Source organism: Sphingomonas sandaracina (assembly GCF_036663695.1).
Classification (GTDB): domain Bacteria; phylum Pseudomonadota; class Alphaproteobacteria; order Sphingomonadales; family Sphingomonadaceae; genus Sphingomonas.
Window position 1 is genome coordinate 574740 of record NZ_JAXOJK010000001.1, and the last position, 56690, is coordinate 631429.

A 56690-nucleotide genomic window follows, 5' to 3' on the forward strand; every position below is an offset into this window, starting at 1 on the left:
CATGATCGCAACGTTGCCGGCTGCGTAGGCTGCGATCAGACCAGGCACACCGAGCGCTGAATCGGGACGGAACACGAGCGGATCGAGATAATCGTCGTCGATCCGGCGATAGATCACGTCGACCTTCACGCGCCCCGCGATCGTTCGCATCCACACGACGTCGTCATCGACCACCAGATCGGCCGCCTCGACGAGCTCGATCCCCATCGAGTCCGCCAGGAAACTGTGCTCGTAATAGGCCGAGTTGTAATGCCCGGGAGTGAGCAGCACACAGGTCGGGTTCGAGCCCGTGCCGTGCGGCGCAACCGACTTCATCGTCTCAAGCAACAGGTCGGGATAGCTGTCGACCGCCGCAACGCGAAACTCGCGGAACAGCTCGGGGCAGAGGCGGAGCATCGCCTCGCGGTTTTCGAGCATGTAGCTGACACCGGAAGGCGTGCGCGCATTATCCTCCAGCACGAAGAAGTCGTCGGGTCCAGTGCGGACGAGATCGATCCCGCAGATGTGCGCCCATACGCCGTGCGGCGGACGGATGCCGGCGATCTCGGGCCGGAACTGGGCGTTGCCGAGCACGAGGTCCTCGGGGAGGATGCCCTCCTTCAGGATACGCCGTTCGCCGTAGATGTCGTCGAGGAACGCGTTGATCGCCTCGACGCGCTGGACCAATCCCTCGGAGAGCCGCGCCCATTCGTCGTGGAGGAACACGCGCGGGACGATGTCAAACGGGATGATCCGCTCAGCCGCCTCGTTCTCGCCGTAGACCGCAAAGGTAATGCCGAGCTGCCGGAACGTCGTCTCGGCCGCTTCCTGACGGCGACGTAGCTCGGCGTCAGGCGTATCCTCGATCCACTTGCACAATGCCGCCAGTTCGGGCCGGGCGGTCGTATCGCCCGGTGTCCCCATGATTTCGTCGAACGCTTGTTTCCCCATCGAAACGGTCAATTCCCCATCAAGCGTTGCGGTTCCATGCTGCAACGCATCGCTGCGCTGCACAAGGGTTGATGTGGCCCGCCACCGCACACGTCCGTCATCCTGACGAATGTCGGGTCCAGGGTCATTGCCGATGACGCTTGGTACTCTGGATCCTGACTTTCGTCAGGACGAGATAGAGGGCCCATCGATGCTACTTAGGCGCCTAGGCTTTCGAGCAGACCTGGGGTGAGGACCTGCGGCAGGACGGTCGGCTTGGCGGCGCCCGGGGCGTAATAGAGGTACAGCGGCACGCCGGCGCGGTTGTGGGCCTGGATGAAGCGGCCCATAACCGGGTCGCCGTCAGTCCAGTCACCGATCAGCGCGGCGACGTTGTGCTTGGCGAAGGCGTCACGGACGCCGGTGGTGTCGATCGCGGCCTTCTCGTTAACCTTGCACGTCAGGCACCAGTCGGCCGTGAAGTACACGAACACCGGACGCTTCTCGGCGCGCACCGAGGCGAGCTTCGCCTCGGTGAACGCCTCGTCGCCGGCGGTCGCGGTCTTGGCCGCCACCGGCGGTGCGCGTGAGATCAACACCGCGCTGCCTACGAACACGACGAGCAGGAGAACCTGCGCGATGATGCCGAACGACTTGCCTTTGCGCTGACGCGAGCCGCCGATCCACAGCACCGCGCCGATCGCCAGCACCGCGACCAGCGCGAGCGTCAGCGTATCCACCCCGGTCTGCCGCCCGAGCACCCAGCCGAGCGCGATCGCGGTCAGGAACATCGGCACGGACAGGATGTGGCGGAACGTCTCCATCCATGCGCCGGGCTTCGGCAGCCACCGCCGCCATGACGGGATGAACCCGATCGCGAGGAACGGGAGCGACAAGCCGATGCCGAGCCCGCCGAACACGGCGAGCGCCGCCGGCCACGGCAGCACCAGCGCCGCGCCAAGCGCTGCGCCCATAAACGGCCCGGTGCACGGCGTCGCGATGAACGCGGCGAGTGCCCCCGTCGCGAACGCACCGCTTGCGCCACTCTCGCCGGCAAAGCGCGGGGTCGGGACCTCGAACAGTCCGGCGAGATTGAACGCGATCGCGGTGCTCAGCAGCAGCAGTGCGACGATCGCGCCGGGATGCTGCAACTGGAACGCCCAGCCGACCGCCGAGCCGCCGGCGCGCAATGCCAGGATCGCGCCGCCGAGACCGAGGCAGACCAGCACGACGCCGGCCGTATAAGCGAGCGCCTCTCCCCGAGCGTCCTTCTCGCTCGCGCCACCGCGTGCGAGGCTGAGCGCTTTGAGACTCAGAATCGGGAAGACGCACGGCATGATATTGAGGATCAGGCCGCCGAGCACTGAGCCGGCGAACGCGATCAGCGCGGTTAGCCATAAGCTCTCGCTGCTCGCGCTCGTCGAGCCGCCGCCGGCCGGATCGGCGACCACACCGGGGCTCGCCTTGACACTGAGCCCCTGCCCATCGCCGATTCGCAGCACGCCCTCGATCGGTCCGCCGGTCTTGGCGTTTGTAGCGACCTTGGTGCTGATCGTGAGCCGGTCGCCGTCGCGCGTGACCGTCTGTGCCGCGCCATTCTCGATCGCGCCGGTTGTGACCGGGAAGAAATACGCCTTGTCGATCTTCGCGCCCGCCGGGAACGGTACCGCGATCCGCATCGTCCCGTTGCTCGCGGCGTACGTCGCGCCGGCATCAAGCGGCTTGGGGATCGCTTGTCGCCAGCCGGCGAACGCCGCCGCCTGCGATGGCGCGCCTTCGCCGATCGTCAGGTCGAGCGACAGTGCCTTCTCTTCGGGTACGCAGATCGTCGCCGAACACACGAGGTAGCTTGTCTTCAGGCGGATCGGGAATTTCGTGCCTACCGCCAGCCCCGCCGGGACCTGGATCGTCACGAGCGGCGCGTACGGCGCTTCGTAGACATAGTTCATCAAGCCCGCGATCAGCAGCGTCGTCGGCACCGGCCATTCAGGCTCTCCCGCCTTCGCGCCCGTCGGCAAGGTCCAGTCGAACGTCGCCGGAAAGCCCGCGTCGCCCGGGTTGCGCCAATAGCCGTGCCAGCCGGTTTCGGGCGTCGTCACAAGCGCGATCGTCAACGGCGTGCCGGCCTTCGGGTGATCGCTTTCGGCGACCAGCTTCATCATCAGATGCTGGCTGGAGCCGTTCAGTGATTCCGCGAGTGCAGGCGCGCTCGCCAGTCCACAGACGGCAAGCAACACCGTCATGAGGACGCAACGTAAACTGCGCATGGCCATCCTTGTTTCGTTCATCGCGCAAAGCCATAGCGGTGACCTTGTCGTATTGCACTTCAAAGCGACGCGCTCGGTTGCGGGCGCAAGCTTGCTAAAGGACTGTTCGTGAAAGCACTTATCGCCGCCCTGCTCCTCACCTCGGCCGCATCGGTATCAGCGCAGACCGCGCCCCGATCCCCCGCAGTGGCGCCGACCACCCCGCCGAAGCTGATCGTCGCGATCTCGGTCGACCAGTTCGCCGCCGACCTGTTCCAGCAATATCGCAATCATTACACCGGCGGCTTCACCCGGCTGCTGAACGGGGCGGTGTTCCCGAGCGGGTATCAGAGCCATGCGGCGACCGAGACGTGCCCCGGCCATTCGACGATCCTGACCGGCATGCGGCCCGCGCATACCGGGATCATCGCCAACAACTGGGTCGACCAGCGCGCGGGACGGCCCGACAAGATCGTCTATTGCTCGGAGGACGAACGCGCGCCGGGTAGCACGCACGAGAGCTACACCGTGTCCGACATGCATCTGAAGGTGCCGACGCTCGGCGAGATGATGAAGGCGCGCGATCCGCGGACGCGCTCGGTGTCGGTCGCGGGGAAGGATCGCGCGGCAGTGATGATGGGCGGCCACAAGGTCGACGAGCTCTGGTGGTGGGACGGCAAGACCTATGTCTCCTACGCTGGCCGCGCGGTGCCGCCGGCGGTGCAGCGCACGCGCGATGCGGTCGCCGCGCTTATCGCCAAGCCGCAGGTAGCGCTCCCGCTGCCCGGTTATTGCGCGGGCGTGAACCATCCGATCGTGATCGCGGGCAAGACGTACGGCCAGGGGCGCTTCGAGCGTGAGGCGGGCGACGCCAAGGGGTTCCGTGTGTCGCCGGCCTCCGACGCCGCTGTGTTCGCAATGGCAGCGGCGCTGGTGCAGGACATGAAGCTCGGCAAGGGACCGCAGACCGACATCATTGATATCGGCGCGTCGGCGACCGACTATATCGGGCACACCTACGGCACGCAGGGGTCCGAGATGTGCATCCAGATGGCGCAACTCGACAAGACGCTGGGCGATTTCTTTGCGGTGATGGACGAGACCGGGGTGGATTACGAGGTCGTGCTGACCGCGGATCACGGCGCGCATGACGCCACGGAACGCCAGCAGCAGCGTGCAATGCCGATGGAGGCGCACATGGACGAGAACGTCCTCGCCAAGCAGGTCGGCACTGTCATCGCCAAGGATTTGGGACTGCCGGGCAGCGTCCTGCTCGGCACCGAGGGCGATGTCTATATCGACGACACGCTCCCGGCGAAAACGCAGGCGAAGGTGCTGGCCGAGGCGCTGCGCCGGTATCGCGCGATGCCGCAGATCGCGGGAGCCTATTCTGCCGCCGAGATCATGGCGATGCCGATGGCGAAGACTCCGCCCGAAACATGGACGCTGATCGAGCGGGCGCGTGCATCGTTTTATCCCGAGCGGTCGGGGCAGATGGTGGTGCTGCTCAAGCCGCGCGTGACGACGATCGTGTCGCCGGCGGGCGGCTATGTCGAGACGCACGGGTCGCCGTGGGATTACGACCGCCGCGTGCCGATCCTGTTCTGGCGCAAGGGCATGACCGGGTTCGAGCAGCCGCTGTCGGTGGAGACGGTGGATATCGTGCCGACGCTGGCGGCGACGATCGGGTTGCCGGTCAGCGGGCTGGACGGGCGGTGTCTCGATCTCGATCCGGGCGCGGCGAGCACTTGCTCTAACTGAGCGCCGAGCCCCGCTAAAAGCGTATTCTCCCGCGGAGGCGGGAGTCCAGTCTGGGCTCCCGCCTTCGCGGGAGAACACGCTTCTGGGTTGTAGCAGTGGTGACGCATCCCGCTCGCCACCCCCCCTTTACCGGGTCTCGAACGCCCGAAGCCCCGCCCCCAACCGGTTTGCGCCGATCGCCAGCTTGTCGTGGCTGAAGTCGATCAGGAACGCCGGGTTGGTCGTGTCACCCGGCGACAGCCGCGCGTCGTTGTTCTCGACACGCAGGCCGGTCGACGGATAGGTCCGCGCCTCCGCCGCGACGACGATCATCCCCGAATGGTTTTCCTTGTCCTTGCCCTGGACGAAGGTGTTGCGCGCGATCAGGCCGGTCGCGCCTTCGGGGAGATCGATCATGTAGTTGGTCTTGTGCCCCGCCGTATCGTCGAAGCTATTGTCGGTGATCGTGACCGTGGGGCTACGCAGCTTGACGTAATGCCCGCCGTTGCCGCGCTCGAACCGTGAATTGGTGACCGAAATGCTGCCCTTGTTGACGAGATAGATCGAATGCGCACAGCTTGGCGACTGGTCGCACTGGCCGAGTCCCGAGAAGGTCGACCGGTCGATCGTGATCCGCTGATTGGTCGGCTGGCCGCCGAGAATCCCTTCCTGGCTGTCGAGGAACATCGAATTCGTGACGGTTAGGTCGCCTGATTCGGTGCGGATGCCGGCACCATTGCCGTCGGACACCCGGTAGCCACGAAACACCAGCCCATCGACGACCGACCCGTTCCCCCGAAGGACGAGCGCCGCCTTGTCTTCGCACGCGACGCTGTCGAAGATCGCCTTGCCGGACTGAACCGCCTTGAACGTGATATGCCCGCCCTGCTGGACCGCGCATTGCCGATAGGTGCCGGGCGCGATCAGGATCGTCGCGGTGCCCATCCGGATCGACGTCACCGCCTCCTGCAGGGTAGCGAACCCCTGCCCGTTGACGGTGAACGGCGCATTGGTCTGTGCCAGCGCCGGAACGGAGAGCAGCGCGAACGCCAGCAACGATCGTTTCATGGAATGTCCTTTTGCGGTCACGATGCGCAGACCAGTGGGGCGGTACGATACGGCGCGAGCCTATCATCGCCCCTCGACCTGCCCAACACCTGCAAGAACATCGCCTGTCCCGCAATGGCGCACGAGACGGGGTCCAGTCCGGTGGCAACCGCGTATTGCCGCTGTCCTACAATCCGCATAATACCGCTACCGTAACGAAGCCGGCGGGGAAACCGACCGGCGCCGGGGGAACCACATGCACGCCATGACGCCGACGGAGGTCTTCCTCCTCGCGATACTCATCATCTTCACCGTGCCGTATATGGTGTGGCGTCTCGGGCGGACCGATTACTGGGCGCCGCTGGTGGTCGTGCAGATCTTTGGAGGCATCCTGCTGGGGCCTGGCGTGCTCGGGGCGGCGTATCCGGACTATTATGCGACGGTTTTCACACCCGCGACGATGGGGTCGCTGAACGGCATCGCGTGGTGGGCGGTGATGATGTTCGTGTGGGTCGCCGGCATCGAACTCGACCTCGGCGAGGCCTGGAAACGCCGCGGCGAGACCGGCGTGACGGCAGGCCTAGCGCTCGCGATACCGCTGATCACCGGCAGCATCGCCGCGGTGCTCATGCTGCGCTACCCAGGCTGGCGGGGGCCGGACGGCGCGACGTGGCAGGTGGTGCTCGGCATCGGCATGGCGTGCGCGGTCACGGCGCTGCCGATCCTCGTGCTGTTCCTCGAAAAGCTCGACGTGCTGCGCCAGCCGATCGGCCAGCGTATTCTGCGCTACGCCAGCCTCGATGACATCGCGATCTGGGGCGTACTCGCGCTGATTCTGCTCGATTGGGAGCGTGTCGGGCGACAGGGCGGCTTCCTGGTCGGGTTCGCGATCGCCACGTTGATCGTGCGCAAGCTGATGGCGCGGATCGAGGAGCGCGACCGTTGGTATGTCAGCCTGATCTGGCTGGCCGGATGCGGGTTCGCGGCGGACTGGGCGGGGCTGCACTTCATGGTCGGCGCGTTCCTGTCGGGCGCGGTGCTCGATTCGAAATGGTTCACGACCGCGAAGATGGACCAGTTCCGCCACTTCGTGCTGCTCGCCGTCATGCCGGTGTTCTTCCTCTCGACCGGCCTGAAGACGCAGTGGGCGGTCGGCCGCTACGCGGTGTTCGGCGCCGCCGCGTTGCTGCTGGTCGCATCGGTCGGCGGCAAGCTGGCGGGAGTTCATGCCGCCGGGCGAATCCTAAAATGGCGGCCGGGCGAGGCGTCGGCGATCGGCTGGCTGCTCCAGACCAAGGCGCTGATCATGATCATCTTCGTCAACATTTTGCTGGATAAGAAGATCATCACCAACGAGACCTTCACCGCGCTGCTGCTGATGGCGCTGGCGAGCACGATGCTGACCGTGCCGATGGTGGCGCCGAAGTTAAAGAAGCTGGCGGGGCTGGTCGGGAAGCGCGCCTGACGCTTACCCCGTCATCCTGACGAAAGTCAGCACCCAGAGCCAAACAGGACGCCGTTTATTACCCTGGGTCCTGACTTTCGTCAGGATGACGGGTGGTGGCGGCTCAACCGCCCGCGTTAAGCAAGTCGTGACGTTTCAGGGCGTGGCGGAGTTGGTCATAGCTAAGGCCTAGCGCCTCGGCGGTAGCGCGCTGGTTGAAGCGGTGTTCGGACAGTGCACGTGACAGGAGATCGCGTTCGAAGCGCGACACGCGGGATTTAAAGTCCGAGGGGCCTTCCTCACACGCCACCACCGGGTCTTCGCCATCCTCCACCTCAACAGCCTGCGGTGCCACAACCATTGGCTTCGGCGCGCTCGAAGCCCCCGGCCGATGCGGAGACTGGAACGGGTCGATCTCGATCGCGTCGATCGGCCCGGCCTGCTCCCAACGGTAAACCGCGCGCTCGACGACGTTGCGGAGTTCGCGGACGTTGCCGGGCCAGCGATAGGCGATCAGCGCGTCCATCGCCGCTGGGCCGAACCCTTCCCAACGTTCGCGCCCCAGTTCGGAGGCCATGCGTCGGCCGAAATGCTCTGCCAGCACCACAACGTCGCCGGTTCTGGCGCGCAGAGGTGGCAACGTCACCACCTCGAACGACAAGCGGTCGAGCAGATCGGCGCGGAATTCGTGGCGGTCGACCTTGTCCGGCAGATGTTCGTTCGTCGCCGCCACGATCCGCACGTCGACGCGCATCGGGCGCGACGAGCCGATCCGCGTGATCTCGCCATATTCGACCGCGCGCAGCAGGCGGTCCTGTGCCGCCATCGACAGCGTACCGAGTTCGTCGAGGAACAACGTGCCGCCGTCCGCCTCCTCGAACCGCCCTACCCGCGCCTTGGTCGCGCCGGTGAACGCGCCGGCCTCATGCCCAAACAATTCCGCCTCGATCAGCGTCTCGGGCAGCGCCGCGCAGTTCATGATGACCAGCGGCTGGTCCCATCGCGGCGACAGGCGGTGGAGGCGCTCGGCGACCAGTTCCTTGCCCGTGCCGCGCTCGCCGATAACCAACACCGGGCGGTCCAGCGCGGCGGCGCGCGACGCGCGTTCGAGTGCCGCCATGAACGTGCCGGACTCGCCGATGACCTGTGTCGTTCGCTCCATGGCGAAGATGTGGCGCGAATTCCCAACTCTTGGCAAGCTTGCGGCGGGCCCCGTATTCCCAAAATCGCGCAAACCCCTGCAATTCCGTCCTTTTCGAAACTGGCACGACAGATGCAGTGCTTCAAGCAACCCGCCGAATAGCGGAACCAATCAGTCTTAAAGGGGACCCACAATGTTCAACGCCAATATCGCCCGCACCGTCACCGCCGCCCTCTGCACCATCATCGTCAGCGCAACCTGCGTCCTCGGCGCAGTGGGGCCCGCGATCGCGACCAATGCCCCCTCAAACATTATGGCCCCCATCGCGGCAACCACCGCAATCGTGGCATAAGACCCCGACGGCTCGCCAAGAGCCTCGGGCCGACCCCTGGAGTAGGATTTACATGGGCATCTTTTCCCGCACCCGCGACATCGTCGCCGCCAACTTCGCCGATCTCATCGAGAAGGCCGAAGACCCGTCGAAGATGATCCGCATGATCATCCTCGAGATGGAGGAGACGCTGGTCGAAGTTCGCGCCTCCGCCGCGCGCACTATCGCCGACCAGAAGGAGATGCGCCGCCATATCTCGAAGCTGGAGCAGCTCCAGGACAATTGGACCGAAAAGGCCGAGCTGGCGCTGAGCAAGGACCGCGAGGACCTCGCCAAGGCTGCTTTGGTCGAGCGTCAGAAGGCGTTCGACATGGCCGAGCAGTTGAAGGCCGAGGTCGGCGTGCTCGACGATGCGCTGCGCGCGTCCGAAGAGGACATCGCCAAGCTCCAGACCAAACTCCGCGAGGCGCGTACTAAGCAGAACGCGGTGCAGACCCGGCTGGAGAGCGCGAACAACCGGACGCGACTTCGGGAAATGTACAACGGCCCGAAGACGCACGAGGCGTTCAGCCGCTTCGACATCCTCGACCGCCGCGTCGACGAAGCCGAGGGCCGCGCGGATGCGATGGGGCTCGGAGTCGTCAAGACGCTCGAGGAGGAAATCGCCGAGCTACGCAGCGACGACAAGGTCAACGCCCAGCTCGCCGCGCTCAAAGCGCGCATGAAGAAGGACGATTGAGATGGATGACCTGACCCCCGTTCTTGTCTGTGCGGTGCTGTTCATCGGCCTGCCGTGGGTGATCCTGCACTACATTACCAAGTGGAAGCAGGCGCCGCGGATCACCGAGGAAGACGAACGCCTGCTCGATGAAATGCAGGCACTGGCTCGTCGCCTGGAAGACCGCGTGATGACCGTCGAACGGATCATCGCAGCCGACAATCCCGACTGGAAGCCGGGCCTCGGCACCACCCAGCCGCAGTCGCAATATCAGCTCGATCGCGAAAACGATCGCCCGCTAGATCGGAGGAACTGAAATGTCCGGCAGCCGCACCCAGTTTTACCTCGATAAACAGAATGCCAAATGGAAGGGCGTCTGCGCGGGAATCGCCGACTATACCGGCGTCGATGTGCTCTTCGTCCGCGTGGCAATTGTCGTGCTGACGCTTGCCGGGGGTTTTCCCTGGACGCTGCTTGCCTATTGGATGGTCGCCTGGATGGGCCATGCCAAGCCGATCGGGCTTTACGAGACGCCGGACGATGCGAAGTTCTGGCAGGGCGTCCGCTCGAACCCGAAGCGCTCGACCGCCGAGGTCCGCAGCAAGTTCCGCGACATCGACCGCCGACTCGCCGACATCGAGACGCACTATACCAGCCGCTCCAGCAACAGCCTTGCGGCGGAAATCGACAGCCTGCGCTGAGACGCGGCGTCAACAGGGAGACTAATCATGGGTTGGGGTGGACCAGGTTTCATCATCACGATCATCGCGATCACGACCATCGGCTGGATCGCCAACAACTGGATCCGTACCAAGCACGGCTATCCGCCGAGCGACGACTGGGGCAACACGATGAACTGGGGTGGTTCGCAAAAGCAGGTCGGCGATAGCGACCGCAAGGTCGAACTGCTCAACAGCGAGAACGAGCGCCTGACCGGGCAGGTCTCGCGGCTGGAGGAACGGATCGCGGTCCTCGAGCGCATCGCCACCGATCCCGGCGAGCGCACCGCGCGCGAGATCGACGCCCTCCGCGATCGATAATCGCCAAGACTTTTAGGAGAGACCCGATGAACCCGTTTACGATGACCGTTTGCATCGTCCTGATCGTGATGATCGGCAAGGTACTGAACGCCCGTTACAAGGCGATCGGTAAAGTCCAGCAGACCCCCGCCGACAGCGCCGACGCCCAGCGGCTGCGCGACGAGGTGCAGCAGATGAAGGAGCGCATCCAGGTTCTGGAGCGCGTGATCACCGACAACCACAAGAGCGTCGATCTCGACCGAGAGATCGAGCGGCTCCGCGACCGCTAGGAGGCGGACATGATCGACCCGAATCTTTACATCACGCTCGCGCTGGCGAGCCTCGCGGGCCTCGCGATGATCGTCGCTGGTGGGTTGGCCGGATGGCGCGGGTGGCTCTCGCTGCGGCGGCTGGAACTGGACCACGCGCAGGACGGCCGCATGCCGGTCGCCGTGTCCACCGGAGCGCGGATCGAGATCGCCGATCTGAAGGAACGCATCAAGAAGCTGGAGGCGATCGCCGCCGGAGTGGATCTTTAGTTTCACCAAAGCCAGCAGACCACCCCGGCGAAGGCCGGGGCCCAGTTGGAGAGGTGGCAATAACGAAGGACAGCACCTCGCCATCCCCGTCCTCCAACTAGGCCCGGCATTCGCCGGGGTGGTGGTACCAACGATACGCACTCTGGTTCTGTACCCCGGTGTTGAAGCACTACGGCCGAACCGCTACCGATCGCCCCATGGCTACTCTGACCGACATTCGCGAGGAATATGACTTCCTCGAACCCGACGATCGCTATCGCCTGCTGATCGACCTCGGGAAAGAACTCGAACCGATGCCGGACGCGTTGAAGACCGATGCGACCCTGGTGCGAGGATGTTCTGCGTCGGTGTGGGTATATCCGACCACGACTGACGATGGCCGGCTGCATTTCCTGGCGGACTCGAATGCGGCGATCACCAAGGGGATCATCGCGCTGGTGCTGCTGACGGTGCAGGATCAGGCGCCGGGCGAGATCGTTGCCACTGACATCAAGGCGGAACTGGCGCCGTTCGACCTGAGCAAACAGCTGAGTTCGAACCGGACACAGGGGATTCCGAACATGATCGCGTTGATCCGGGAAACGGCCGAGCGGTACGCGGTCTAGGACCGTGCCCTCACCCTTCCCACGGCCGAGTGACCGCGGGCCCCTTCCCTCCCTCTCCCGTCAGGGGAGAGGGAGGGACGCCGTAGGCCGCAAGGGTGAGGGCACGTTGCGGTTTGTCAAAGGGGCAAGTACTTCATCGACCCGCGCACCCGCCGGCACAAGCATCCATCGATCCGGTTGAGCGCCGTCCACCATGACAACCGCGTTCTTCGGGCAAACCCCAAGGCACTTTACCTCAACCACGCCGCGGTCCGCCTTGCGCCCCTTCTTCACCCCAAGCGCCGCCCGCAAAAACTTGATCAACGGCGTCCGGCCCTTCTCGCCAAACCCGCCACCAAGCTTCTTCGAACACTTTCCGCAGACCAGAACGCTACCCTGCCAGCGACTGGCGAGTAGCCGGATCACGTCGGTTTCCACGTCCGCTGATCTTCGGCCGCCTTCAAGACCTCGTACGCTGCCTGCACGCCCTGGAACCGCTTCGCCGCGTCCTTGTCGTTCGGTCGGACATCGGGATGGTTCGCCTTCGCCATCCGCCGCCAGGCCGCACGCACGTCCTCAAACGTCGCGTCAGGCTCCAGGTCCAGTACCTCCAGCGCGCGCATCTCGTCACGCGAGCGACTTCCATCGCCCGAGCCAGCCCAAGCGTAGTGCTTCGGATCGGTATAGCCGTCTGCGGTGCGCGTTTCGGCAGCTTCGCGCTCCGCTGCTTCCTCGGCGCTAAGGCCTTCAAAATAATTCCAGCCGCGGTTGTACTCGCCGGCGTGGTTCATGCAGAAATACCAGCGGTCCGGGCTGTTGGGCGATTTCGGCGCGGGGCAGTTGCCGGGCTCGTTGCAGCCATGCCGATCGCACAGCCGGACGGTCACCGCCTCGCTGCTCGCGCCATATTCGCGCCAGCGTGGAAAACCCCAGTCGGAAGATCGTGTCGTGCTTCTCGCCATAGCGGCCCGAGATAGGCGTCCCCACGGACAACGCAACCGCGCGTAGCGAAGACGGCCGAAAGTCCCTGATCCGATAATCTTCTGCGTCGCAACATTCCGCCTTGAGTCAGTCACCGTTCATCGATTAATGAACATGAACTATTTGTCATGTGGCATGGATAGATGCGTCCGGGTCGGACGTATTCCCCGCCGACACCTTAGCGACAGGAGCATCGGTGCCGACTCTCATTCCAAAGCTTACCACATGGCGCGCGGATCTTCCCGCCTCCATCGTCGTCGCGCTCGTCGCGCTGCCCCTCTGTCTCGGCGTCGCGCTTGCCTCCGGTGCGCCGCTGTTCGCCGGTGTCATCTCAGGCATCGTCGGTGGTATCGCCGTCGGACTTTTCTCGAAATCACCACTGTCGGTCAGCGGCCCCGCCGCCGGCCTGACGGTGATCGTCCTCGCTGCGATCGAGAGCATGCCGAGCTACCAGATGTTCCTGATGTCGGTCGTGCTCGCCGGTGTGCTCCAGATCTGCTTCTCTCTCACCCGCGCCGGCATCCTGAGCGAATTCGTGCCATCGTCGGTCATCACCGGCATGCTCGCGGCAATCGGCCTGATCCTGATCCTCAAGCAGATCCCGCACGCGGTCGGTTTCGACCGCGAGGCGGTCGGCATCTTCGAATTCACCACTGCCAACGGCGTCAACACCTTCTCGCGTATTCTCGACAGCCTCTCCGCCAGCGTCACACCCGGCGCGATCCTGATCGCCGGCGTCAGTCTCGCCTTCCTGTTCTGGTGGGATGGCGCCAAGCCGAAGAACGGCCCGCTACGCTTCGTTCCCGGTCCGCTGGTCGTCGTGATGATCGGCATCCTTGGCAACGCACTGCTCGGCGCGGTAAAGCCTGAATGGCAACTGATGGCGACGCATCTGGTACAGGTACCGATCACCGAGACGCTGTCGCAATTCCCGTCACTGTTCACGCTGCCCGACTTTTCGGGAATCGGCATGGGCGTGGTCTGGACCACCGCGATGACGCTCGCGATCGTCGCCAGTCTCGAATCGCTGCTCAGCGTCAAGGCAGTCGACGAGATCGACCCGCGTCGCCGCTCGACCGACAAGAACTGGGAGCTGATGGCGCAGGGCGGTGGCAATATCATCTCCGGGCTGATCGGCGGGCTGCCCGTCACATCGGTGATCGTGCGCTCGTCCGCCAACGTCGATGCCAAGGCCGAGAGCAAGCTGTCGACTATGCTGCACGGCTTCTGGCTGCTGGTCAGCGTCGCGCTGATCCCGGCGGTGCTCAACCTGATCCCGCTGTCGGCGCTCGCCGCGGTGCTGATCGCCACCGGCTACAAGCTGACCAAGCCCAAGCTGTTCACCGAACGCTTCAAGCAGGGGTGGACGCAGTTCATTCCGTTCGTCGTCACGGTCGGTGCCATCCTGTTCACCGACCTTCTCGAAGGCATCGTCATCGGCCTCGCGGTCGGCTTCGTGTTCGTTGTCGCACGGAACTTCCGTACCGCGATCACCTTCGCATGCGACGGCGACGATTGCCTCGTCCGCGCACGGCGCAATCTGTATTTTATTCATAAGTACGAGTTGCAGAAGTCGCTCAACCGAGTGCCCGACAACGCCAACCTGCTGATCGATCTGTCATCGACCAGCTATGTCGATCTCGACAACGTCGACATCATCAACGCGTTCATCAAGGGCGCCGAGTATCGCGGTATAACCGTGGTCATCCGCGGCGATCTCGCGCTGCGCACGGTCAAGCTGATCAACGCCCCCCAGACCGAGGTCCGTTTCGTATGAGGCAGTACAAGCAGCTCCTGCTCGCCAACAAGGCGTGGGCAGCCGAGATTATCGAGGAGAGCGCGGACTTCTTCCAGCGCCAACTGGTCGGGCAGAACCCGGAGTTCCTGTGGATCGGCTGTTCCGACAGCCGCGTCAGCCCCGAACAGATGACCATGACGCCGCCCGGCAACATGTTCATTCACCGCAACATCGCCAACCTCGTCAACGACGACGACATGAACCTGATGTCGGTGCTGCAATATGCAGTCGATGTGCTGGGCGTGCGGCATATCATCATCTGCGGCCATTATGCGTGCGGCGGGATCCGCGCGACGCTGGACGGCGGCACTACCGGCCCGGTCGAAGACTGGCTCTCGACAGCGCGGTGTGTGCTGCACGATCATGCTGACGAGATCGACGCGCAACCCGACCGCGAGCAGAAGGTCAACCGGCTGGTCGAGGTCAACGTCCGCGACCAGCTCGTCCGCCTCGCGCGCACCGCGACGATCCAGGGCGCGTTCGCGCGGGGCCAGGAGGTGCTGCTGCACGGCTGGGTCTACGACATCCGCGACGGACTCATCAAACCGATGATGGAGATCGATTCGACGACCGTGCTGGACGAGGTCGGCCGGCCGGACAAGGTGCTGGTGTAAGCGCGTTGCGTCCCTCCACTCGTCCGTGAAGGTGACGACCCTGACCGGGTCCTCACCTTCATGGAAGAACAGGGCAGCGCGGGCGCTACTCCAGATCGAAGCGACTAGCCCGGTAGCTTGAACGAAAGCCGGTTGATCGTAGCACCGCAACCAAGCCCCCCATCGGGCCGATAGGTTTTTGCAAACTTTACCCTGGTGAAGAACTTTTTGCCCGCTTCGGAGAAGATGAACGGCGGATAGCTCAGCAGCGCGCGTTCGTTGATCACGGTGCCGTCGGCGCCGACGTCGAATTGCACCTGCGTCCAGCCTTCGAAGCCCCAGCGCTGTGCCTCCATGGGGAACGCTTCCGATCCCGGCATCGACACCATCTTGGGCGGGGCATCCATGATCGCACACTGGCTCGGTGTCAGACCGCTCGCGGCGAACGTCGCGCGGGCGGCGTCGATCTGGCCGTTGCGTTCCTCGATCGACGCGATCCGGATCAGCGCGCCAACCCGCAGGGGGTCGTTCGGCTGTAACGCCATGTCGTCGACGACCTGCCGGAGAAGCACGATGGACGTGTCGTTCTTGTCCGACTTGCGCGTCCGCGAGACCGTCCCGTCGACTATCATCAACCGGATCGCAGCGCGGGCCTGGGGATCGTTCGCGTATACGGGTTCGGACACCATCGGAGTCAGGGTCCGCTGATAGACCCCCGGCTTCCAGATGTCGGTCACGGCATCGATACGTCCCGGCAGGTCGAAGGTCAGCCGCGCACTTGGCGGGGCATCGTTGGCGGTCGCGATCGCAAGGCCCCGCGCATACAGCGCCGCACGCTCCTCACGCGCGACGGTCGGGTTGCTCGTCAGGCGGTAGATCGCCGCAAGCGTACGCAGACTGGAGGGCGACTGGGCCGTTGCGGCGGCCAGGTCGGCACGCTGCCCGGCCACGGCGGCCGCCTGCGGGCCGGACGGTGCAGGTGCGACAGCGACGCCTTTGCTGGTAAGCCATTGTTCCAGGACTCCGTCGAGTCCGCCACTGATCGACGGCCGCTCGAACGCGGTGGAACAGCGCATTTCGACGCGCACGTGATAGCGATAAAAGGCCGGGATCGCCTGGACCTTATCGGCGGGCCATGACCATCCCTTCACCGCACGCGCAAACTCCAGCGCGACCTGGCCACCGCCCGCCGCATAGATCGGCGCAGCGCGGTCGATCGTGCCATCGGACGCGATGTCGAATTCCACCACCGCGACGTCCTGCGGCTTGAGACCTGCCTCGCCGCCGCAATCGGGGGATCGCATTTCTGCGGCGGGGTCGAACGATCCCTTCACCATGCGGCCTGCACCCGTATAAGCCATGTAGCGCCGCGCCTCGTCGGCATTCCCGCCCAGCAGGAACGCGATAGCGGCATCGGACCGCGCCGAGGCGGCCATGACGTCGATCTTGTTCGTCTCGAGACCGCCGAGAAGCCTGATCGCCTGTAACGCACTGGCGCGCGCGCCGCCGATATCGCCGGTATTGAGCTTCAGGATAGTCCGCGCGCGTGCAAACCGGGCGGCGGCGCTCTTGTCGAGCTTCATGGTCGCGACCACGGCGTCGCTTCGCTCCAACGTGGCGGCCGCGGCGGGGGGATCGATGAAGATCTGGGCACCGACCAGTGACAGCATCGCGCCCAATTTATCGGGAGTGCTGATCGCACTCGCCTCGGCCTGTTGCAGCGCGGTGACGGCACCGGCATAATCGAGCGTGTCGATCGCCACCTGACCCAGGATCAGAAAAGCGCGCGTCCGGTCCTCTGCCAGGCTGGCGTCATCTGCCGGAAGCAACGCAAGTCCAGCACGGGCGGCCTTTACCGAATCGTCCGCGCGGTTCAGCGCGAACAGTGTCGGGGCCTTGCGGACGAGCACGATGCCGCGGCTACGCGATCCGGACTTCGTCCGCGCCTCGAGCTTTTCCCACGCAGCCAGCGACGCCGCGCGATCCGGTGCCGCATCCAGCGCGGCTGCAGCATCGAAATCCTGTTGAAGCGTCGTCGTCGGTGTTTGCGCACCCGCCGGGACCAAGCCCCCTGCAGCCAGCATCATGCCCGCGCCGACCAGTGCGCGCCCGTTTATCCGCATACATCCCCCACATCCTGTGCATGCAGTCTGCGCCGCTTGGCGGAGGGATGCCAGAGGGTCTGTAAGCCGGGTTCTGTCCATTTCCGACCCTTCGGTCGAAAGTTAGGCGACCATTCCTCTAGGACGACGGTTACCCGCCGCCTCAAGCAATCAACCCGGGTGACGAGCTGAAACGAAGCCCATGTGCCACCCCTATTCGATCTTGCTCCCGGTGGGGTTTGCCGTGCCGCCCCTGTTACCAGGCGCGCGGTGCGCTCTTACCGCACCCTTTCACTCTGACCGCCCCGACCGAAGCCGAGGGTTGGCCGTCTGCTCTCTGTGGCACTTTCCCTGAGGTCACCCTCGCCGGGCGTTACCCGGCACCGTCGTTTCGCGGAGCCCGGACTTTCCTCGCGGATGCCATTACGACACCCCCGCGGCCGCCCGACCCTCTGGCGCGCAGATCCCTAGTCGTCGCCAATCGGTTTGGGAAGGAGCAAAGCGAGCAGGATGCAGCGGCATTCGGCATCGACCTCCCCGTCGACCAGCTCGGGACGGAAGCGCCGCTGGAAAGCCATCGTCGCCGCCATCCGGTTCTCGACATCGTAGCCGAAACGTTCGAGCGCGAGGCAGAAGCCGCCCTCGGTCCAGCCCGGGTCCATCAGGTTCTTGGTCGGCCGTGGCAACGCCAGCCGCCGCCGGGCTAGTTCGTGCCACGGGAACAACTCGCCGGGATCGCGTTTCCGCGTCGGGGCGATATCCGAATGGCCGACGATATTACCGCGCGTGATCTCGTGGCGATCCTTGATCTCGGCGACGAGCGCCACGACCGATGCGATCTGCTCGGGCGGGAACGGGCGATAGCCGAACTCGTGCCCCGGATTGACGATCTCGATGCCGACGCTAGCCGAATTGACGTCCTCGACACCGCGCCAGTGCGATTTGCCGGCATGCCAGGCGCGCTTGTCCTCAGCGACCATCCGCAGGACTGTGCCATCCTCCTCGATCAGGTAATGCGACGAAACCTTCGCCTCCGGATCGCGCAATCGGGCGATCGCCGACGCGCCGTCCTTCATCCCGGTATAGTGCAACACGATCATCGTGATGGGCAGCGTGCGATCGTCGAAATTGGGTGACGGCGTCTCGATGAACTTCAAAGCAGCTTCCCTTCGAGCCGTTCTGCACGCGTGGTACAGAGGGCGCTGCGACGCCGTGTACCGCCAGACCACTGCCCAACGTCGTCAAAAGCGTCAACGGGTTGCCAAAGTAATAGCCCGCGACAGGCCTAGCGTGATGGCGCGACGTCACCTGCCCACGACCAGGCCGTGCTGATAAATCTAACGAACGGCAACTAGCGGTGGCCGCGCAGCTCCGGGGTCTCGTAAAACCCGCGAAAGCGCTTGCTCGGCTCGAACACGCGGGTCTGACCGATCACCGTCTCACCAGCACCCATCACCAGGTGTCCACCGGGGCGCATCGCCGCTGCGACCTTGGGAAACACATGAAGCTTGGTCGCGCTGGACAGGTACAACAGGACGTTGCGACACAGAACGAGATCGAACCGACCTGGCGGCGGCTGATCCGACACGAGATTCATGCGGCGGAACGTGATCGCCTTGAGCAACGCCGGCTTGGCAACCCAGTCGCTACCGGTCGTGTCGAACCAGCGGACCATCCGGCGGACCGGCAGTCCGCGTTGAATTTCGAACTGCGAAAAACGACCGGACCGAGCCCGAACAAGAGCCGCGTCGGACACGTCGGTCGCGACGATGTCCGGCATCGCGGCGCCGGTCGTCTCATGACGCTCGGCAAACTGCATCGCCAGCGACAGCGGTTCCTGGCCGGTCGAGCACCCAGCGCACCAGATCCGCGCACGCTGGCCATGTGTCTCGGCGATAGCGACCGCTTCGGCGATCATTTCGAAGACGTGCCCGTCGCGGAAGAACGAGGTTTCCTGATTGACGAGCGCATCGACGATCCGATCGCCAATCAGCCGATCGCTCCCCTCGAGCAACTGGGTTACGAGCTGGTCGAGCGTCTCCAGTTTCTGATCCCGCAACAACGGCTTCAACGCGGTATCGAGCCGCCACGACCGATAGGCGGCGATCTGTTGCCCCGTGCGAGCCTCAAGCAACGCAGTCAGGACGCTGACCGCGGTCGGGGATGCGACCGACGCAGGGAGTGGCGCGGAGGTCACGCGCGACGTCGCGATGCGACGAGCCGACCGATCGCGTCGGGCGACAATACCGCGTGCGCGACCCCTGCCGCTGCCACGGCTCCAGGCATGCCCCAGACCACCGATGTCGCCTGATCCTGCGCGACGACGCAGCCGCCCGCCTCATGGACCCGACGTGCCCCTTCGACGCCGTCACGTCCCATGCCGCTCAACACGATCGCCATCACGCGCGATCCGTAGACATCGGCCAGCGACGTCAGCATCGGATCGACCGACGGCATACATCCGCTCGGCGCAGCCTCGTGCGTCAACCGAAATGCGGCGCCCCCATCGCTCAGCTTGACGCATTTGAGGTGGGCATCGCCCGGCGCGACTACGATCCTGCCCGGACGTATCCGCAGTCGGTCGACAGCGACTTCGCAGACCCGCCCCGACAGAAGTGCCATCTGTGCCGCGAAATACGGCATGAACGATGCGGGTAGGTGCTGCGTGATGACGATCGGCAGCCGAAAGCCGCTCGGCAATTCGCGAAACATCCGGCTCAAGGCGTGAATGCCGCCGGTCGATGCACCGATCGCGACGATGTCGTAGTCGTCGCCGGTCGGGCGTCGAGCCAATGGTGCGGGCGACGCTACCCTAGGCTGGGGGGCGATAGGCTGGGCGGCGATAGGCTGGGCGGCGATAGGCTGGGCGGCGATAGGCTGGGCGGCGATAGGCTGCGGCGCCGAGGATCGAACGACTAGCGCCGGCGACAATCGTTCTGGATGCTCGCATAGCTTTTCCAGCTTCGCCACCAGGGCCGCGCCGAACCGCGCCGACAATTCGCTCGCAGACGGTTTGACGATCGTCGCCGCTGCCCCGATCGCCAGCGCCTGCACAGTCGTCGCACCGCCATCGTCGGCCGAGGACGAGACGATAATGACCTTGGCGCTGCCGCCCGCGGCAATCAGATCGGGCAACGCCGTCAATCCGTCGACGCCCGGCATCTCGATATCCAGCAGGATGAAATCGACGCTCGCACGCGCGAGAAACTCCAGCGCCGCAGCAACATTACCGACCGCGCCGACCACGGAAAATCGATCGCTCGCGTCGATCAGTCGTGCGATCACGGCCCGGGCGACGACCGAATCGTCAACGATCAGCACGCGTGTCGTATCGGCTTCGACGGTCGCGGTGCGCCGTGGCGTGGGATGAGGCCGGGCCGTCATCGAACCGCTCGGCTTAGGCCATGCCGACGATCTGAAGCTTCGACTCGAGCGTGTCCCGATCGAACGGCTTCATGACATACTCGTCCGCACCGGCTTCGATTGCGGCGCGAATATAGGCCATGCCGTTTTCGGTGGTGCAGAACACGACCTTGGGACGACGTGGGACATCGGCTTCGCGAAGCGCGCGCAGAAAATCCATGCCGTTCATGACCGGCATGTTCCAGTCAAGCAGGATGACGTCGGGGACCGCAGCCATGCACGCCTGCAGCGCCTCGCGCCCGTCACAAGCCTCGGTGACGGTAAAGTCGAGTGTCTCCAGAATGTGACGGGCGACCTTTCGGATCACCTTGGAGTCGTCGACGACAAGACAGGTCTTCATGGAAAGCCTTCCGGGGGTAATCATTGGATCAGATTAGGCCACGAAGCGTAAGCGACGGGTTAAGGGTATTGAATCCAGTGCCGATTTTCCGACATCAAACCGGGTCACGCAGCCGGCACGGACGCAGGAACAAGCGCGGCGAGATTGATAATTAGCAGCGGCTCGCCGTGATGATCGACGGTTCCCGTTCCCGCCGCCGCCCAGCCGTGCTGCAACGCGAGCCCCGACGACAGCGATAAGCGCTCAAAGGGCGCAACATCCTCGACCGAGTCGACCAGGATTGCGTAGTGATGCCCCTCGACCATGGTGATCACGGCGCGACGTGCCGTATCGGGCGTCGGCGCCAGACCGAGAGCGGTGCCGGTATCGATGACAGTCACGACCCGACTGCGCAGCGCAGCGAGCCCGCGAACGAACGCGTCGGCCCGTGGCACTGCGACGACCTCGCCTATGTCGACAACCGAATCGACCTGCGCCGCATCGATCGCGACCCCACGGCCCGCGATGTGCGCTACCAGAAACAGATCCGTCACTGCGCCCTCCGAGCCGCGATCGCTGCGATCAGCGCAGGCCGATCGTACCGATAGATGCTGCCGTCGTCCTCGCCATCGACGTTGCGAAAACGGCGGAGTATAACGACCGGCGCAACGGTCTCTCTGACCGGCGCATCCTCCATCGCCAACGTTACCGCCGCCGTTTCCCCCGCCGCAAGGGCGGTGACGCAGCGATACCCGGACGCCTCGAGCGCTGGCTTGAGGAACGTCTCCATCCAGCCCGACCCATCGACCTGCAACAGACAGACCGGCGGCGCCGCAAGCTTCATCGGCTGGCCTGCGAACAATGCATGCGGATCCACCAGTTCGACCGGCTCGCCGGCGATCAGCACGACGCCAGCGATAGCCCCACCGCCCCCGGAAACAGCCTGCCGTGCGGGAGCGATCTCCGACGGTAACTCAACGATCTCGATCGCGTCGGCGATCGCGTACGCCATTTCGCCGTCGCCATCGGTGAGCCTCAGCACAGAGACTTCGGTGCGATTGCCGAGTTCGCCGACCGAATACAGTGGAATGAGGGCATCGCCGATCGACAACCGCATCGCGCCTGCGCTCCAACGGATCGCCTCCACCGGCACCGCTTCGACGCGGTCGATTACCGCCAGTGCAATAGCCCGTCGCTGTCCGTCCAGATCGTCGAACAGCAATGCTGGAATACCCGGAACGACGTTTTCTTCCGCCGCCGCATGCACCACGACCGGCGCGAACCGCAAGCCTGCGACCGCGGCGATACCCGATGCGTCGAGTAGCAGCATGGGCAAGCCGTTGTCGGGCAGCGTCTTGCCCGCATAAACGCCTGTCGCCATCACGGCGGGCGAGGCAGGCTTCACGACCAGTTCTTCGGTGTCGAGGACGCTGTCGACGCCGAGCGCATAGCCGCCCTCGCGCGTGGAAACGATCACCAGAGTCGGCGGTGGTCCCGAGCCAAGCCCAAACAACGGCGCGAGCGACACCATCGGCATGCGACGCCCTCGCACCGTCGCAGCGCTGGCGTCGCCGATCGTCTCGATCCGCACCTGGTCGCCACGGACCGTCACGATCTCCTCGATCGACTGGCGCGCGATCGCGAACCGTTGCGTGCCGACTCCGATGACGATCGTCGACAGGATCGACAGGGTCAGCGGCACATGGACGACAATACGCAGCCCGTTGCCCGGATCGTTCGTCAACACGATCCGGCCGCCGATCTGCTCGATGTTCGAGCGGACCACATCCATCCCTACACCCCGACCCGAAATGGCACTGACTTCGTCGCGGCTCGACAGTCCGGCGGCGAAGATCAGCTCGAGCTTGGCCGCGTCGCTCATCGCCGCCAGTTCGGCTGCCGAATGCAGCTTCAGCTGCTCGGCTTTCGCAACGATCCCGGCGACGTCGACGCCCCGTCCGTCGTCGGCGATCTCGATCAAGATCTGGTTGCCGGACTGGCGCGCCGACACGACCAGCCGGCCGGTCTCCGACTTGCCCGCAGCGCGGCGCAGCGCCGGCACTTCGATACCGTGATCGATGGCGTTGCGGATGATGTGGACCAGCGGATCGCGCATCAATTCGATCATCTCGCGGTCGAGCTCGACGTCTGCGCCTTCGATCACGAGATGGACGGCTTTGCCCAGTTCCGCGCTCGTATCGCGAACCATTCGCGGCAAGGCGGAAAACAGCGCGTCAACCTTCTGCATGCGCGTCCGGGTCACGGTATCGCGCATATCAGCGACCGTCAGCGAGAGTCGCTCGAGTGCGGCCTCGACCTGCGGATCGACGCTGTCGCTGTCGCGGAGCCGCCGGGCGAGCTCGTTGCGCGCCAGCACCATCTCGGACATGCCGCTCATCATATGGTCGAGCAGATCGACGTTCAGCCGGACGCTCCGGCTCACGGCGCGGCTTTGCGGGACGCTGCTAACCGGGACCTGCGGTTTCGCGTCCGGCGCCAGCGCGGCGATCAGCAGGCTCTCGCTAGTGTCGTCCAGCGACACGCCCGCATCGATTGCCTCGACGAGTTCGCTGATCCGATCGATGATCGCAAGTACCGCGTTGACCATCGCCGTGTCGGGTACGCGTGAACCATCCCGAACCGCCGCCAAAACGTCCTCGGCAGCGTGGCTCAGCCGGCCGAGGCGTGGCAGATCGAGGAACCCGCAGCTGCCCTTGACGGTGTGGACGAACCGAAAGATCGAATCGAGCCGGGCGCGATCGGCAGGGTCGGATTCCCAAGCGACGATCTCGCCGGAGATAGCCTCCAGCGTTTCACGCGTCTCGGCAATGAATTCCTCTAACAAATCGTCCATGCACGCCCCGCGTTTCAGGCACTGTCATGCCTTGCGGAGGTTAAGGGCACGTTAGTGTCGACGACGCTGTGGGCGCGTCAGCGCGCGTCGAAGACGGCCCCGAATATCATGATCCCGTCGGCCGGCTCGGACATGATCACCGTGCCGCCCGCCTCCTGGACGAGAGTGTTGATCAGATAGGCCGCCGCCGCACGCGGCGTGACGCTGTTCTGGCCTTCGCCTTCTACCAGTGTCCGACGGATTTCCGGATCGAGCACGATCTTGGCACCTTCGATCTTCACGACGATCTCGAGCTGACCGTCATTCTCCTCGGCGCCGACCTCCATCTTGCCGCCGCGCACGAGCGATTCGGTCGCTACTAGCACAAGGTTCAACAGCACCTTGACCGCAGACTTGGGCATCGCCGACGTCTCGACGCCCCAAACGAAGGTTATCCGCTTGTTCTCGGCGACCAGTCCCTCGATCGCACTGCGCGCCTCGTGCGTGTCGACGGATTCGCCAAAGCCACCGGCTGCGCCGAAGGCGAGGCGAAAGAATTTCAGCTTGCTGGCCGACGCACGGGCGCTGTCGTGTAGCAGTTCCATGCATCGCTCGCGCATCGCCGGATCGGTTTCGTCGGCGAGCAGTTCGAGCCCGTTGTTGAGGGCACCGACCGGCGACAGCAGGTCGTGGCACAACCGGGAACAGAGCAGGCTCGCAAAATCGACCGGACTGACCGTCATGAAAATCCCCTAATTCTGGAGCGTCTTGTGGCGGCCTCGGCGACCGCGCGCAATGCCATCTTCTTCTGTTGGGTCGAGGATGACGAAGCGTCCTCGACCTTTCTTACCAGAAAGTACCAATACCCAGACACTATTGGCAAAGTTCGATCGCGTCTTCGACGAACGCGCCTGCCTCGACCGATCGCCAGGCCCGCGCCATCCCGACGCCGAGGATGACCCAGATCGCCCCATCGCCCATCGCCTGCGCCGCATCCCGAGGGGACGGGATCGGCAAACCCGACGGGTGGGAATGATAATGGCCGATCACCGCCGCCGCCCCTCCCCGCGCCCGTCGATGCGCCGCGAACAACGCCGCCGGATCAATTTCGAACGCCCGCGCCGGGTCGGGCGCAACGTTCGGACACGGCTCGGCCACCTCGATCCGCCCCGCCACGCCATACAACAGCCCACAAACCTCGGCTTTCGGCGAAGCCCCGGCCTCGGCTAGCAATCGCCGCAGCAATTCGCTTGAAATCATGACGCTCATCGCCACATCGCTACGACATGGACCGGGGGGTTTCCATCGTCGAAGCATCGATCACGCCGGCCACGGATGGCTGGCGGCTTGATCGCGCGCTCGCCGAAGTGCTGCCGGAGATGTCGCGTGAGCGACTGAAGGCCCTGATCGCTGCAGGCCAGGTAACGCTTGCGGGAAAGGCATGGCGCGATTCGGCGAAGAAGGCGACTGCGGGCCAGATGTTCGCGGTTGCGATCCCACCGCCGACCCCGCTGCACAATGAAGCGCAGGACATACCGCTGGTCGTTGCGTACGAAGACGACGACCTGATCGTGATCGACAAGCCCGCCGGCCTGGTGGTTCACCCCGCCGCGGGCAATTTCGACGGCACTCTCGTCAACGCCCTATTGCACCACTGCGCCGGCAATCTGTCGGGTATCGGCGGCGTCGCGCGGCCCGGCATCGTCCACCGCATCGACAAGGACACGTCGGGGCTGATGATCGCCGCCAAGACCGACCGTGCGCACGAAGGCTTGGCAAAGCAGTTCCATGATCACAGTATCGACCGCCGCTACAGGGCGATCGTCGGTGGTATCCCACGGCCACCAAGCGGAACCGTCAACGCGCCGCTCGCGCGCAGTCCGCAGAACCGCAAGAAGATTGCGATCGTTGAAGGTGGCAAGCGCGCGGTGACACATTTCTCGACTATAAAGACATTGCGCGACGCGGCGTTGATCGAGTGCCGGCTCGAGACCGGGCGCACGCATCAGGTGCGCGTGCACATGGCCTCGATCGGCCACGCCTTGTTGGGGGACCCGGTCTATGGTAGAACAAAGCAAGCTCAGAAGTCGCTGCTCGAAACGCTCGGTTTCCGCCGGCAAGCCTTGCACGCGGCGCATCTGGGGTTCATCCATCCGGTGAAAAGCGTCGCTTTGGCGTTCGAAAGCGAAATGCCAGCGGACATGCAGGAACTGTTCACCCAACTTCACGTATAGATAATCGACACCATGCCGCAACGCGGCAACCGGGGGCCGCAGTGCGGCAATCGGGGTCAGCAGAAAGGGATTACGACCATGGCAGCCCGCTCCAACGTTCCAGCGACGATACCTGCGCTCGGCAGCGAGGCGGGTCTCAATCGCTATCTCGCCGAGATCAAGAAATTCCCGCTGCTGAAGCCCGAGCAGGAATACATGCTCGCCAAGCGCTTCCAGGAGCATGGCGATACCGAGGCTGCGGCACAGCTGGTGACCTCGCATCTCCGCCTCGTTGCGAAGATCGCGATGGGCTATCGGGGCTATGGCTTGCCGACGTCGGAGCTGATCTCCGAAGGCAACATCGGCCTCATGCAAGGCGTGAAGAAGTTCGAGCCCGAGCGCGGCTTCCGCCTCGCCACCTATGCGATGTGGTGGATCCGCGCCTCGATCCAGGAGTACATCCTGCGCTCGTGGAGCCTCGTGAAGATGGGCACCACCGCGGCGCAGAAGAAGCTGTTCTTCAACCTGCGCCGTATGAAGAGCCGTCTCGACGCGTTCGAGGACGGCGATCTGCGTCCCGAGCACGTCACCAAGATTGCTACCGATCTGGGTGTTGCAGAAACCGACGTCGTCAGCATGAACCGTCGCATGGCGATGGGCGGCGATACGTCCCTCAATGTGCCGATGCGTGAGGACGGCGAGGGTCAGTGGCAGGATTGGCTTCAGGACGACGCACCGTTGCAGGACAAGATCGTCGCTGACGCGCAGGAGGCGGACGTACGCCACTCCATGCTGGTGTCGGCGATGGACGACCTCAACGAGCGTGAGCAGCACATCCTGACCGAGCGTCGCCTGACCGATGACCCCAAGACGCTCGAGGAATTGTCGCAGGTCTACGGCGTATCGCGCGAGCGTGTGCGTCAGATCGAGGTGCGTGCGTTCGAGAAGCTGCAAAAGGCAATGATGCGGATCGCCGGCGAGAAGCGCCTGCTGGCGGCTTAACTTGGCGCGCACCGTCGTCATCGGCGGCGGTGCGGCCGGTATCGCGGCGGCACGGACGCTGCACGGTGCTGGGCGCGATGTCCTGCTAGTCGAGGCCAGTGGCCGCTTAGGTGGCCGAGCCAAGAGCCTAGCCCTCGCATCCTTGTTCCCCCGCGAAGGCGGGGGCCCAGACTGGACCCCCGCCTTCGCGGGGGACCATGTCGACGCCGGTTGCGGCTGGCTACATTCCGCCAGGCGCAATCCCTGGACGTCGATAGCAGAGGCCACCGGCTTCACTGTCGACTGCTCCGACGCGAACTGGCGCACCCAGTGGCGCGACCTCGGTTTCTCGTCGGAGGACCAAGCGTCCTCGTCCTCCGCCTACCAAGACTGGAACGAGCGCGCGCTGGCGGCGCTGGACGGCCCAGACCGCCCCCTTTCCGACTTCATCGACACCCACGACAAATGGCGCCCGAAGATCGACGCGATCTCCGGCTATGCCAACGGCGCGAACCTCAGCTAGGTCTCCCTGCACGACTGGGCGGCGTACGAAGAAGCCTCGACCGACGACAACTGGACCGTGAAAGAGGGCTATGGAACGCTGGTCGCCAGCCACGCCGCCGGCCTGAATTTCCGCCTGTCGACACCCGTGACGCGCATCGATCACAGCGGCCGCGTCCTCAAACTCGACACCCCTGCCGGCACCATCGAGGCGGACCGCGTCATCGTCTGCGTCCCCACGACCGTCCTCGCGAAGTCGCAGATCGTGTTCGACCCGCCGCTCCCCGACAAGCACGCCGCCGCCGCCGATCTCCCGCTCGGGCTCGCCGACAAAGTATTTCTTCATGTCGACCGACCCGAATGGCCGACCAACGCGCACTTGATCGGTAACCTGTACAGCGCCTGCACCGCCAGCCACCGCCTGTCGCCGTTCGGCTGGCCGATCGTCGAGAGCTTCTTCGGCGGCGACTGCGCGGAAATGCTGGAGGACGGCGACGCCGCGCAGTTCGCGATCGACGAGCTCGTGGGGCTGCTCGGCAGCGACTGGCGCAGGCGCTTCACGCCGCTGACCGCTACCCGTTGGCGGCATGAACCTTATATCGGTGGCAGTTACAGTCACGCACGCATCGGGCGAGCAGGGCAACGCGCGGTTCTCGCCGCACCGGTCGAGGGTCGCATCCACTTCGCTGGCGAGGCGTGCCACACGTTCGACTTTTCGACCGCGCACGGCGCATATGAAACCGGCGTAACGGCGGCACACGCGGTCATTGGCGAGGCCGCAACGATCGCATAAGGAACCCCGATGGGCTTCCTCCGCATCTTCGCCAAGATCGTCTTCATGTTCGTGCTGATCACGGTCGCCTGGGTGGGACTGTACCGCTTCGTGCCCGTACCGTTCACCTGGACGATGATGGGCGACGTCATCAACGGCCACGGCGTGACGAAGGACTGGATGCCGTTATCCGAGATGGACCCAGACATGGCGCGCGCGGCGATCGCCGGCGAGGATTCGCGGTTCTGTTCGCATCACGGTTTCGATTTCAAGGCGATGGCGGGGGCGGCGGCGCGCAACGCGCAGGGCGGGCGTATCCGCGGCGGCTCGACGATCAGCCAGCAGACCGCCAAGAATGCGTTCTTGTTCCAGGGCGGCGGCTATGTTCGGAAGCTGTTCGAGGCGTATTTCACGGTGCTGATCGAGGCGCTGTGGCCGAAGCGGCGGATCATGGAGGTGTATCTCAACATCGCCGAGACCGGGATCGGAACATATGGGGTCAATGCCGGGGCTATCCGGTATTTCAATCACGACGCGTCGAGACTGTCGCCGACCGAGGCGGGCCGGATTGCTGCCGTGTTGCCGTTGCCGAAAAAACGGGCGGCGATCGATCCGCATGGCTTCGTGAGGCGGCACGGTAATACATTGTCACGGCGGGTTTCGACCGTGCGTAACGACGGACTGGACAGCTGTTTGCGGTAAGGGACGCCCCCTTCCCTACTCTCTGTGCCACCCACTACGGGTACTCCCGTCAAGGCTGGAGCCCGGTTTGGCCCCTCGCCCTGACGGGACACGTAGCGATTACTGTGTCGACTTCTCGACCGCGTCGCCGGCCTTGTCGGCGGCGCTGCCGACGCTTTTTGCGGCCGACGTGATCGCGGCGTCCTTGCCGTTTTGTGCGCCCTGGCGGCTGAACAGGTAATAGCCGCCGATCAGTACCGCGATGAGCAGGACGATGCCGATCAGCATGCCGCTGCCGCCGCCGCGGCGTTCGATGATCGTGGTGTGGGTGGTCGGGGTTTCGACGATACGCTCTTCGGCCATTGATACTCTCCCTGATTACTGGAGAGCGCAACGCCGACCGAAGAACGATTGTTCCCGCGCCGAAACAAACCCGAAATGGTTAGAATGGCAGCTTGAAGCCGGGGGGAAGTTGCAGGCCGCTGGTCATCTTCGACATCTCGGTACCCGACACCGCATCCGCCTTCGCTCGCGCGTCGTTGAAGGCCGCGGTCAACAGGTCCTCGAGCATCTGCTTCTCGCTGACCTGCAGGAGCGAATCGTCGATCGCGATGCCGATGATGCGGCCCTTGGCGGATGCCTTCACCTTGACGAGACCGCCGCCGGACGCGCCCTCGACCTCGATCGTGTCGAGATTGGCTTGCGCCTTTTCCAACTCGGTCTGGACGTTCTGCGCCATGGCGAGGATTTCATCGATATTCTTCATGCGTTGCTCCTTTGGCCGGGCCACGATTCGAGCTGTGCGTCGGGAAACGCTGCCACCGCGGCCTTCATGATGGGGGATTCGAGAATAGCCTGGCGCACCGCGGCGTCGCCAGCGTCCTGCGTCTCGCGCAGCGTCGGCTGCCCGGGCGCATCGACGATCGACACCTTCCACGCCGTCCGCGTCACCGTCTTCAACAAGGTGTTGAGTTCGGCAAGCGTGTCGGCCGAAACCGGGCGGCTGCCGCTGAGGACGAATTCGGGCGGCGCATAGCTCACGACGCGCGCACCGTGACGAAGGCGGGCGGCGATCGCGAGGCCGCCCGATTCGTCGAGCAGGTCGACCAGCGCCTCGAACGTCGGCGGCAGGATCGGACCGGTCGCCACCGGCTCGGGCACCTTCGCAGCGGATCCCGCGTTCCAGGGCGGCGCTTCGCCGGACGGGGGCGCAGGCGGCGGCAGCGGCGGTGACGACGGTGCCGCCGAGGGAGCCGCGCCGCTGGCGATCTGACGCGCCAACTCGCCGGGGTCGGGCAATGTGGATGCGTAGATCGCGCGCAGCAGCGCCATCTCCGCCGCCTCGATCGGCAACGCGGCCTTCGCGACCTCGTCATGGCCCTTGAGGAACAGCTGCCACAACCGGTGGAGGGCGGGATGACCGAGCGACGTCGCCCATTCCTCGCGCGCCGCGCGCTCCTCCATCGGTTGCGCGGCATCCGGCGGCGTGCCGACCTTCGTCAGCGTGATGCCGTGGACCGTCTCGAGCAGCGAGCGGAGCACCGACAGCGGGTCGACGCCGTAATCATATTGACGGCGCATCGAGGCAAGCGCCCCTGCCCCGTCGCCTGCAAGGATCAACGTCAGCAGGTCGCGCACCGCGCCGCGATCGGACAAACCGAGCATCTGGCGCACGGCGTCGGCCGTCACGCCACCGCCCTCGAGCCCGGCATGTGCGATCGCCTGGTCGAGGATCGAGAGGCCGTCGCGCGCGGAACCTTCCGCGGCACGCGCGATCAGCATCAGCGCCTCAGGATCGGCGGCGACGCCTTCCTCCCCCGACACCCAGGCGAAATGCTTGGCGAGTTGTTCGGCAGAGATGCGACGCAGGTCGAACCGCTGACAGCGCGAGAGCACCGTCACCGGAACCTTGTTCACTTCGGTCGTCGCGAACAGGAATTTCACATGGGGAGGTGGCTCCTCCAGCGTCTTCAGCAACGCGTTGAACGCGTTCTTCGACAACATGTGGACTTCGTCGATGATGTAGATCTTGAAGCGCGCGGTGACCGCCGAATAGCGCGACGCGTCGATGATCTCGCGGACGTCGTCGACGCCAGTATGGCTCGCGGCGTCCATCTCGATCACGTCGATATGGCGGCCCTCGGCGATCGCGCGGCACGGTTCGCAGACGCCGCAGGGGTCGATCGTCGGGCCGCCCTGGCCGTCGGGGCCGATGCAGTTGAGCGCCTTGGCGATCAGGCGTGCGGTCGACGTCTTGCCGACGCCGCGGACGCCGGTCATCAGGAAGGCGTGGGCGAGCCGGTCGCGCTTGATTGCGTTGCCAAGCGTCTGGACCATCGCGTCCTGCCCGATCAGCTCGGAAAAGGTCTGCGGTCGGTATTTGCGCGCGAGGACGCGGTAGGCGACGTCCCCATTTTGGGCTGGCGCTTTGGCCGGCTGCAGGGGTTCGCCCAGGTCGAAGGAATCTGACATTGCGGTCGTCATAGCGGGTGCTACGCGCGCTGTCGAAGGGGAGTGAAGTTCACAAAGTTCACACGCTGGGAACGTTCTGCACTTGGCCAAGCCGGTAGGCGGGCCAGTGGTCTTGCGGGACCTGTTGCGGCGGGTGGGCGAGGCATTCGCGACTTATGCCACACCGACGCGGGGTAGGACAGTTATTTGGAACGTTTGGGGAACAGCGAGCACGGTTTCTCGCGTTTCTGCCGGGCGACCGTGGAATAAGGGAAATTAGAAGTGCGCTGCGGCTTAGCCGCATCGTCATACGGCGTTTTGCGCCGCTGGCCGCGCTCACATGTCGGAACGACATGTTCGCGGTGGGAGCCGGGACGACCCGTAGCTGAGTCGTTGTGGCTGCTTCCTTCCGGATCTGACCAAGTTGGCGACGACCACGTCCGCCCGACTCCCGCGGCGCATATGGCGGGGTCGGGCGGGATGATCAAGCGTTAGCTTGCCGCATCTCGATCGGGCGCTGGATCAGCGGCGCACGCGGACCGTGCGGCAGACGCGCTGGCGGTGGTGGTTGCGGTAGACGTTGCGGCAGACCTGGCGCGTGCGGACGACATGGCGACGGTAGCCCGGGCGGTTGTCGTTATGACGCACGACGGTCCGCTCGTGAACGACGGTGCGCTGCGCCGAAGCTTCGGCAGCGATGCCGACGGGGGCGAGGCCGGTGAGTGCGACGAGACCGGCAGCGGCGAGGGTAAACAACTTCATGGGAATTCTCCTGCTGGGTTCGGGTTTTGAGGTGCCCGATAACCCAGTCACAAAACTAAGAGCGGTCGTTACGGTTCCGTATCAGCGACGGAAGCAGCGGCGGACCGGCCCATAATAGCCGCGCTCGATCCGGCAGACGACGCGAGACCGGCCGTAGCCGCGCGGGCCGCGATAACCGTAGCCGCCGCCGCGATAGCCATGGTCGCCGCGATACCCGCCGCGATCGCCGCGCCAGCCACGGTCTCCCCGCCAGCCACGGTCGCCATGCCAATTGCGATTGCCGCCACGCCATCCCCGGTCATCGTGCCAACCGCCTCCACCACGGGGGCCGTCCCAGCCGTGGCGTTGCGCGTCGGCGGGCGCTGCGGCGAACACCGTTCCCGCGGCCAAGGCGCCAGCGGCGAACATTGCGATGATCTTCATGTCCGGTACTCCTCTCGAGGCCTCGTACATTGAGGCGATGAGCGGATCTTCGGCGTTTGGCGGTGCACGATCCCTGAACCGGCCGTTGTCTTCCTGTAAGCTTTGTTGACCTACCTTGGCCGATCTAACTGAACCGACCTAACCGGGCCGACCTAACCGGGCCGACCTAACCGGGGATGCGTACGGTCAAGCCGTCGAGCGCGTCGGTCAGCCGGATCTGGCAGGCAAGCCGGCTGGTGCGCGTCGCGTTGTGGGCGAGATCGAGCATGTCCTCCTCGTCCTCGCTTGCGGCCGGGAGTTTGGGGAAGTCGGCGGCATCGACGATGACGTGGCAGGTGGCGCAAGCAAGCTGGCCTTCGCAGGTGCCTTCGAGTGGCTGGTTATCGACCTGCGCGACGTCGAGCAGGCGATCGCCGACGTTAGCGACGACGCTGCTGGCAGTCCCGTCGCGGGCAATGAAGCGGACGATCATGGCCATTGCGCCTTGGCTGCCGAGACGATCGCATCGACGGCATCGCGCAGTTCGGTTTCGGTCGTGTAGCGGCCGAAGCCGAGGCGGATGCTGGAGCGTGCCTGCGGTTCGGTGAGGCCGATCGCGCGCAGGACGTGGCTGGATCGGCCCGATCCGCTCGCACAGGCAGAGCCGGCGGAGAAGGCGATATCGCGCAGGTCGGACATCAGGCGGTTCACATCCAGGCCTTCTCGGCGGATGTTAAGATTGCCGTGATAGCGGTGTTCGGTCGAGCCGTTGACCATCCAGCCGGGGCCGAGCCGATCCAGCGCGAGCGACCACAGGCGATCGATGTGCGCGGCGTCATGATCCTTGCGGTCGGCCATGAGTTGGGCTGCGACGCCGAACCCTGCGCAGAGGGCGGGTGAGAGTGTGCCGGAACGGCCGGGGGCTTCCTGTCCGCCGCCGTGCATCAGGGGGGCAAGGTCGACGCCGTTGCGTATCCAGAGTGCGCCGATGCCTTTGGGGCCGTGGATCTTGTGTGCCGAGATCGCGATCAGGTCGACGGTATCGGGGACGGGCACGCGGCCATAGCCTTGCACCGCGTCGCAGAGCGTCAGCGCGCCAGCCGCGTGGGCCATCTCCGCAAGTCGCGCGATCGGTTGGATCACGCCGATCTCGTTGTTGACGAGCATTGCCGCGACTAGGCCGGTCCCGGGGAGGATCGCGGCGCAGGATGTGTCGGGGTCGACTAGCATGGATCGACATTCAACTTCCCCCCTCCCTGGAAGGGAGGGGCTGGGGGTGGGTTGGCCAGCGTTTGCCGCCGACGTTCGATGATCCGGAAGCCGACCCACCCCCGACCCCTCCCTTCCAGGGAGGGGAGAAGAGTCGCGCTGACTGTCGGCACGTCGACTGTCGCGCCAACCTAGACCGTCTGCGCCGAAACTTAAGCCGTCTGCGCCGACTGGGAGGATCGTGACGTGGCGCCCCCTCCTCGCTTCGTCCGCGACAGTGTCGAGCACCGCCGCGTGTTCGGTGGCGAGCGTCACGATCGGGCCGATCGTGCCTTTGATCGCCCAGTTCAGCGCTTCGGTCGCGCCGCTGGTGAAGGCGACGCGGCCGCCGCGGGGCAGCAGCGCCGCGATCTGGTCGCGGGCGACCTCGACGGCCGCCTTCGCGCGGCGGCCTTCGCGGTGGGGGGAATGCGGATTGGCGTGTTGCGATTCGAGCCAAGGGAGCATCGCGGCGAGCGCTTCGGGCGCGAGCGGGGTGGTTGCCTGATAGTCGAGATAGGTCATGCGGCCCGCCGTATGTCTTGGGCGATCCGCGTCCACGCTTCGGCGAACTGCGCGACATCGTCGGACGTCGTGGTCCAGCCGAAGCTGACGCGGACGACTTCGGCGGCGGCTTCGGTGGTATAGCCCATCGCGGCGAGAACGTGGCTGGGGCGCATGCTGCCCGACGAACACGCGCTGCCGGCCGAAACAGCGAACCCGGCCATGTCGAGGCGGATCAACTGCGCCGCGGAACTGACGCCGGGCAGGCGGTAGGAGGCGATCGTCGGGATGCGCGGGGAGTTTTGCGCGACGATTTCGCCGCCGCCAGCGAGGATGGCGTCATCGAGTTCATCGCGCAGATCGGCCATTGCCGCGAACCAGTCGCGGGGGGCCTCCAGCGCTGCGGCGAACCCGAGCGTACCGGGGAGGTTCTCGGTGCCGCCACGATAGCCTCGCTCCTGCCCGCCGGTTGGGTCGAGCATGCCGAGGTCGCGGACCAGCAGCGCGCCGATGCCGGGCGGACCGCCGAGCTTGTGCGCGGAGACGATGATCAGGTCGGCATCGGGGAGAGGGAACTTTCCCGCGGTCTGCGAGCAATCGGCTATCCAGAGACCGGTAGGTCGATTTTGGAGGACGCCGGTTTCGCTGTTCGCGGACTGAAGCGCGATCGTCGTTGCGCCCTCCCCGTTCATGACGATACCGCCTGCGTCGACGTTCAGCATGACCGGCTGCTCGGTGGCACGGAGGACCGCATCATGCTCGACCGCCGCCACCGCAACCCCGGGGCGCCCACGTAGCGCCAACGCCGCGGACTCGCTTGCGCCGCTCGTCAGGATCACATGATGCGGCCAGTCCAGCGCCTTGGCGATACGCCGCCGCGCATCCTCCAGCGCTGCCCTTGCCGCGCGGCCCTCGGCATGCGGCGAGGAGGGGTTCGCCCAGCGTGCCATGCCCTCCACCACCGCCGCGATGGCCTCGGGGCGCATCGGCGTGGTGGCGGCATGATCGAGGTAGATGCGGGCTTCGGTACGGGCCAGGGTCGGTTCCAATTGCGAAAAGGGGCTCGATCCTTATATAGCGTCGATCATCCGGCACTCCACCCGAGTGCGTATCCCAGCTCGCGAGTGCCTATGCCAGAAGTCATTTTTCCCGGTCCCGAAGGCCGTCTCGAAGGTCGTTTTGCGCCGGGCCCACGTCCCCGCGCACCTGTCGCGATGATCCTGCATCCGCATCCCTCGGCCGGCGGCACGATGAACAATGCGATCGTGCAGCAGCTCTACAAGACCTTCCAGCGGCGTGGGTTCGCCACCCTGCGATTCAATTTCCGCGGCGTCGGCAAGAGCCAGGGCGTGTTCGACAACGGCGTCGGCGAACTTAGCGATGCGGCGAGCGCGCTCGACTGGGTTCAGAGCTTTCATCCCGAGGCGCAGACGACCTGGATCGCGGGCGTCAGCTTCGGTGCTTGGATCGGCATGCAGTTGCTGATGCGCCGTCCGGAGATCCGCGGGTTTATCTCGGTGGCACCGCCGGCGAATCTGTACGACTTCACGTTCCTGGCGCCGTGCCCGTCGAGCGGGATCATCATCCAGGGCGAGGCCGACGAGGTCGCGACGCCGGGGGCTACGCAGAAGCTGGTGGATAAGCTGCGGACACAGAAGCATATCACGATCCATCACGACACGATCCCGAAGGCTAACCACTTCTTCGAGCATGAGATGCCGGAATTGATGGGGTCGGTGGACAAGTATCTCGACATGCGACTGGACCCGAACTCGCCGATCAGGTGAGGTATCCTTCCCCCCGCGGGGAGAAGGTGGCGCGGCAGCGTCGGATGAGGGGGAGTTGGGATTGGCTGGTGCTCCCCAACTCCCCTCTCCCTTCCCACCGCAAGCGCGGCGGGCCCCTTCCCTCTCCCCGTAGGGGCGAGGGAGTTAGAGGGTCCAGATCGCTACGTTGGCTAGCAACACTGCGGCCATGACCAGCATCAATATGCCTTTCCTGCGGTCGCGCTTCTTTGCGATCAGCACGACGCCGCCGATCAGGCAGGCGAACATGCCCAGCATCGCAATTGCCGGTGCCGCGGCTGCGATCGAGGTGAGTGCGGCGTTCATGCCGCCATCGCCTTGGCGTAGGCGGCGAGGTCGACGTTGCCGCCGGACAGGATGACGAGCAGTTCCGGTTCGAGCTTTACCTTGCCGGCCAGCACCGCAGCCAGCCCGACCGCGCCGCCGGGTTCGATCACCAGCCGCAGTTTCTCCGCCGCCCAGCGTTGTGCCGCTGCGATCTGCGGTTCGCTGACCGCGACGCCGGTCGCGTCCCGCCGGGAGAGGACGTCGAAGGTCAATTGCGACACGCGCAAGGTCTGGAGCGAGTCGCACGCGGTCGGCGGTGGATTGGGACCGACGGGTTCGATCCAGGACGCCTCCAGAGAACGGCGCATGTCGTCCCAGCCCTCGGGCTCGACGACAGTTATCGCGCTGTCCTTCAGGGCCAGCGCGATACCTGCCGACAGACCGCCCCCGCCGCATGGGATCACGACGCGGCTCGGCACGCCAAGGCCCAACGCCGCCATCTGCGCCGCGGCTTCGATCCCGGTACTCCCCTGCCCCTCGATGATCCACGGATCGTCGAAGCTCGGCACCAAGGTCGCGCCGCGCGCCTCCGCAAGTCCTGCGGCGATCGTCTCGCGGCTTTCGGTGGCGCGGTCGTACGTCACCACCTCCGCGCCGAGCGCCAGCGTCGACTCGCGCTTCAGTCGCGGCGCGTCCGACGGCATCACGATCGTCGCCGAGATGCCGAGCCGTTTCGCCGCCCACGCGACTCCCTGCGCATGATTACCCGACGAGAACGCGACGACGCCGCGCGCGCGCGAACCCTCGTCCAATGCGGTGAGCCGATGCCACGCGCCGCGAATCTTGAACGCACCGACCGGTTGCAGCGATTCGGCCTTGAAAACGACCGGTATACCCTTGATTTCGCTGACGAACAGCGGCGTCGGCGGGAGGATGCGGGCGATCTTCTCCGCCGCATCGCGGACACCCGCCCGTGTCGGTTGTCGCAAAATCGTCACACACCGTCTCCTATCCGCCAAACGCTATTTACATGGGGGGCGCGTAACCCTAGATCGCGCTTCCGCTGCCCCATGGGACTTCCAACCGCAAGGCAGTGTTTTTGTAATTTGTCTCAGGACATTGGAGGTCCCTTGAATTGGTCAAGCATCATATCGCGCTGGGGTTAGCGAAAGCCCATTCGACCGCCGACACCTCCCACATCGGGAGCGGCATCGACATCGCTAAAGGGCGTCCGGTTGATCCGGTCACGCTCGTTCGTCCGCACGCCGCTGCGCGCGCCGCTCGGTTCTTCGTCGAGAAGTTCCCGGGTCGCTCGATGTATGCGGTGAAGGCGAACCCGTCTCCCGAACTCCTGCAGATCCTGTGGGACAACGGCATCACGCATTACGACGTGGCGTCGATCGCCGAAGTGCGCCTGGTCGCACGGACGCTGCCACAGGCAACCTTGTGCTTCATGCACCCGGTCAAGGCCGAGGAAGCGATTGCCGAGGCGTATTTCACGCACGGCGTCCGCACTTTCAGCCTCGACAGCCTCGAAGAGCTCGACAAGGTCGTTCGCGCCACGCGCGAAGCCACCGACCTGACGCTGTGCGTGCGTCTGCGCGTGTCGTCGGAGCATTCGAAGCTGAGCCTCGCGTCGAAGTTCGGTGCAGCGCCGCATGAGTCGAAGGAACTGCTGTTCGCGGCTCGCCAGGCGGCGGACGCGCTCGGCATCTGCTTCCATGTCGGTTCGCAGGCGATGACCCCGGAGGCCTATTCGAACGCGATGGAGCGCGTCCGTGCGGCGATCGTCGATGCGGCGGTCACGGTCGACGTCATCGACGTCGGCGGCGGCTTCCCGTCTTCGTACCCCGGCATGGAGCCCCCGCCGCTCGAGCATTTCTTCGAGACGATCCACCGTGCGTTCGAATCGCTGCCGGTCAGCTATTCGTCCGAGCTGTGGTGCGAGCCGGGCCGGGCGTTGTGCGCGGAATATTCGTCGATCATCGTGCGCGTCGAGAAGCGTCGCGGTACCGAGCTGTATATCAACGACGGTGCGTATGGCGCGCTGTTCGATGCGGCGCATATCGGCTGGCGTTTCCCGGTCGAGCTGCTCCGCGAGCCGGACAGCCGTGCGAAGGACATGGAGTTCAGCTTCTATGGTCCGACGTGCGACGACATGGACTACATGGTCGGCCCGTTCATGCTGCCCGCGGACACGAAGGCCGGCGATTACATCGAGATCGGCATGCTCGGCGCCTATGGCTCGGCAATGCGGACCGCGTTCAACGGGTTCGGCTGTGACGAGACGGTGATCGTCACCGACGAGCCGATGGTCTCGCTGTACGACGAACGTTTCCAGGAACGCGCGTCGAACGTCGTCAAGCTGTAACCAACACCAAGTAATCGTTCGCTCTTCGTCTTCCCCTCCCGCAAGCGGGAGGGGACCGAGGGGTGGGCGCGCGTTTTCCACATCCGGCGCGTTTGCGGTGAGCGCGCGCCCACCCCCTAGCCCCCTCCCGCAGGCGGGAGGGGGGATCAGGAGAAATTAGACATGACCGAAGACACCCGCATCGACGCGCAGCGCAAGGCGGAACTCCTCTCCACAACCGTCGAGCATATCGACATCAAGAGCTTCGACGCGCGGCCGATCGTCGATGCGATGAAGAAGATGTCGTTCACCAGCCGCGACCTCGGCCGTGCGACCGACATCTACAACCAGATGCTGGCCGACAAGGACTGCACGATCTTCCTCGTGATCGCTGGCTCGACGAGCGCCGGCGGTTGCATGGACCTGTATGCCGAGCTGCTGCGCAACAACATGATCGACGGCATCGTCGCGACCGGCGCGACGATCGTCGACATGGATTTCTTCGAGGGCCTCGGCCACAAGCATTATCAGGCGCTCGAAGTGCCGCACGACGACGTCCTGCGCTCGCTGATGATCGACCGGATCTACGACACCTATATCGACGAGGAAGAGCTCCAGCACGTCGACCACACGATCTTCGAGATCGCCGAGACGCTCGAACCGCGCGCCTATTCGAGCCGCGAGTTCATCCGCGAGATGGGCAAGTATCTCGTCGAGCACGGCAAGAAGGAGAACAGCCTCGTCAAGCTCGCTTATGAGCATGACGTGCCGATCTTCTGCCCGGCGTTCGTCGATTCGTCGGCCGGTTTCGGTCTGGTCAAGCACCAGGTCGACGCGGTGAAGGCGGGCAAGCCGTACATGGTCCTCGACGCGATCGCCGACTTCCGCGAACTCACCGAGATCAAGATCAAGGCCGGCACTACCGGGCTTCTCATGATCGGCGGCGGCGTGCCGAAGAACTTCATCCAGGACACCGTGGTCTGCGCCGAGATCCTTGGCCATGACGACGTCCAGGTGCACAAGTATGCGGTGCAGATCACGGTCGCCGACGTGCGCGACGGTGCATGCTCGTCCTCGACGCTGCAGGAGGCGGCTTCGTGGGGCAAGGTAAACACGGGCATCGAGCAGATGGTGTTCGCCGAAGCCGGTTCGGTCATGCCGTTGCTGGCGTCGGACGCGTATCATCGCGGGCTTTGGAAGGACCGTCCGGTTCGCAAGTGGGGCGCAAGCTTCGACTGAGGCTTGACGACGCTCCGTCGCCATCTCGGAAGCACGCCACCCTCGTCCCTTGGAGGCAAAGGTAGCATGTTTCCCCGCGAAGGCGGGGACCCAGACTGGGCTCCCGCCTTCGCGGGAGAACAAGGAAGGGTGACGGTCGGTCGATCGCGGCCGTATCCTTGCTTCAAGTGTATATGGCCCGCATCGTTGCTCCTCCCTCGCAATTGATGCAGCCTCCTCCGGATAACCGGGGGAGGCTTTTTCATGCACAGCGACATCCTGCGACCGATGGTCGTGTTGATCGCGTGGACGCTCGTGATGCTGGGCTGGATGCTCGCGACGCGGCTGCCGGCGATGAAGGCGGCTGGCGTCGACATGGGCAAGCTCGTCGGTACCCAGGCGGCGGATGCCGACCGGTCGCTGCCTCCACAGGCCCAGTGGAAGGCGCACAACTACAACCATCTGATGGAACAGCCGACGCTGTTCTACGCGGTCTGCACCGTGCTGGCGTTCAGCGGTACGGGCAACGGCGTCAACGCTTGGATCGCCTGGGCGTATGTCGGACTGCGGATCGCCCACAGCCTCGTGCAGGCAACCAGCAACCGCGTTCGCGGCCGCTTCCTCGTGTTCGTGCTGTCGAGTTTGATGCTCGTCGCGCTTACTCTCCACGCGGCGCTCGCCGTGTTCTGAGGGCTTCGAGAACGCGTACGAATAATCGCCGATCGCGTCGCACGCCCCTCCCCGAACACGGTCGGATCGTCTAGCATTCCGGCCATGACCTTCGATCGCCGTTCGCTGCTCACCCTCCCCCTCGCCGCCGGGCTGGCGCTTCCCGCGTTCGCGCGCAGCGGTGCGCAGCTTACGGCTGCCCAGCCTCGCGCGACGGATGTACCGATCTGGCCACCGGCGGAGAGATTCGCGCTGTGGCCCGGTATTCCGCAGGGTGCGCCGAATCCGCTGCCGGTCCCGCGTCCGAGCATGCCGCGCTATCCGGATGGGTATCGCGACTTCCAGATGCGCGGCGTCGTGCGTCCCGAGGTCGGCGTGTTCCGCCCTGCCCGTCCCGATGGTCGCGCGGTGCTGATCGTGCCCGGGGGCGGCTATTCCATCACCTCGCTGCGCAACGAAGGGATCGACGTCGCGCGCGTGCTGAACGCGTTCGGGATCACTGCGTTCGTGCTGAGCTATCGCCTGCCGGGCGAAGGCTGGGCCGACCGCGCCGACGTTCCGCTCGCCGACGCGCAACGGGCGATGCGGCTGATCCGCGCCAACGCGCGGACCTATGGCATCTGGGCGGAGAAATTGGGCGTGCTGGGCTTCTCGGCCGGCGGACATCTGGCCGGCTCGCTGGCTGTCCTGCACGAGTTCAAGACCTACCGCCCGGTCGATGCCGCCGATCGCCATTCCGCGCGCCCGGCCTGGGCCGGTCTGATGTATGCGGTCTCCAACATGGATCCGGGCCGTAGCCACGGCGGATCGCGGACGAACCTGCTCGGACCCGACCCGCTGCCGGCGGTACAGGCCCGCTACGCGATCGATCGCCAGTTGAAGCCTGGCGCGCCTGCGCTCTTCCTCGTCCATGCCGAGGATGACAACACCGTGCCGGTCGCCAACAGCGTCGACACGCTAGCCGCTGCGCGCCGCGCCGGCATCCCGACCGAGGCGCACTTCCTCCAGCGCGGCGGCCACGGCTTCGGTACACGCCTGTCGCCGCGCTCGCCGGGGTCGCTGTGGCCGCAAATGTTCGATCGGTGGATGGGCGAACTGGTAGCAGGTTAGCGCCGACGCGGACCCAGGGAGCAAGTGGCGCGCCCCGCGCGTTATCCCAAGATACCGGGAGAGCCAAGATGACCCAGCCGCACGACACGCCGCGCGACGTCTTTCAAGAAGGCGGGGAGGTCATCATCGACGGACCCTGCGGCGCGGTGATCGCAATGACGCCGGAAGCGGCGTTGCGGACGGCAGGTAGGCTCGACGATGCCGCACTGGAAGCGTTGATAGCGCGGGCAAAATTGGTGCCTATCCCGCCGCGCTAGGTCTTTAGCCGAACATTCGTTTCATCGATCGCTCGAGCATGACGAACTGCCAGAGAGTGCGCCCATGCTCGACCTGCCCGGATCGGTGTTCCTCGGCGATGCGCGCGATCGTCGCCATGTCGAACCAGCCCGTTTCTCCCAACGTACGCGACTTGGCCAGGGCGATCGCCTCGCCTGCCAACGCACCCCGGAACCAGGCGCTGATCGGCGTGACGAACCCCATCTTCTGACGGTACAGGATCTCGCGCGGCAGATAGGGCTCCATCGCCTTCTTCATCAGCCATTTGCCCTCGCCGCGACGGAGCCGCATGCTCGCGGGCAACGTGGCGCAGAACTCAATCAAGCGATGATCGAGCAGCGGTTCGCGCGCTTCGAGACCCACCGCCATGCTGGTGCGGTCCACCTTGGTAAGGATGTCGCCGGGCAGCCAGTGCTTGATATCGGCATATTGCGCGCGGTCGATCGCATCGCGGGCAGGCGCGTTCGCCATCGTTGCGACGTAGCGGTCCTCGGCACGATAGCCGCCCAGCAGCGCACGGGCGTTGGCGCCGAACAGCTGGCTGCGAAGTTCGGGCGTCGTCACGCCGACCGAGCGGGCATAGGCCTCGCCGCCGCCCTGCGCGAGGGCGAGCAAGGTAGACTTCGCGCGCAGCGGCCGCGGCGCCCAATCGGCCTTGGGGTAGAACCGGCCCAGTGTGCCGAAGACCTCGGTACGCAGGTGGGACGGCAGCAGGCCGCGAACGCGTTCCTCCGCCGCCTGGAATTTATACCGGCGATAGCCGGCGAGCGCCTCGTCCGCGCCATCCCCCGACAAGGCGACGGTGACGTTTTCTCGCGCCAGGGCGCAGACCTGGTAGGTCGCGAGCGCGGACGCGTCGGCGAACGGTTCGTCGAAGCTGGCGACGAGCGTATCGATCATGCCGAAATCGCCCGACGCGACGACGCGCTCGCGGTGATCGGTCGCGAAACGGCGCGCGACCGTGTCCGCGAACGCGCGCTCGTCATGACCCGCCTCGTCGAAACCGATCGTGCAGGTGCTTACCGCCTTCGGGCTGGCCTCGGCCATCAAGGCGACCACCGCCGAGCTGTCGACCCCGCCCGACAGGAACGCACCGAGCGGCACGTCCGCGACCATCCGCGAGCGGACACCGGCGCGCATCCGGTCGACCAGTTCCTCGCCGAGCGCCTTGGCCGAGCCGGTGGCGCGGTTGGAGAAATCGATATCCCACCAGCGCCGCGGCTGCGGCACCGGGCGGCCGCGCTGGACCAGCAGGAAATGGCCCGCCGCAAGCTTCTTCACGCCCGCGACGATACACGCGTCATCTGGCACGTAGCCGAATGCCAGATAGTCCTCGACCGCGCCAAGATCGGGGACGCGCCGAAGTTGCGGATGCGCGAGCAGGCCCTTCAGTTCGGAGGCGAAGGCGAGCGATCCGTCCGCGAGCTCGACATAGTGTAGCGGCTTCACGCCCATCCGGTCGCGCGCCAGAAACAGGGTGTGCGCCTGGGAATCGTGGATCGCGAAGGCGAACATGCCGTTCAGCCGGTCGAGCATCGACGGCCCCCAGGCGCGCCAGCCGTGCAGCAAGATCTCGGTATCGCCTTCGGTCCGAAAAATCGCGCCCTTGGCGGTCAGCGCGTCGCGCAACTCCGCGAAATTGTAGATTTCGCCATTATAGGTGACCGTCAGCGGGCCGTCCGACATCGGCTGCGGCGAGCCTTCGAGATCGATGATCGACAGACGGCGATGACCGAGGCCGACTCCCGGTGCGGTCCAGACGCCGTCGCCGTCCGGACCGCGGTGCGCCTGGGCGGCGATCATCGCCAGGACGCGGTTGGGCTCGACCGGCTTGGGCGTGCCCGGGTGGAAGATCCCGGCGATACCGCACATCTAGCGCATCCCCGCTGCGCGATCGGCGACTTGGTCGAGCGGCCCGAGCGCGTGCAGGAAGCGTTCGAACGGGCGCCGATCATTGCCCTCGACCGAAAGGTGGATCGCCACCGCGCGTTGCGGGCCGCCGAGCAGCCGCGCCTTCATCGTCTCGATCTTCACCAGCGTCTCGTCATGGGTGGTTGCGTCGCCAACGCGGTACCACGTCGCGACGATCCGCTCCACGGGGCCGGGCGCGGTGATCTTCATGACGCTGCCACCCGCGCCCGTTGTGTCGGCGATGTCAGGAAGATCGGCGACGCGCACCCAGCGGTCCTCCTCGCGCAGCACGCCCGTGCCGAACGCGATCAGCTCGCGGCCCTCGCGCTGGCTGCCGAAGACGGCGATGGCCATGTCGACGGTCGCGCCCGACGTGTCGGCGTAGCGGCCGAACAGATAATGGTCCGCGCCGGGGTAATAGGGCATCCACGGCGCGCGCGTGCTGACCGGGACGCGGTGCCAGCCCGGCACGTCCGGCAGGTCGATATGCGCGGGCAAAGTCTGCGCCCGCCCTGCGATTGCGGCGCTCCAGGCCGGAAACACCGCGACCGTTGCCAGCGAGAGACAGGCGGCGAGGACCGGACCGGTACGCTGCCGGGGCAGCGCCTGCAGTGACGCCGGGTCGAACGCAGGATCGTCGGGCGCACGGTCGAACCAGCGCCAGCCGATCGCCAGGACCCCTGCCATCACGACGCCGAAGAACACCCAGCCATAGATGATATGATCGACTCCGGTTGCCGCCTCGACCGATGTCAGGTCGGCAGCCCAGATCGTCCCGAACGCACGGAAGCCGTTGGCGATCACCGGCACCACGACGGACACGGCCAGGAAGATCGCGCGACGCCGGGTGGACACGAAGCACAGATTGGCGACGAGCACGCCGAACGCGACCATCGCGATGACGAACTTGGCGCCCGAACATGCCTCGGCGACCTCGAAATAATAGCGGCCGGCGTGGATCAGCACGCCGTCGACCACCGCCGGCACGCCGACCAGGCGGAGCAACGGCATGACGATCGCGACCGTCACGGTCTGCAGCGGCGGTTCGAGACCTTCGCCGAAGGGGACGAGGAAGAACGCGTAGCATAGCGGGAACAGCAGCCCGCGCGCGACATTGGGGCCGAGGATCGTCAGGGCGGCGCCCTGCAGCATCATCACGAGCCCGAGCTGGCGCGCAAAGCCGACCGAGGCGGCGTCGCCCATCAGCCAGCCGAACCCACCGATCGCTATAAGCGCGAGCCCGGGCCACCAGCCGATCGGCACGAGCTGCGCAAGCTCCGTACGGCGCTGCCATACTAGCCAGGCGATCACCGGACCAATGAACAGGCAATGCCCGAAGGTGGTGCTGGTCCACCAGATCCGCGCCAGATCCCGGACATCGCTACGGAAGATCAGCAGGATGATCGCCGCCACTACGGCGAGCGCGATGCCGTGACGGCGCCAGATGGTCATGCGGCGAAGTCGAGCAGTGCGTCGAGCGGTGCCAGGCGGGCATCCCAGCCGTACCTGGCGATGACCTGCGCGCGGGCGGCGTTGCCGAGCGTGGCGGCGACGTCCGGAGCCTCGATCAGGGCGATCGTCTGGTCTGCGAACGCTTGTGCGGTCCCGGCGACGCGGATCGTACCGGCGTGGTCGATACCCTCGGCTGCCGCGGTGGAGGCGACGACCGGACGCGCCATTGCCATCGCCTCGAGGACCTTGTTCTGGATGCCGCGGGCGAGTTTGAGAGGCGCGACGCAGACGTCGGCGGCAGCGAGCCAGCCGCGGACGTCGTCGACTTCGCCCGTGACAATGACGTGGTCGCTGGCGAGCGCGTGTACGGCTGGGGTGGGCGCGCGGCCGACGATCGCGAACTGCGCGGGGATACGCTGGCGGATCAGCGGCAGGATGTCGCGCGCGAACCACGCTACGGCGTCGATATTGGGGCGGTAGTCCATTTGGCCGGTGAAGACGATCAATGCTTCTGCTCCCCTCCCTGGAAGGGAGGGGTTGGGGGTGGGTCGGCAGGTTTTTGCCACCAGCGTTCGGGCTTGGGGAAGCCTACCCACCCCCGGCCCCTCCCTTTCAGGGAGGGGGGCGAGATTGGCGAACTGCGCGACCGGATCAAACGTCACCGAGTCGATGCCGTTCTCGACTGCGAGTATCCGGCCCGTCGCGCCGCCTTCTTGGAAGAGACGTGCCTCGGCATCGCTGACGAACAGGCTCGCAGAAACCCGGGCCGCTACCTGCCGCTCGAACGCCCCCAGCAGCCGGGCTTCGCGGTGCATTATCCAGCGCATTGGCCCGCGTGTGTCGGCAGCGAACCCCGCGAACTTGGCGGAGTCGATGTCGACGAAATCCATCACGACCGGCGGCGCGGCGACCGGCACATACTGTGCCATCTGGCCCGAGAAGCAGTAAACGCCGCTGACGTCGGGCATCACGCGATCGATCGCCGCCTGCATCGCCGGGCTGGCAAACGCGGTCAGCGATACAGGCTTGCCGGTTGCCAACGCCTCGACCGCCGCACGCTTCTGAGACTTGGCGCGCGGCAATATGGTGCAACTCGCCAGCATGTCGGTGAACGCAACCGGTGGGTCGAAGTCCGCCGCATCATCCGCGAACGCGACCAGGTGAACGCGCGCGCGCCTCGCCAGATACTGGAGGATGTGGAAGCTGCGGATCTTGTCGCCGCGGTCGGGCGGGAACGGCACGCGGTGAGCCAGAAACAGGAGGTCGCTCACCCCAGTCCCCGGGAAATCCACGGCCCGGCGGCGTTGGCGGCCCATAGCGGCAACCGCTTCCACGTCCTTACCATCAGTGCGTATTTGGGATTGAGCGGATTGACCTCGCGCGCGGGTCCGTTGCTCCGCTTGGCGTAGAGCCGTGGTTCGGGGGTGAAGCCCCAGTTCTTCTTGAACGCCGCCGCCCCCGTACCGGTCTTCGACCGACCGAAATCAAACCGTGTGCAGCCGCGCGCGCGGGCGTGCGCCATCAGGGCGAAATACATCCGGTCATTGGCGCGCAGCCCACGCGCGGCGTCCGTCCCGCCGCCCCAATAGGGGTAGACGGTGCCGTCATGATACACGCTGAGGACGCTGGCGACCGCCCTGCCCTCATGCCGAACGGTAAGAACATCGGCGTCCATCATGCTTGCAACGCTGCGGAAAAGCTTCGCGGGGAACACCGGCGTGCCGAGATTACGGACCGACTCCGCGTAGACGCGGTAATGCTCGGCAAGCAACTTGCGGTCGTTGCCAGCCACGATCTCCAGATCGAAGCCAAGCGAGCGGCGGACTTCGGCGCGTTGCTTGCGCGGGATCGCGAGCAGTTCCGCATCGTCGTCCGCAGCCAGATCACGCGCAAAGCCGAGATAGCTGGTGTCGTCGCTCGCCCAACCCTCGGGCGCCGGACCACCGCGCAGTTCGACGGAGGGGCAGCCGGTCCGGAGCGCGAGGTTCCAGGCCCCCGCCGCGAGCGGCTCGACCGACGCCCCCAACACGCCGCCATCGACGCCGAACCCGGTCGATACCAGCGCACGCCCGAACAGCGGCGAACGCATTTCGGTCAACGGCAACGCACCGACTATCTCGCCACGGGCATCCTCGGAGAGCAGATAGCGGGCACGCTGTCCGCAGCCGTTCTGAACCGCACGGCTCCATGCGGGCAAATGGAAGGGGGTACCGCCGTCGGTCGCCGCAACGAACGCCGCGATCCGCGCGCACTCTGCCGGGTCGCGAAGGTCCGCTTCGCGCACGCCGACGGGCATCGGCGCGGTCACGCCAGCCGTGCCGCTTCGCGCGCGACGACCGTATCGACGCGGCCCCAGGCGTGGCGCCCGAGCAGCCCGCGCAACTTGCCCTCCATCGCGCCCAATCGAGAATAATGCCGGATCTTCGAGCGCATCGGTGCCGCAGCGACCCGCGGTTGCGACGGATCGATCTCCCACGGATGGAAATAGAACATCGCCGGCCGGTCTTCACGATTCACCTGACGCACCGCGAAGTCGGTTATTGCAGCCGGGAGCAGGCGGAAGAACCCGCCGCCGGTGGCGAGCTTGCGCTCGCCGAGCTTGGCGACCGTGACCGGCACCTCCATCAGCGCGCTGTCGGCTAGCGGCTTGAAGCCGTAGCGCGGCGCGTCGAGCCAACCATAATGATCGTGCTTTACCGGCGCGACGCTGGAGGAATAGGCGTAGCCCGCCTCGGCCAGTTCGACATGCGCCCACGGCGTCCGCTGATCGATCGAGAAGCTTGGCGCGCGGTAACCGGTGACCTTCGTTCCCGCGGCATCCTCGATCGCGGTCCGCGCGCGCACCAAGTCTGCGCGAAAGACGTCCGGCGTCATCGTGAAGACGCGCTGGTGATCCCAGCCGTGACTGGCGATCTCATGGCCTGCATCGACGATGCGGCGGATCAGCGCAGGATAGCGGTGCGCGACCCAGCCAAGCGTGAAGAACGTCGCCTTCGTGTCGCGTTCCGCAAACAGCGCGAGGACCGCGTCGGTATTCGCCTCGACGCGCGGTAGCAGCGAATCCCAGTCGGCCTTGTCGATGACGTTTTCGAACGCACCGACCTGGAACCAGTCCTCTACATCGACGGACATGCCGTTGAGAACACCGGCTTTTGGCAGCACGATGTCAGGCCGCATCATGCCAGGCCGCAACGCCCCGGATCGGTGGATAGTCGGGCTTGTCGGCATCACTCTCGACCCAGTCGACGAGCAGGGTCAGCACGCGACGAAGTGCTTCGTCCTGCAACTCGACCCGCGCCTCCAGGTCGGCGATCCGGCTGACGATCGCGGGATCGACGGGCGGCGGGGCGGACGGGGCGGCGAATGAGGGGGCGGATGAGGCGGGGGGCGTGACGGTCGGTGCGGCCTGATGATCTACGGCGGCATCGGCGATGCGCCCGCCGGTGTCCGTCGCGATCGTCGGCAGGTCGCCCTCGAGATCGCGCTGGACCGCGCGCACGACGGCGGCGTCGATCACGGTGAGATCCTCGATCGCGGCATGCAGCATCACGCGGCCGGCCAGCATGTTCAGGCGACGCGGCACGCCCGCCGATCCGGTGTAGAAGGCCCCGAACGCGTCGTCTGCAAAATCGGGATTGCCGGTCCAGCCGACCACCGAGAGACGGTGTGCCAGATAGTCCGAGACCTCGTCCTCTTCCATCGGGTCGAGATGGTGGATCGCGATCACCCGCTGACGCAGTTGCTCGAGGCGATCCGAACCATGCAGGCGATCGCGGAATTCGGGCTGTCCGAGCAGGACGATCTGGAGCAGCGCGTGACCGCCCGCCTGGAAGTTCGACAACATCCGCAGCTCTTCGAGCGCCGAGATCGGCAGCGCCTGCGCTTCGTCAACGATCAGCAGGGTCCGCTTGCCGGTCCGCGCCACTGCGTGCAGGCCACGTTCGATCGCGGTCAGCAGTTCGGCCTTGGTCAGCCTGGCAGGATCGACCTTCAGTTCGGTGGCAACGATCCGCAACAGGTCGTCCGCCTCGATCGCGGTGGACACGAGCCGGATCGCGTTCAATTGCTGGTGATCGATCGTATCCATCAGATGGCCGACCAAAGTCGTCTTGCCCGCGCCGATATCGCCGGTGATGACGATAAAGCCCTCGCCCTGCGCCAGACCATAGCCGAGATAGGCCATCGCCTTGCGGTGCGTCGCGGTCTCGAACCAGAATTTGGGATCGGGGGTCAGCTGGAACGGGCGACCCGTCAGACCATAATGTTCATCGTACATATCGTGCTCGCCTTCAGAACTGGTACCGCGCACCGATCAGCGCCTGCGCCGACCAGTCGCTGTCGAGGTCACCGACCTTGAAGCTGTAAAGCCCGAGCGAGGCTGTGGTGCCAAGTCGCCCGAAGTAATGGTAATATGTGCCGGTCGCGCCATACGACCAGACGCCGTCGTCGCCGGAGACGACCTCCAGCGGGACGTTCGAAACGCCCGGCTCGTAATAATTCAAGAACAGGTCCGCATTGATGCCGGACACCTGGCTGAGCGACCGCGCATAATAGAGCTGCGCGTAATAGCTTTCGTCCTCGAGCCCCGTGACGATCAGCCCCGGTGCGCCGTCGGGCGCGTAGAGACGGCGATTGGTGTAACCCGCCCCGGCGCCCCACGTCGAACGGCCGCGGGTGGCGACGATCACGCCGTCGATGCCGCGTGCACGGTAGCTGGCGGTCGAGATCGACTGGAACACGTTGTCGAGGCAACCGCCCGGCTGTGCGCCGCTGGCGCCGAAGACGCAGCCGTTGAACTGCTGGCCGAAGCCCTGCTGTCCGCCCGAGATAAAACTCGTTGGCAGATTGCCGAGACCGGTGCGGAGCTGGCGACCGAAGGTCTGGATGCCGTCATAGACGTTGACCGCCAGACCGACCGACTTCGAGGCCTGGTACGTCGCGGTCCCGGTGACGCTCAGCGAACCATAGCGGCGGCCGATATGCCCCTCGACCGAGGTCCGGCGGTTGGGTCGCCAGATGACGCCGGCATCGTAATAGAGGCCGTCGGTCCGGTACGCGATCCGGCGTGGCGCGGCGTCGTTGGTGACGAACCGTCCGTCCCTGTCGAGCACCGGCGTACCGGCCGCATCGACCAGCGCGTCCTTCTGGCTCGTCTCGATCTTCTCGTATCCGGCGCCCGCGGTGAGCGCGACATAGGGCGAGATCGGCTGGAGTATGTCGCCGCGGCCATAATAGCCCTCGTACCGCTGCTTGAGCTGACTGGCCGTCTCGCGGTCGTACGCGCCGCTGAGCGTGATGCCGAAGGGCGCTACGCTGCCCGGCGCGGTCGAGGCACGCGCGGTCACGGTGTTGCCGATCGAATCGTCGTAATAGTCCAGCCGCTGGCCCGCGAGCGTCGATCCGCCGAAGGTCGGCGTCTCGACTTTCGTGTAGCCCAGCCGGTAGTTCGCATCGAACGTGACTGGGCCGGCGCGCGTGGTCAGGCTCGGTCCGGCATAGACCGAGTAGAGCTGCGATACGTTGTCGACATTGCCGACCAGCAGGCCAGGCGCGGCGCCGCGGATATCCGACCGCGTCCGCGTGGCGATGCCGCCCGCCTCGAGCGTCAGGTTCGGCGTCACGCGCGCATCGACGCGCGCCAGGCCCGAATGAATGTCGTTGTCCGCGGCGTTCTTGTTCCAGGCGAACCGGTGTTCATAGCGGTAGCTGAGCTGCCCCGAAACGCGCTGCGTCGCGATCGCCGCATCGACGCCCGCGGCAAGGCTGGTGTACGTCAGGACGTCGCCGCCGTTCAGATCGGCATCGAAGATCTGGCTGGCCTCGATATACGGCCGGACCGACACGCGGCGCCCGGTCTGACCTGATTGCGCGGTCTGGTCCAGGGTTGCAATCTGGTTGGACTGACCGGCTTGCGCCGGTTGCCCGGCCTGCCCCCCCTGCACGGACTGCGCTGCCAATGGCGTCGCAACGATCGCACCGATCGTCAGCATGGTGCCCGCCAGCGCACGCTTACGGATCGCGGACCGGCTCACTGCGACGCCTCATGGCCGTAATAGCTACCGAACCGCGCGCCGCCCTGGACGAACGACACCGCATTCAGGACGAGCTGGATATGCTCGCATCCGTCGAGCAGATTGACCGCGGCGCGCAATTCGCTCTCCGGCGTGCGATCGGCGCGGACGACTAGCATCACCTGCCCGACGCGCATCGCGAGCACCGAGGCGGGCGACGCGGCGAGCGCGGGGGGCGAATCGAATATGACGATGCGGCGGGGGTTGGCCGCGAGCAGCCGCGCGATCACGGTTCTGGTCCGCGCACTGGCGAGCAACTCGGTGTCCATCGCGGTCTTGGTTCCCGCGGGCAGCACCGAGAGGTGCGCCACGTCGGTCCGGATCACGAGATCCTCGACGTCGATCGCAGAATCTGCAAGCGCATCGAGCAGTCCGGCGCCGGCGCTGAGCCCGAGCTGGTTGGCGACATCGGGCTTGGCGACGTCGGCATCGACGAGCAGCACTTCGGTGTCGCGCTCGGCGGCGATCGACAGCGCCAGGTTGATCGCGCAGAAGGTCTTGCCGTCCTCGGGCCGCGCCGAGCAGACCAGGATCATGCGCGCCTTTTCGGGGCTGTCGCTCTCGGCGATCCGTGCGCTGGCGATCAGCAGCTGGCGCTTGATCAGGCGAAACTCTTCGGCGAGCGGGCCGACGGGCGCGCCCGGCACGATCATGCCGTTTGCTGCCAACATGCCGCGGTCGATCCGTGCGGTATCGTCGGTTTCGTCCGGCAGATAGAATTCGTCGGGCAGTTCGCTGCCGATCGGCGCGCGCAACTCTTCGGGGATCGCGAGGAAGCTGGCATCCTCGAACGTCGCGTCGAATGCGGGACCATGGGTCGGGCCGCGGTCTACTATTGTCGTCGCGGAAACGTCGTCGGCGGGGACGTGCACGGGCGGCAGATCGTCGACCGGCGCGGGCGTCGGCGGAGCGTTGCGCGCGCGTGCATGCGCGTTGAAGTCGTAGACCTTGGCCGCGCGTTCGAGCAGCGAGGGTTCGCGATCAGGTTTCGTCACGGTCATCCCCCTTTATGCCGCCAGTCCGCGCTGCAGGATCTCGACCCCCAGCAGCAGGACATAGGCCGCGCCCAAGGCGGCGGTGCCGCCCAGGAACATCTTCAACTTGCGCCGACGCTGCTCCGACTGGATTCGCGTCACGACTTCGCCAATCGAGCCGATCACAGGCATCCCTGCTGCTTTTTCGAGCCGGCTCGTGGTGGCGAATGTCGTCCGCAATTGCCCCATCGCGAAGGCTGCGCCGATACCCGCCGCGAGTCCAGCGATCAGCACGCCCGACAGGAGTAGCATCCGGTTCGGCGCGCTGGGCGTCCGCGGCATGGTCGGCGGATCGATGACGCTGAACTTGACGTGATCGCTCTGCGACTGCGCCTGGCCCATCAGCGCGGTCTGCTCGCGCTGCGTCAGCAACGCGTCGTACTGATCCTTGAGCACCTGGTAATCGCGATCGATCGAACCCTGTTCGGCGGCGACCTCGGGATCCCCGGTCAGCTTCGAATTGAGCAGGTCGAGATCGCCCTGCAATTGGCCCCGCCGCATCCGCAGCGACGCGACGGTCGCCTGACGGTCCGCCACCATCGACTGGAGCGACGCGTAGAGAGGGTTCTGCGCGCTGCCCGCGGCGTTGCCGCCGGAAAGCGGCTCACTCCGCGCCGCCGCCGTCGCCGCGGCCAGCTGACTCTTGAGCGCGACCACATCGGGATGGTTCTCGGTATAGCCGCGCGCGCGGGCATCGGCGAGCTGACCCTGGATCGCCTGCAAGCGAGCGCGGGCCGGGCCGGCCGCACCGGCGCTACCGCCGACGCCAGCCACGGTCGCGGGCGTTCCCGCCATCTGGCCCTGCACCGCGGCCAGGCTCGACTGCGCCGCGGCCAGATCACCATCGACCTGCGACATCTGCGAGCGGGCCGCACCGATCCGGTCGCTGATCGACCCGGTCCCCGGCAGCGCGCCGAGATAGCGGTTCTGGAAATCGGCGCGTTTGGCTTCGGCGTCGGCAAGCTGTTTCTGCCGTGACGCGAGTTGCTGATCGAGGAAGGTCAGGCTCTGCGTGGTCTTCGACCGGTCGCCCGCAAGATTCTGCTCGACGAACAGATCGATCAGCTTTTGCGTGATCTGCCGCGCCAGCTTGGGGTTGGATGCGGTGCTGGTAATCTGAAACAGATTATCCTGTTGCGAGACGATCTTGATATTCTGTGCGAGGCTCGACACCCGGTCGGCGACGTCGCGTTCGCTCGAAACCGTATTGGCCAGATCAGTGCCGCGTACGACCTTTTCCAGCGTCACCGCCGATGTCAGCGTCGTACGGATGGCGTCCACGCTCATCGGCACGCTCTGCGGCACGCCGTCCATGCCCGCAGGCAGGATCGTCTGCATCTGGACGAACACGCGTGCGGTCGAATCGTACCGGCTCGGGATCTGCGAGACGACCAGCCAGCCGAGCACGCACACGCCCCACGCCACGCCGAGCGCCAGCCAGCGCCGCGTCCATATCGTGTGGAGCGCGATGCGCACCTCGTCGTAGATCCCGTTCATCGAGCGTGCCTCAGAACATCGATTCGGGGATGATGATCACGTCGCCAGGCTCTAGCCGGACGTTCGCCGAGGAATCGCCCTTCTTGAGCAGGTTGCCGATCTGCAGGCCATATTCGGTCTGCTTGCCGGTCGCGCGGTCGTAGCGGACCAGCCGCGCCTTGTTACCCGCGGCATATTGGCTGAGACCGCCGACCGCGATCATCGCGTCGAGCAGCGTCATGTTGGCGCGGTAGGGGATCGAGGCCGGCTTCTCGGTCGCACCGACAATGCGGACCTGCTGGCTGTAGGTACCGCTGAAATTCTCGACGATCACCGAGACGATCGGGTCCTTGATATAGGCCGCGAGCGCCTTCTTGATGTCGTCGCTGAGCATCGCCGGGGTCTTGCCGACCGCGGGCATGTCGTTGATCAACGGCGTGGTGATGCGGCCGTCGGGGCGCACCTGAACCTTCGACGACAATTCGGGGTTGCGCCAGACGAAGATGTTGAGCTGATCGAGTGGCCCGATGACGTATTCCTCGCCCGGCAGTTCCTTGTTCGCGACATAGGCCGCGGGCGGCAGTTCGGGACGCCCGCCGGTGCTCGTGCAGGCACCGAGCGTGGTCGCGGCCACGCCAAGGGTCAGCAGGGATTTCGAAACGGATCCGGAACGCATTGGTAGTTTTCTCCTGGCGTCACACCGGCCATCGGCTGCCCGACGGACGGCTAAACTTGACCTTCGCTATGAAGGGAACAGGTGAAGATAGCGTTAGGAGCGCCCCGTAACCATGCTCCCGGTAGCCCGGCGTCGCAGTGACTATAGCACAGATACGATCTCGGTTGCGGGTGGATGCCCGAGAAACGCCGTTGGGCTTGCGCTGGCGCCGTATGCGCCGGCCATGAAGATCGCGATCAGCTCGCCGACCTCGACCGCCGGCAACGCCACCTTGTCGCCGAGCCTGTCGAGGGGGGTGCACAAGGGACCGACCACCGATACGGTTTCGGCCGGTACTTGGCCCATTCGCGCAGCGACCGCGATCGGATAGTTGCGGCGAACGACGGTTCCGAAATTGCCGCTGGCAGCAAGTTGGTGATTGAGTCCGCCGTCGACGACGACGAACGTTTCCCCCTGGCTTCGCTTTATATCGACGACGCGGGTGAGATAGACGCCCGCCTCCGCGACGAGCCAGCGACCGAGTTCGATCGCGAACCGCGTTTCGGCAAGGATCGCCGGACGGGATGCGAGAGCGTCTGCGAGCGCAGCGCCGACCCGTTCGACGTCTAGGGCCACGTCGCCGGCGAAATAGGGGACGCCGAAGCCGCCACCGAGATTGACGACCGGCGGAGCAACGCCCGCCTCGTCGCTGAGCCGGGCGGCGAGCGCGATCGTGGCGGATTGGGTTTCGGCGATGGCGCCGGGGTCCAGAGCCTGGCTGCCCGCATAGATGTGAAAACCGCGCCAGTCCGCACCGGCGTCGACGATCGCTCTCACGAGCGCTGCGGCGCGGACCGCATCGACCCCGAACGGCGAGGCCCGCCCGCCCATTCGCATGCTCGAGCCGCGGAGTTCGATATCGGGGTTCACGCGCACCGCCATGCGCGGAGCAAGGCCGAGCCGATCGCCGATCGCGAATGCCCGCGCTGCTTCGCCTGCCGATTCGACGTTGAGCGTGGCGCCGGCGGTAATTGCGGCCGTAAGTTCATCGTCACGCTTGCCCGGTCCGGCAAAGCTGATCGACGCGGCAGGCTTGACCGCCAGTGCCTTGGCCAACTCACCCGACGACGCGACGTCGAGCCCGTCGACCAGCGGCGCGATCGCCGCAAGCAGGTCGGCGTGCGGATTGGCCTTGATCGCATAGTGCAGGTCGATCGCGGGCATCGCTGCCCTGAAGCGCGCGATCCGAGCAGCGACCATCGCCATGTCGTAGATGAACAACGGCGTGTCGCCAGCTTGCACCGCCCATGCGTCGGCGGTCCGGCCGGCGATGACCAATGCACCAGACTGCACGGCAAACTCGGGAGGAAGAGCACCCATCGGTTTCATGACGCGCTCCCCTCCTTGTTTCCCCGCGCTCGGACCTCCAACGCTATGGCAGATCGATCCAGTTTCCCATTGGCGTTACGTGGTAATTCTGTCCGCCAAAGATACTCACCCGGCTGCATGAAGCTCGGCAACGCCGTCCGGAGCCGCGCCCGCAACGCCGGCTCCTCGCTCGCGTCCCCCGAAAGCATCACCACGATCGCCTGCCCCAGCCGCTCGTCCGGCACGCCCACCGCGACCGCCTCGCGCGCTTCGGCTCCAGCGAGTACCGCCTCCTCCACCTCGAGCGGGCTGATCCGGTTCCCCGCGCTCTTGATCATCTCGTCGTCCCGCCCGACGAAGCGAAGCAGGCCGTCTTCACCCTCGACCACGGTATCGCCCGACCACACCGCCATGCCGGCCCCGTCCGGTGCCGGCCGAAACCGCTGCGCCGTTCGCTCGGCATCCTGCCAATAGCCTTGCGCGACGAGCGGCCCGGCATGCACCAACTCCCCCGCCTCCCCCGGTGCAGCGCGCGATCCGTCGGGCTTCACCACCGAAATTTCCGCAAACGGAATCGCCCGCCCCATCGCGTCGGGATGCGTATCGATCAGCGCCGGGTCGAGATAGGTCGACCGGAACGCCTCTGTCAGCCCGTACATCGCGTACACGTCCGCCGCCGGAAACCGGTCACGAAGCCCGCGCACCAGCCGCGGGGTTAGCGCGCCCCCCGAGTTGGTCAGCCGCTT

At 65.6% G+C, this 56690-nt stretch carries 59 protein-coding genes and 2 other RNA genes (2 of these 61 cut by a window edge); 23 read left to right on the plus strand and 38 right to left on the minus strand.

Going from position 1 to position 56690, the window contains the following annotated elements; all coding sequences use genetic code 11:
* Together U1707_RS02450 and U1707_RS02455 are read right to left on the minus strand one after the other, a co-directional pair.
* Positions 1 to 930 carry the 5' portion of a circularly permuted type 2 ATP-grasp protein gene (locus U1707_RS02450; RefSeq protein WP_332798540.1) on the minus strand. 591 nt of this gene lie to the left of the window's left edge, so 930 of the gene's 1521 nt are visible here — the first part of the coding sequence; the start codon lies at positions 928 to 930; its stop codon lies off the left edge, out of view.
* A 197-nt stretch (positions 931 to 1127) separates the two neighbouring features.
* Positions 1128 to 3176: a protein-disulfide reductase DsbD family protein gene (locus tag U1707_RS02455; RefSeq protein WP_332798541.1), complete on the minus strand. Its 2049-nt coding sequence runs from the start codon at positions 3174 to 3176 to the stop codon at positions 1128 to 1130.
* A gap of 108 nt (positions 3177 to 3284) precedes the next feature.
* On the opposite strand from U1707_RS02455, the gene U1707_RS02460 reads away from it, so the two are divergent.
* A complete protein-coding gene (locus U1707_RS02460) occupies positions 3285 to 4916 on the plus strand; it encodes an alkaline phosphatase family protein (protein WP_332798542.1) in 1632 nt (543 codons plus the stop codon).
* A 126-nt stretch (positions 4917 to 5042) separates the two neighbouring features.
* On the opposite strand, the gene U1707_RS02465 is transcribed toward U1707_RS02460, so the two are convergent.
* Positions 5043 to 5963 carry a right-handed parallel beta-helix repeat-containing protein gene (locus U1707_RS02465; protein ID WP_332798543.1) on the minus strand — a complete coding sequence of 307 codons (921 nt, stop codon included), beginning with the start codon at positions 5961 to 5963 and terminating at the stop codon, positions 5043 to 5045.
* Positions 5964 to 6198: 235 nt separating this feature from the next.
* On the opposite strand from U1707_RS02465, the gene U1707_RS02470 reads away from it, so the two are divergent.
* On the plus strand, positions 6199 to 7407 hold the full coding sequence (locus U1707_RS02470; protein WP_332798544.1) for a cation:proton antiporter: 1209 nt from the start codon (positions 6199 to 6201) through the stop codon (positions 7405 to 7407).
* 103 nt (positions 7408 to 7510) lie between these two features.
* On the opposite strand, the gene pspF is transcribed toward U1707_RS02470, so the two are convergent.
* Positions 7511 to 8548, minus strand: a complete 1038-nt coding sequence (pspF, locus tag U1707_RS02475) for a phage shock protein operon transcriptional activator (protein WP_332798545.1) — start codon at positions 8546 to 8548, stop codon at positions 7511 to 7513.
* 172 nt (positions 8549 to 8720) lie between these two features.
* Here pspF and U1707_RS02480 point away from each other — a divergent pair, with 172 nt between their 5' ends.
* From U1707_RS02480 to U1707_RS02515, 8 genes are all read left to right on the plus strand, one after another.
* Positions 8721 to 8879, plus strand: coding sequence for a hypothetical protein (locus U1707_RS02480; RefSeq protein ID WP_332798546.1), 159 nt, complete (start codon positions 8721 to 8723; stop codon positions 8877 to 8879).
* Positions 8880 to 8931: 52 nt separating this feature from the next.
* Positions 8932 to 9597, plus strand: a complete 666-nt coding sequence (gene pspA, locus U1707_RS02485; protein WP_056482347.1) for a phage shock protein PspA — start codon at positions 8932 to 8934, stop codon at positions 9595 to 9597.
* A gap of 1 nt (position 9598) precedes the next feature.
* Positions 9599 to 9892: an envelope stress response membrane protein PspB gene (gene pspB / locus U1707_RS02490; protein WP_332798547.1), complete on the plus strand. Its 294-nt coding sequence runs from the start codon at positions 9599 to 9601 to the stop codon at positions 9890 to 9892.
* Position 9893: 1 nt separating this feature from the next.
* Positions 9894 to 10277 (plus strand): envelope stress response membrane protein PspC, encoded by a 384-nt coding sequence (pspC, locus tag U1707_RS02495; protein WP_332798548.1) that lies wholly within the window; start codon positions 9894 to 9896, stop codon positions 10275 to 10277.
* A gap of 27 nt (positions 10278 to 10304) precedes the next feature.
* Entirely contained in the window at positions 10305 to 10616 is a 312-nt protein-coding gene (locus tag U1707_RS02500) for a hypothetical protein (RefSeq protein WP_332798549.1), read from the plus strand.
* A 26-nt stretch (positions 10617 to 10642) separates the two neighbouring features.
* Positions 10643 to 10885 (plus strand): hypothetical protein, encoded by a 243-nt coding sequence (locus tag U1707_RS02505; RefSeq protein WP_332798550.1) that lies wholly within the window; start codon positions 10643 to 10645, stop codon positions 10883 to 10885.
* 9 nt (positions 10886 to 10894) lie between these two features.
* The gene (locus U1707_RS02510; protein ID WP_332798551.1) at positions 10895 to 11134 is read left to right on the plus strand and encodes a hypothetical protein; all 240 of its coding nucleotides are present in this window, start codon (positions 10895 to 10897) and stop codon (positions 11132 to 11134) included.
* A 197-nt stretch (positions 11135 to 11331) separates the two neighbouring features.
* Positions 11332 to 11739 (plus strand): SufE family protein, encoded by a 408-nt coding sequence (locus U1707_RS02515; RefSeq protein ID WP_332798552.1) that lies wholly within the window; start codon positions 11332 to 11334, stop codon positions 11737 to 11739.
* A 401-nt stretch (positions 11740 to 12140) separates the two neighbouring features.
* On the opposite strand, the gene U1707_RS02520 is transcribed toward U1707_RS02515, so the two are convergent.
* A complete protein-coding gene (locus U1707_RS02520; RefSeq protein WP_332798553.1) occupies positions 12141 to 12680 on the minus strand; it encodes a J domain-containing protein in 540 nt (179 codons plus the stop codon).
* Between the two features lie 215 nt (positions 12681 to 12895).
* Between U1707_RS02520 and U1707_RS02525 the strand changes: the two genes are divergently transcribed.
* Positions 12896 to 14476, plus strand: coding sequence for a SulP family inorganic anion transporter (locus U1707_RS02525; RefSeq protein WP_332798554.1), 1581 nt, complete (start codon positions 12896 to 12898; stop codon positions 14474 to 14476).
* The gene (locus U1707_RS02530) at positions 14473 to 15111 is read left to right on the plus strand and encodes a carbonic anhydrase (RefSeq protein ID WP_332798555.1); all 639 of its coding nucleotides are present in this window, start codon (positions 14473 to 14475) and stop codon (positions 15109 to 15111) included. The genes U1707_RS02525 and U1707_RS02530 overlap by 4 nt, the downstream gene beginning before the upstream one ends.
* Positions 15112 to 15215: 104 nt before the next feature.
* Here the strand turns inward: U1707_RS02530 and U1707_RS02535 are convergent, their stop codons facing one another.
* From U1707_RS02535 to U1707_RS02580, 10 genes are all read right to left on the minus strand, one after another.
* Complete coding sequence (locus U1707_RS02535; RefSeq protein ID WP_332798556.1) at positions 15216 to 17213, minus strand: energy transducer TonB; 1998 nt, start codon at positions 17211 to 17213, stop codon at positions 15216 to 15218.
* A 46-nt stretch (positions 17214 to 17259) separates the two neighbouring features.
* Positions 17260 to 17648, minus strand: an RNA gene (rnpB, locus tag U1707_RS02540) — RNase P RNA component class A.
* 11 nt (positions 17649 to 17659) lie between these two features.
* Positions 17660 to 18349, minus strand: a complete 690-nt coding sequence (locus U1707_RS02545; protein ID WP_332798557.1) for an N-acetylmuramoyl-L-alanine amidase — start codon at positions 18347 to 18349, stop codon at positions 17660 to 17662.
* 194 nt (positions 18350 to 18543) lie between these two features.
* Positions 18544 to 19389 (minus strand): CheR family methyltransferase, encoded by an 846-nt coding sequence (locus tag U1707_RS02550; RefSeq protein ID WP_332798558.1) that lies wholly within the window; start codon positions 19387 to 19389, stop codon positions 18544 to 18546.
* The gene (cheB, locus tag U1707_RS02555; RefSeq protein ID WP_332798559.1) at positions 19386 to 20576 is read right to left on the minus strand and encodes a chemotaxis-specific protein-glutamate methyltransferase CheB; all 1191 of its coding nucleotides are present in this window, start codon (positions 20574 to 20576) and stop codon (positions 19386 to 19388) included. Before cheB ends, U1707_RS02550 begins: the two co-directional genes overlap by 4 nt.
* Before the next feature lie 13 nt (positions 20577 to 20589).
* Positions 20590 to 20955 carry a response regulator gene (locus U1707_RS02560; protein WP_332798560.1) on the minus strand — a complete coding sequence of 122 codons (366 nt, stop codon included), beginning with the start codon at positions 20953 to 20955 and terminating at the stop codon, positions 20590 to 20592.
* Between the two features lie 104 nt (positions 20956 to 21059).
* Positions 21060 to 21488, minus strand: coding sequence for a chemotaxis protein CheW (locus U1707_RS02565; protein WP_332798561.1), 429 nt, complete (start codon positions 21486 to 21488; stop codon positions 21060 to 21062).
* On the minus strand, positions 21485 to 23788 hold the full coding sequence (locus U1707_RS02570; RefSeq protein ID WP_332798562.1) for a chemotaxis protein CheA: 2304 nt from the start codon (positions 23786 to 23788) through the stop codon (positions 21485 to 21487). Before U1707_RS02570 ends, U1707_RS02565 begins: the two co-directional genes overlap by 4 nt.
* A gap of 77 nt (positions 23789 to 23865) precedes the next feature.
* Entirely contained in the window at positions 23866 to 24510 is a 645-nt protein-coding gene (locus U1707_RS02575; RefSeq protein ID WP_332798563.1) for a histidine phosphotransferase family protein, read from the minus strand.
* 130 nt (positions 24511 to 24640) lie between these two features.
* On the minus strand, positions 24641 to 25036 hold the full coding sequence (locus tag U1707_RS02580; RefSeq protein WP_332798564.1) for a M67 family metallopeptidase: 396 nt from the start codon (positions 25034 to 25036) through the stop codon (positions 24641 to 24643).
* Positions 25037 to 25053: 17 nt separating this feature from the next.
* Between U1707_RS02580 and U1707_RS02585 the strand changes: the two genes are divergently transcribed.
* The 5 genes from U1707_RS02585 to mtgA all read left to right on the plus strand — a co-directional run bounded on the left by U1707_RS02585 (position 25054) and on the right by mtgA (position 28936).
* Positions 25054 to 26001, plus strand: coding sequence for an RluA family pseudouridine synthase (locus U1707_RS02585; protein WP_332798565.1), 948 nt, complete (start codon positions 25054 to 25056; stop codon positions 25999 to 26001).
* A 78-nt stretch (positions 26002 to 26079) separates the two neighbouring features.
* Entirely contained in the window at positions 26080 to 26982 is a 903-nt protein-coding gene (rpoH, locus tag U1707_RS02590; protein WP_056048373.1) for an RNA polymerase sigma factor RpoH, read from the plus strand.
* A 1-nt stretch (position 26983) separates the two neighbouring features.
* On the plus strand, positions 26984 to 27484 hold the full coding sequence (locus U1707_RS02595) for an FAD-dependent oxidoreductase (protein WP_332798566.1): 501 nt from the start codon (positions 26984 to 26986) through the stop codon (positions 27482 to 27484).
* A 6-nt stretch (positions 27485 to 27490) separates the two neighbouring features.
* Positions 27491 to 28255 carry a flavin monoamine oxidase family protein gene (locus U1707_RS02600; protein WP_332799039.1) on the plus strand — a complete coding sequence of 255 codons (765 nt, stop codon included), beginning with the start codon at positions 27491 to 27493 and terminating at the stop codon, positions 28253 to 28255.
* A 9-nt stretch (positions 28256 to 28264) separates the two neighbouring features.
* Complete coding sequence (mtgA, locus tag U1707_RS02605) at positions 28265 to 28936, plus strand: monofunctional biosynthetic peptidoglycan transglycosylase (protein WP_332798567.1); 672 nt, start codon at positions 28265 to 28267, stop codon at positions 28934 to 28936.
* 99 nt (positions 28937 to 29035) lie between these two features.
* On the opposite strand, the gene U1707_RS02610 is transcribed toward mtgA, so the two are convergent.
* From U1707_RS02610 to U1707_RS02650, 9 genes are all read right to left on the minus strand, one after another.
* Complete coding sequence (locus U1707_RS02610) at positions 29036 to 29278, minus strand: hypothetical protein (RefSeq protein WP_332798568.1); 243 nt, start codon at positions 29276 to 29278, stop codon at positions 29036 to 29038.
* Between the two features lie 79 nt (positions 29279 to 29357).
* Complete coding sequence (locus tag U1707_RS02615) at positions 29358 to 29681, minus strand: YbaB/EbfC family nucleoid-associated protein (protein WP_332798569.1); 324 nt, start codon at positions 29679 to 29681, stop codon at positions 29358 to 29360.
* Positions 29678 to 31387 (minus strand): DNA polymerase III subunit gamma/tau, encoded by a 1710-nt coding sequence (locus U1707_RS02620; RefSeq protein ID WP_332798570.1) that lies wholly within the window; start codon positions 31385 to 31387, stop codon positions 29678 to 29680. The genes U1707_RS02615 and U1707_RS02620 overlap by 4 nt, the downstream gene beginning before the upstream one ends.
* Before the next feature lie 339 nt (positions 31388 to 31726).
* An RNA gene (gene ffs / locus U1707_RS02625) (signal recognition particle sRNA small type) lies at positions 31727 to 31820 on the minus strand.
* 68 nt (positions 31821 to 31888) lie between these two features.
* The gene (locus tag U1707_RS02630) at positions 31889 to 32128 is read right to left on the minus strand and encodes a hypothetical protein (protein ID WP_332747011.1); all 240 of its coding nucleotides are present in this window, start codon (positions 32126 to 32128) and stop codon (positions 31889 to 31891) included.
* Positions 32129 to 32209: 81 nt separating this feature from the next.
* The gene (locus U1707_RS02635) at positions 32210 to 32551 is read right to left on the minus strand and encodes a hypothetical protein (protein ID WP_332798571.1); all 342 of its coding nucleotides are present in this window, start codon (positions 32549 to 32551) and stop codon (positions 32210 to 32212) included.
* A gap of 166 nt (positions 32552 to 32717) precedes the next feature.
* Positions 32718 to 33023, minus strand: coding sequence for a 2Fe-2S iron-sulfur cluster-binding protein (locus tag U1707_RS02640; RefSeq protein WP_332798572.1), 306 nt, complete (start codon positions 33021 to 33023; stop codon positions 32718 to 32720).
* Positions 33020 to 34303 carry a cysteine desulfurase family protein gene (locus U1707_RS02645; protein WP_332798573.1) on the minus strand — a complete coding sequence of 428 codons (1284 nt, stop codon included), beginning with the start codon at positions 34301 to 34303 and terminating at the stop codon, positions 33020 to 33022. The genes U1707_RS02640 and U1707_RS02645 overlap by 4 nt, the downstream gene beginning before the upstream one ends.
* A complete protein-coding gene (locus U1707_RS02650) occupies positions 34300 to 35331 on the minus strand; it encodes a cysteine desulfurase family protein (protein ID WP_332798574.1) in 1032 nt (343 codons plus the stop codon). The genes U1707_RS02645 and U1707_RS02650 overlap by 4 nt, the downstream gene beginning before the upstream one ends.
* Before the next feature lie 81 nt (positions 35332 to 35412).
* On the opposite strand from U1707_RS02650, the gene U1707_RS02655 reads away from it, so the two are divergent.
* The gene (locus U1707_RS02655; protein WP_056048342.1) at positions 35413 to 36069 is read left to right on the plus strand and encodes an alpha/beta hydrolase; all 657 of its coding nucleotides are present in this window, start codon (positions 35413 to 35415) and stop codon (positions 36067 to 36069) included.
* Between the two features lie 144 nt (positions 36070 to 36213).
* On the opposite strand, the gene U1707_RS02660 is transcribed toward U1707_RS02655, so the two are convergent.
* Positions 36214 to 36393: a hypothetical protein gene (locus U1707_RS02660; protein WP_332798575.1), complete on the minus strand. Its 180-nt coding sequence runs from the start codon at positions 36391 to 36393 to the stop codon at positions 36214 to 36216.
* Positions 36390 to 37352, minus strand: coding sequence for a threonine ammonia-lyase (locus U1707_RS02665; protein WP_332798576.1), 963 nt, complete (start codon positions 37350 to 37352; stop codon positions 36390 to 36392). Before U1707_RS02665 ends, U1707_RS02660 begins: the two co-directional genes overlap by 4 nt.
* 137 nt (positions 37353 to 37489) lie before the next feature.
* Here U1707_RS02665 and U1707_RS02670 point away from each other — a divergent pair, with 137 nt between their 5' ends.
* From U1707_RS02670 to U1707_RS02690, 5 genes are all read left to right on the plus strand, one after another.
* Positions 37490 to 38725 (plus strand): type III PLP-dependent enzyme, encoded by a 1236-nt coding sequence (locus U1707_RS02670; RefSeq protein WP_332798577.1) that lies wholly within the window; start codon positions 37490 to 37492, stop codon positions 38723 to 38725.
* Between the two features lie 162 nt (positions 38726 to 38887).
* Positions 38888 to 39943: a 1,9-bis(guanidino)-5-aza-nonane synthase gene (locus U1707_RS02675; RefSeq protein ID WP_332798578.1), complete on the plus strand. Its 1056-nt coding sequence runs from the start codon at positions 38888 to 38890 to the stop codon at positions 39941 to 39943.
* A 243-nt stretch (positions 39944 to 40186) separates the two neighbouring features.
* Complete coding sequence (locus U1707_RS02680) at positions 40187 to 40612, plus strand: MAPEG family protein (RefSeq protein WP_332798579.1); 426 nt, start codon at positions 40187 to 40189, stop codon at positions 40610 to 40612.
* 84 nt (positions 40613 to 40696) lie between these two features.
* A complete protein-coding gene (locus U1707_RS02685) occupies positions 40697 to 41701 on the plus strand; it encodes an alpha/beta hydrolase (protein WP_332798580.1) in 1005 nt (334 codons plus the stop codon).
* Between the two features lie 68 nt (positions 41702 to 41769).
* A complete protein-coding gene (locus tag U1707_RS02690; RefSeq protein WP_332798581.1) occupies positions 41770 to 41958 on the plus strand; it encodes a hypothetical protein in 189 nt (62 codons plus the stop codon).
* Between the two features lie 4 nt (positions 41959 to 41962).
* On the opposite strand, the gene U1707_RS02695 is transcribed toward U1707_RS02690, so the two are convergent.
* From U1707_RS02695 to U1707_RS02750, 12 genes are all read right to left on the minus strand, one after another.
* Positions 41963 to 43849, minus strand: coding sequence for an XrtA/PEP-CTERM system amidotransferase (locus U1707_RS02695; protein WP_332798582.1), 1887 nt, complete (start codon positions 43847 to 43849; stop codon positions 41963 to 41965).
* On the minus strand, positions 43850 to 45340 hold the full coding sequence (gene xrtA, locus U1707_RS02700) for an exosortase A (RefSeq protein WP_332798583.1): 1491 nt from the start codon (positions 45338 to 45340) through the stop codon (positions 43850 to 43852).
* Complete coding sequence (locus tag U1707_RS02705) at positions 45337 to 46611, minus strand: glycosyltransferase (RefSeq protein ID WP_332798584.1); 1275 nt, start codon at positions 46609 to 46611, stop codon at positions 45337 to 45339. Before U1707_RS02705 ends, xrtA begins: the two co-directional genes overlap by 4 nt.
* A complete protein-coding gene (locus U1707_RS02710) occupies positions 46608 to 47636 on the minus strand; it encodes a FemAB family XrtA/PEP-CTERM system-associated protein (RefSeq protein WP_443025651.1) in 1029 nt (342 codons plus the stop codon). Before U1707_RS02710 ends, U1707_RS02705 begins: the two co-directional genes overlap by 4 nt.
* Before the next feature lie 8 nt (positions 47637 to 47644).
* The gene (locus tag U1707_RS02715; RefSeq protein WP_332798586.1) at positions 47645 to 48520 is read right to left on the minus strand and encodes an XrtA system polysaccharide deacetylase; all 876 of its coding nucleotides are present in this window, start codon (positions 48518 to 48520) and stop codon (positions 47645 to 47647) included.
* The gene (locus U1707_RS02720; RefSeq protein WP_332798587.1) at positions 48507 to 49616 is read right to left on the minus strand and encodes an ExeA family protein; all 1110 of its coding nucleotides are present in this window, start codon (positions 49614 to 49616) and stop codon (positions 48507 to 48509) included. Before U1707_RS02720 ends, U1707_RS02715 begins: the two co-directional genes overlap by 14 nt.
* A 13-nt stretch (positions 49617 to 49629) precedes the next feature.
* Entirely contained in the window at positions 49630 to 51372 is a 1743-nt protein-coding gene (locus tag U1707_RS02725) for a hypothetical protein (RefSeq protein ID WP_332798588.1), read from the minus strand.
* Complete coding sequence (locus U1707_RS02730; protein WP_332798589.1) at positions 51369 to 52412, minus strand: AAA family ATPase; 1044 nt, start codon at positions 52410 to 52412, stop codon at positions 51369 to 51371. Before U1707_RS02730 ends, U1707_RS02725 begins: the two co-directional genes overlap by 4 nt.
* 6 nt (positions 52413 to 52418) lie before the next feature.
* Complete coding sequence (locus tag U1707_RS02735; RefSeq protein WP_332798590.1) at positions 52419 to 53942, minus strand: XrtA system polysaccharide chain length determinant; 1524 nt, start codon at positions 53940 to 53942, stop codon at positions 52419 to 52421.
* A gap of 10 nt (positions 53943 to 53952) precedes the next feature.
* On the minus strand, positions 53953 to 54597 hold the full coding sequence (locus U1707_RS02740; protein ID WP_056048289.1) for an XrtA/PEP-CTERM system exopolysaccharide export protein: 645 nt from the start codon (positions 54595 to 54597) through the stop codon (positions 53953 to 53955).
* Positions 54598 to 54738: 141 nt separating this feature from the next.
* A complete protein-coding gene (locus U1707_RS02745; RefSeq protein WP_332798591.1) occupies positions 54739 to 55965 on the minus strand; it encodes a pyridoxal-dependent decarboxylase, exosortase A system-associated in 1227 nt (408 codons plus the stop codon).
* Positions 55962 to 56690, minus strand: partial view of an acyl-CoA ligase (AMP-forming), exosortase A system-associated gene (locus U1707_RS02750; protein ID WP_332798592.1) — the 3' portion only. It continues 867 nt past the right edge of the window; only the last 729 of its 1596 coding nucleotides appear in the window; its start codon lies off the right edge, out of view; the stop codon is at positions 55962 to 55964. The genes U1707_RS02745 and U1707_RS02750 overlap by 4 nt, the downstream gene beginning before the upstream one ends.

Coding starts and splice junctions, on each gene's coding strand:
- U1707_RS02455 (WP_332798541.1), bottom strand. CDS start 3,176: ATGCGCAGTTTACGTTGCGTCCTCATGACGGTGTTGCTTGCCGTCTGT.
- U1707_RS02465 (WP_332798543.1), bottom strand. CDS start 5,963: ATGAAACGATCGTTGCTGGCGTTCGCGCTGCTCTCCGTTCCGGCGCTG.
- U1707_RS02470 (WP_332798544.1), top strand. CDS start 6,199: ATGCACGCCATGACGCCGACGGAGGTCTTCCTCCTCGCGATACTCATC.
- pspF (WP_332798545.1), bottom strand. CDS start 8,548: ATGGAGCGAACGACACAGGTCATCGGCGAGTCCGGCACGTTCATGGCG.
- U1707_RS02480 (WP_332798546.1), top strand. CDS start 8,721: ATGTTCAACGCCAATATCGCCCGCACCGTCACCGCCGCCCTCTGCACC.
- pspA (WP_056482347.1), top strand. CDS start 8,932: ATGGGCATCTTTTCCCGCACCCGCGACATCGTCGCCGCCAACTTCGCC.
- pspB (WP_332798547.1), top strand. CDS start 9,599: ATGGATGACCTGACCCCCGTTCTTGTCTGTGCGGTGCTGTTCATCGGC.
- pspC (WP_332798548.1), top strand. CDS start 9,894: ATGTCCGGCAGCCGCACCCAGTTTTACCTCGATAAACAGAATGCCAAA.
- U1707_RS02500 (WP_332798549.1), top strand. CDS start 10,305: ATGGGTTGGGGTGGACCAGGTTTCATCATCACGATCATCGCGATCACG.
- U1707_RS02505 (WP_332798550.1), top strand. CDS start 10,643: ATGAACCCGTTTACGATGACCGTTTGCATCGTCCTGATCGTGATGATC.
- U1707_RS02510 (WP_332798551.1), top strand. CDS start 10,895: ATGATCGACCCGAATCTTTACATCACGCTCGCGCTGGCGAGCCTCGCG.
- U1707_RS02515 (WP_332798552.1), top strand. CDS start 11,332: ATGGCTACTCTGACCGACATTCGCGAGGAATATGACTTCCTCGAACCC.
- U1707_RS02520 (WP_332798553.1), bottom strand. CDS start 12,680: ATGGCGAGAAGCACGACACGATCTTCCGACTGGGGTTTTCCACGCTGG.
- U1707_RS02530 (WP_332798555.1), top strand. CDS start 14,473: ATGAGGCAGTACAAGCAGCTCCTGCTCGCCAACAAGGCGTGGGCAGCC.
- U1707_RS02535 (WP_332798556.1), bottom strand. CDS start 17,213: ATGCGGATAAACGGGCGCGCACTGGTCGGCGCGGGCATGATGCTGGCT.
- cheB (WP_332798559.1), bottom strand. CDS start 20,576: ATGACGGCCCGGCCTCATCCCACGCCACGGCGCACCGCGACCGTCGAA.
- U1707_RS02560 (WP_332798560.1), bottom strand. CDS start 20,955: ATGAAGACCTGTCTTGTCGTCGACGACTCCAAGGTGATCCGAAAGGTC.
- U1707_RS02570 (WP_332798562.1), bottom strand. CDS start 23,788: ATGGACGATTTGTTAGAGGAATTCATTGCCGAGACGCGTGAAACGCTG.
- U1707_RS02575 (WP_332798563.1), bottom strand. CDS start 24,510: ATGACGGTCAGTCCGGTCGATTTTGCGAGCCTGCTCTGTTCCCGGTTG.
- U1707_RS02580 (WP_332798564.1), bottom strand. CDS start 25,036: ATGAGCGTCATGATTTCAAGCGAATTGCTGCGGCGATTGCTAGCCGAG.
- U1707_RS02585 (WP_332798565.1), top strand. CDS start 25,054: ATGGACCGGGGGGTTTCCATCGTCGAAGCATCGATCACGCCGGCCACG.
- rpoH (WP_056048373.1), top strand. CDS start 26,080: ATGGCAGCCCGCTCCAACGTTCCAGCGACGATACCTGCGCTCGGCAGC.
- mtgA (WP_332798567.1), top strand. CDS start 28,265: ATGGGCTTCCTCCGCATCTTCGCCAAGATCGTCTTCATGTTCGTGCTG.
- U1707_RS02610 (WP_332798568.1), bottom strand. CDS start 29,278: ATGGCCGAAGAGCGTATCGTCGAAACCCCGACCACCCACACCACGATC.
- U1707_RS02615 (WP_332798569.1), bottom strand. CDS start 29,681: ATGAAGAATATCGATGAAATCCTCGCCATGGCGCAGAACGTCCAGACC.
- U1707_RS02620 (WP_332798570.1), bottom strand. CDS start 31,387: ATGTCAGATTCCTTCGACCTGGGCGAACCCCTGCAGCCGGCCAAAGCG.
- U1707_RS02630 (WP_332747011.1), bottom strand. CDS start 32,128: ATGAAGTTGTTTACCCTCGCCGCTGCCGGTCTCGTCGCACTCACCGGC.
- U1707_RS02635 (WP_332798571.1), bottom strand. CDS start 32,551: ATGAAGATCATCGCAATGTTCGCCGCTGGCGCCTTGGCCGCGGGAACG.
- U1707_RS02640 (WP_332798572.1), bottom strand. CDS start 33,023: ATGATCGTCCGCTTCATTGCCCGCGACGGGACTGCCAGCAGCGTCGTC.
- U1707_RS02645 (WP_332798573.1), bottom strand. CDS start 34,303: ATGACCTATCTCGACTATCAGGCAACCACCCCGCTCGCGCCCGAAGCG.
- U1707_RS02655 (WP_056048342.1), top strand. CDS start 35,413: ATGCCAGAAGTCATTTTTCCCGGTCCCGAAGGCCGTCTCGAAGGTCGT.
- U1707_RS02660 (WP_332798575.1), bottom strand. CDS start 36,393: ATGAACGCCGCACTCACCTCGATCGCAGCCGCGGCACCGGCAATTGCG.
- U1707_RS02675 (WP_332798578.1), top strand. CDS start 38,888: ATGACCGAAGACACCCGCATCGACGCGCAGCGCAAGGCGGAACTCCTC.
- U1707_RS02680 (WP_332798579.1), top strand. CDS start 40,187: ATGCACAGCGACATCCTGCGACCGATGGTCGTGTTGATCGCGTGGACG.
- U1707_RS02685 (WP_332798580.1), top strand. CDS start 40,697: ATGACCTTCGATCGCCGTTCGCTGCTCACCCTCCCCCTCGCCGCCGGG.
- U1707_RS02690 (WP_332798581.1), top strand. CDS start 41,770: ATGACCCAGCCGCACGACACGCCGCGCGACGTCTTTCAAGAAGGCGGG.
- U1707_RS02695 (WP_332798582.1), bottom strand. CDS start 43,849: ATGTGCGGTATCGCCGGGATCTTCCACCCGGGCACGCCCAAGCCGGTC.
- xrtA (WP_332798583.1), bottom strand. CDS start 45,340: ATGACCATCTGGCGCCGTCACGGCATCGCGCTCGCCGTAGTGGCGGCG.
- U1707_RS02710 (WP_443025651.1), bottom strand. CDS start 47,636: ATGCCCGTCGGCGTGCGCGAAGCGGACCTTCGCGACCCGGCAGAGTGC.
- U1707_RS02715 (WP_332798586.1), bottom strand. CDS start 48,520: ATGATGCGGCCTGACATCGTGCTGCCAAAAGCCGGTGTTCTCAACGGC.
- U1707_RS02720 (WP_332798587.1), bottom strand. CDS start 49,616: ATGTACGATGAACATTATGGTCTGACGGGTCGCCCGTTCCAGCTGACC.
- U1707_RS02730 (WP_332798589.1), bottom strand. CDS start 52,412: ATGACCGTGACGAAACCTGATCGCGAACCCTCGCTGCTCGAACGCGCG.
- U1707_RS02735 (WP_332798590.1), bottom strand. CDS start 53,942: ATGAACGGGATCTACGACGAGGTGCGCATCGCGCTCCACACGATATGG.
- U1707_RS02740 (WP_056048289.1), bottom strand. CDS start 54,597: ATGCGTTCCGGATCCGTTTCGAAATCCCTGCTGACCCTTGGCGTGGCC.
- U1707_RS02745 (WP_332798591.1), bottom strand. CDS start 55,965: ATGAAACCGATGGGTGCTCTTCCTCCCGAGTTTGCCGTGCAGTCTGGT.